The 57,671-nt window shown below is 71.9% G+C and carries 50 protein-coding genes and 1 tRNA gene (1 of these 51 only partly in view); 14 read left to right on the top strand and 37 right to left on the bottom strand.

The features are described from left to right. Positions 1-383 precede the first annotated feature (383 nt). On the bottom strand, positions 384-1,964 hold the full coding sequence (dacB, locus tag AC0665_RS13725; protein ID WP_478705052.1) for a D-alanyl-D-alanine carboxypeptidase/D-alanyl-D-alanine endopeptidase: 1,581 nt from the start codon (positions 1,962-1,964) through the stop codon (positions 384-386). A 79-nt stretch (positions 1,965-2,043) separates the two neighbouring features. On the opposite strand from dacB, the gene AC0665_RS13730 reads away from it, so the two are divergent. Beyond that, the gene (locus AC0665_RS13730; protein WP_003975424.1) at positions 2,044-2,535 is read left to right on the top strand and encodes an inorganic diphosphatase; all 492 of its coding nucleotides are present in this window, start codon (positions 2,044-2,046) and stop codon (positions 2,533-2,535) included. 120 nt (positions 2,536-2,655) lie between these two features. Continuing rightward, entirely contained in the window at positions 2,656-4,353 is a 1,698-nt protein-coding gene (locus AC0665_RS13735) for a threonine/serine exporter family protein (RefSeq protein ID WP_363117700.1), read from the top strand. 40 nt (positions 4,354-4,393) lie between these two features. Here AC0665_RS13735 and AC0665_RS13740 read toward each other — a convergent pair whose 3' ends face one another. Continuing rightward, positions 4,394-5,350 (bottom strand): DedA family protein, encoded by a 957-nt coding sequence (locus AC0665_RS13740; protein ID WP_478705053.1) that lies wholly within the window; start codon positions 5,348-5,350, stop codon positions 4,394-4,396. A 134-nt stretch (positions 5,351-5,484) separates the two neighbouring features. On the opposite strand from AC0665_RS13740, the gene AC0665_RS13745 reads away from it, so the two are divergent. Then, positions 5,485-5,859: a YbjQ family protein gene (locus tag AC0665_RS13745; RefSeq protein ID WP_363117606.1), complete on the top strand. Its 375-nt coding sequence runs from the start codon at positions 5,485-5,487 to the stop codon at positions 5,857-5,859. A 113-nt stretch (positions 5,860-5,972) separates the two neighbouring features. Here the strand turns inward: AC0665_RS13745 and AC0665_RS13750 are convergent, their stop codons facing one another. From AC0665_RS13750 to AC0665_RS13790, 9 genes are all read right to left on the bottom strand, one after another. Continuing rightward, positions 5,973-6,836: a hypothetical protein gene (locus AC0665_RS13750; RefSeq protein ID WP_478705054.1), complete on the bottom strand. Its 864-nt coding sequence runs from the start codon at positions 6,834-6,836 to the stop codon at positions 5,973-5,975. A 141-nt stretch (positions 6,837-6,977) separates the two neighbouring features. Continuing rightward, complete coding sequence (locus AC0665_RS13755; protein WP_099046143.1) at positions 6,978-7,160, bottom strand: linaridin family RiPP; 183 nt, start codon at positions 7,158-7,160, stop codon at positions 6,978-6,980. Positions 7,161-7,289: 129 nt separating this feature from the next. Next, positions 7,290-7,877, bottom strand: coding sequence for a hypothetical protein (locus tag AC0665_RS13760; protein WP_363117604.1), 588 nt, complete (start codon positions 7,875-7,877; stop codon positions 7,290-7,292). Continuing rightward, a complete protein-coding gene (locus tag AC0665_RS13765) occupies positions 7,874-8,893 on the bottom strand; it encodes an alpha/beta fold hydrolase (RefSeq protein ID WP_478705055.1) in 1,020 nt (339 codons plus the stop codon). The genes AC0665_RS13760 and AC0665_RS13765 overlap by 4 nt, the downstream gene beginning before the upstream one ends. Before the next feature lie 73 nt (positions 8,894-8,966). Continuing rightward, positions 8,967-9,290 carry a helix-turn-helix domain-containing protein gene (locus AC0665_RS13770; protein ID WP_363117602.1) on the bottom strand — a complete coding sequence of 108 codons (324 nt, stop codon included), beginning with the start codon at positions 9,288-9,290 and terminating at the stop codon, positions 8,967-8,969. Positions 9,291-9,357: 67 nt separating this feature from the next. Further along, complete coding sequence (locus tag AC0665_RS13775) at positions 9,358-10,116, bottom strand: class I SAM-dependent methyltransferase (protein ID WP_478705056.1); 759 nt, start codon at positions 10,114-10,116, stop codon at positions 9,358-9,360. 297 nt (positions 10,117-10,413) lie between these two features. Continuing rightward, the gene (locus tag AC0665_RS13780; RefSeq protein WP_478603547.1) at positions 10,414-11,898 is read right to left on the bottom strand and encodes a phytoene desaturase family protein; all 1,485 of its coding nucleotides are present in this window, start codon (positions 11,896-11,898) and stop codon (positions 10,414-10,416) included. Further along, entirely contained in the window at positions 11,895-13,847 is a 1,953-nt protein-coding gene (locus tag AC0665_RS13785) for an ABC transporter ATP-binding protein (RefSeq protein ID WP_478705057.1), read from the bottom strand. Before AC0665_RS13785 ends, AC0665_RS13780 begins: the two co-directional genes overlap by 4 nt. Positions 13,848-14,061: 214 nt before the next feature. Next, positions 14,062-14,826, bottom strand: a complete 765-nt coding sequence (locus AC0665_RS13790) for a MerR family transcriptional regulator (RefSeq protein ID WP_468408624.1) — start codon at positions 14,824-14,826, stop codon at positions 14,062-14,064. Between the two features lie 102 nt (positions 14,827-14,928). Here AC0665_RS13790 and AC0665_RS13795 point away from each other — a divergent pair, with 102 nt between their 5' ends. After that, on the top strand, positions 14,929-16,215 hold the full coding sequence (locus AC0665_RS13795) for an ion channel protein (RefSeq protein WP_478705058.1): 1,287 nt from the start codon (positions 14,929-14,931) through the stop codon (positions 16,213-16,215). Positions 16,216-16,252: 37 nt separating this feature from the next. Continuing rightward, positions 16,253-17,659, top strand: coding sequence for a glutamate decarboxylase (gene gad, locus AC0665_RS13800; protein ID WP_478705059.1), 1,407 nt, complete (start codon positions 16,253-16,255; stop codon positions 17,657-17,659). On the opposite strand, the gene AC0665_RS13805 is transcribed toward gad, so the two are convergent. From AC0665_RS13805 to AC0665_RS13830, 6 genes are all read right to left on the bottom strand, one after another. After that, positions 17,656-18,417, bottom strand: a complete 762-nt coding sequence (locus tag AC0665_RS13805) for an ABC transporter permease (protein WP_478705060.1) — start codon at positions 18,415-18,417, stop codon at positions 17,656-17,658. The two genes, gad and AC0665_RS13805, sit on opposite strands and share 4 nt — an antisense overlap. Continuing rightward, on the bottom strand, positions 18,414-19,364 hold the full coding sequence (locus AC0665_RS13810; protein WP_478705061.1) for an ATP-binding cassette domain-containing protein: 951 nt from the start codon (positions 19,362-19,364) through the stop codon (positions 18,414-18,416). The genes AC0665_RS13805 and AC0665_RS13810 overlap by 4 nt, the downstream gene beginning before the upstream one ends. A gap of 71 nt (positions 19,365-19,435) precedes the next feature. After that, positions 19,436-20,077: a PadR family transcriptional regulator gene (locus tag AC0665_RS13815; protein WP_478705062.1), complete on the bottom strand. Its 642-nt coding sequence runs from the start codon at positions 20,075-20,077 to the stop codon at positions 19,436-19,438. A gap of 10 nt (positions 20,078-20,087) precedes the next feature. Then, positions 20,088-20,639, bottom strand: coding sequence for a DinB family protein (locus tag AC0665_RS13820; RefSeq protein WP_468408612.1), 552 nt, complete (start codon positions 20,637-20,639; stop codon positions 20,088-20,090). Positions 20,640-20,755: 116 nt separating this feature from the next. Beyond that, positions 20,756-22,219: an aldehyde dehydrogenase family protein gene (locus AC0665_RS13825; protein ID WP_478705063.1), complete on the bottom strand. Its 1,464-nt coding sequence runs from the start codon at positions 22,217-22,219 to the stop codon at positions 20,756-20,758. Between the two features lie 104 nt (positions 22,220-22,323). Continuing rightward, positions 22,324-23,148 carry a helix-turn-helix domain-containing protein gene (locus AC0665_RS13830; protein WP_468408777.1) on the bottom strand — a complete coding sequence of 275 codons (825 nt, stop codon included), beginning with the start codon at positions 23,146-23,148 and terminating at the stop codon, positions 22,324-22,326. A 343-nt stretch (positions 23,149-23,491) separates the two neighbouring features. Between AC0665_RS13830 and AC0665_RS13835 the strand changes: the two genes are divergently transcribed. Further along, positions 23,492-24,007, top strand: coding sequence for an ATP-binding protein (locus tag AC0665_RS13835; protein ID WP_478705064.1), 516 nt, complete (start codon positions 23,492-23,494; stop codon positions 24,005-24,007). A gap of 83 nt (positions 24,008-24,090) precedes the next feature. Here the strand turns inward: AC0665_RS13835 and AC0665_RS13840 are convergent, their stop codons facing one another. From AC0665_RS13840 to rpmG, 5 genes are all read right to left on the bottom strand, one after another. Then, complete coding sequence (locus AC0665_RS13840; protein WP_283968392.1) at positions 24,091-24,306, bottom strand: DUF397 domain-containing protein; 216 nt, start codon at positions 24,304-24,306, stop codon at positions 24,091-24,093. Positions 24,307-25,096: 790 nt separating this feature from the next. Continuing rightward, complete coding sequence (rpsR, locus tag AC0665_RS13845; protein WP_363117588.1) at positions 25,097-25,330, bottom strand: 30S ribosomal protein S18; 234 nt, start codon at positions 25,328-25,330, stop codon at positions 25,097-25,099. Positions 25,331-25,335: 5 nt separating this feature from the next. Then, positions 25,336-26,538 (bottom strand): CobW family GTP-binding protein, encoded by a 1,203-nt coding sequence (locus AC0665_RS13850; protein WP_478705065.1) that lies wholly within the window; start codon positions 26,536-26,538, stop codon positions 25,336-25,338. Between the two features lie 4 nt (positions 26,539-26,542). Beyond that, complete coding sequence (locus tag AC0665_RS13855) at positions 26,543-26,800, bottom strand: type B 50S ribosomal protein L31 (protein ID WP_363117586.1); 258 nt, start codon at positions 26,798-26,800, stop codon at positions 26,543-26,545. A 2-nt stretch (positions 26,801-26,802) separates the two neighbouring features. Beyond that, on the bottom strand, positions 26,803-26,967 hold the full coding sequence (gene rpmG / locus AC0665_RS13860; protein WP_003991959.1) for a 50S ribosomal protein L33: 165 nt from the start codon (positions 26,965-26,967) through the stop codon (positions 26,803-26,805). Positions 26,968-27,031: 64 nt separating this feature from the next. Here rpmG and rpmB point away from each other — a divergent pair, with 64 nt between their 5' ends. The 4 genes from rpmB (at position 27,032) to AC0665_RS13880 (ending at position 29,438) form a co-directional block, all read left to right on the top strand. Continuing rightward, positions 27,032-27,268: a 50S ribosomal protein L28 gene (gene rpmB / locus AC0665_RS13865; protein WP_037683940.1), complete on the top strand. Its 237-nt coding sequence runs from the start codon at positions 27,032-27,034 to the stop codon at positions 27,266-27,268. Beyond that, entirely contained in the window at positions 27,268-27,573 is a 306-nt protein-coding gene (gene rpsN / locus AC0665_RS13870) for a 30S ribosomal protein S14 (RefSeq protein ID WP_366049005.1), read from the top strand. The genes rpmB and rpsN overlap by 1 nt, the downstream gene beginning before the upstream one ends. A gap of 124 nt (positions 27,574-27,697) precedes the next feature. Continuing rightward, positions 27,698-28,198 carry a hypothetical protein gene (locus AC0665_RS13875; RefSeq protein WP_478705066.1) on the top strand — a complete coding sequence of 167 codons (501 nt, stop codon included), beginning with the start codon at positions 27,698-27,700 and terminating at the stop codon, positions 28,196-28,198. 712 nt (positions 28,199-28,910) lie between these two features. After that, positions 28,911-29,438, top strand: coding sequence for a DUF4232 domain-containing protein (locus AC0665_RS13880; protein WP_478603521.1), 528 nt, complete (start codon positions 28,911-28,913; stop codon positions 29,436-29,438). A gap of 45 nt (positions 29,439-29,483) precedes the next feature. On the opposite strand, the gene AC0665_RS13885 is transcribed toward AC0665_RS13880, so the two are convergent. Then, the gene (locus AC0665_RS13885; protein WP_478705067.1) at positions 29,484-30,584 is read right to left on the bottom strand and encodes a DUF2786 domain-containing protein; all 1,101 of its coding nucleotides are present in this window, start codon (positions 30,582-30,584) and stop codon (positions 29,484-29,486) included. 98 nt (positions 30,585-30,682) lie between these two features. Here AC0665_RS13885 and AC0665_RS13890 point away from each other — a divergent pair, with 98 nt between their 5' ends. Further along, a complete protein-coding gene (locus AC0665_RS13890) occupies positions 30,683-31,423 on the top strand; it encodes a Clp protease N-terminal domain-containing protein (protein ID WP_478603514.1) in 741 nt (246 codons plus the stop codon). A 90-nt stretch (positions 31,424-31,513) separates the two neighbouring features. Continuing rightward, complete coding sequence (locus AC0665_RS13895; protein WP_478705068.1) at positions 31,514-33,217, top strand: bifunctional 3'-5' exonuclease/DNA polymerase; 1,704 nt, start codon at positions 31,514-31,516, stop codon at positions 33,215-33,217. On the opposite strand, the gene AC0665_RS13900 is transcribed toward AC0665_RS13895, so the two are convergent. Together AC0665_RS13900 and AC0665_RS13905 are read right to left on the bottom strand one after the other, a co-directional pair. Continuing rightward, complete coding sequence (locus AC0665_RS13900; protein ID WP_478705069.1) at positions 33,218-36,160, bottom strand: AfsR/SARP family transcriptional regulator; 2,943 nt, start codon at positions 36,158-36,160, stop codon at positions 33,218-33,220. A 391-nt stretch (positions 36,161-36,551) separates the two neighbouring features. After that, positions 36,552-37,445, bottom strand: a complete 894-nt coding sequence (locus tag AC0665_RS13905) for a glycosyltransferase family 2 protein (protein WP_478508237.1) — start codon at positions 37,443-37,445, stop codon at positions 36,552-36,554. 205 nt (positions 37,446-37,650) lie between these two features. Here AC0665_RS13905 and AC0665_RS13910 point away from each other — a divergent pair, with 205 nt between their 5' ends. Beyond that, a complete protein-coding gene (locus AC0665_RS13910) occupies positions 37,651-38,532 on the top strand; it encodes an AraC family transcriptional regulator (RefSeq protein ID WP_478705070.1) in 882 nt (293 codons plus the stop codon). 48 nt (positions 38,533-38,580) lie between these two features. On the opposite strand, the gene AC0665_RS13915 is transcribed toward AC0665_RS13910, so the two are convergent. From AC0665_RS13915 to bldG, 12 genes are all read right to left on the bottom strand, one after another. Further along, positions 38,581-39,003 (bottom strand): hypothetical protein, encoded by a 423-nt coding sequence (locus tag AC0665_RS13915; protein ID WP_478705071.1) that lies wholly within the window; start codon positions 39,001-39,003, stop codon positions 38,581-38,583. Positions 39,004-39,462: 459 nt separating this feature from the next. After that, positions 39,463-39,536: transfer RNA gene (locus AC0665_RS13920), tRNA-Thr, on the bottom strand. A gap of 107 nt (positions 39,537-39,643) precedes the next feature. After that, the gene (locus AC0665_RS13925) at positions 39,644-41,266 is read right to left on the bottom strand and encodes an alpha/beta hydrolase (protein WP_478705072.1); all 1,623 of its coding nucleotides are present in this window, start codon (positions 41,264-41,266) and stop codon (positions 39,644-39,646) included. Between the two features lie 327 nt (positions 41,267-41,593). After that, positions 41,594-42,799, bottom strand: coding sequence for a DNA polymerase III subunit delta' (locus AC0665_RS13930; protein WP_468408585.1), 1,206 nt, complete (start codon positions 42,797-42,799; stop codon positions 41,594-41,596). Positions 42,800-42,953: 154 nt separating this feature from the next. After that, a complete protein-coding gene (gene tmk / locus AC0665_RS13935) occupies positions 42,954-46,259 on the bottom strand; it encodes a dTMP kinase (RefSeq protein ID WP_478705073.1) in 3,306 nt (1,101 codons plus the stop codon). Positions 46,260-46,413: 154 nt separating this feature from the next. Then, the gene (gene topA / locus AC0665_RS13940) at positions 46,414-49,260 is read right to left on the bottom strand and encodes a type I DNA topoisomerase (RefSeq protein ID WP_478705074.1); all 2,847 of its coding nucleotides are present in this window, start codon (positions 49,258-49,260) and stop codon (positions 46,414-46,416) included. A gap of 245 nt (positions 49,261-49,505) precedes the next feature. Next, positions 49,506-49,703: a hypothetical protein gene (locus tag AC0665_RS13945; RefSeq protein WP_468634993.1), complete on the bottom strand. Its 198-nt coding sequence runs from the start codon at positions 49,701-49,703 to the stop codon at positions 49,506-49,508. 221 nt (positions 49,704-49,924) lie between these two features. Then, the gene (locus AC0665_RS13950) at positions 49,925-51,463 is read right to left on the bottom strand and encodes a DUF7059 domain-containing protein (protein WP_478603489.1); all 1,539 of its coding nucleotides are present in this window, start codon (positions 51,461-51,463) and stop codon (positions 49,925-49,927) included. A gap of 90 nt (positions 51,464-51,553) precedes the next feature. Further along, the gene (locus tag AC0665_RS13955) at positions 51,554-52,144 is read right to left on the bottom strand and encodes a small secreted protein (RefSeq protein WP_468408575.1); all 591 of its coding nucleotides are present in this window, start codon (positions 52,142-52,144) and stop codon (positions 51,554-51,556) included. Positions 52,145-52,337: 193 nt separating this feature from the next. Beyond that, positions 52,338-54,743, bottom strand: coding sequence for a sodium-translocating pyrophosphatase (locus AC0665_RS13960; RefSeq protein ID WP_478603486.1), 2,406 nt, complete (start codon positions 54,741-54,743; stop codon positions 52,338-52,340). A gap of 273 nt (positions 54,744-55,016) precedes the next feature. Next, positions 55,017-55,448 (bottom strand): ATP-binding protein, encoded by a 432-nt coding sequence (locus AC0665_RS13965; RefSeq protein WP_363117568.1) that lies wholly within the window; start codon positions 55,446-55,448, stop codon positions 55,017-55,019. Between the two features lie 122 nt (positions 55,449-55,570). Next, positions 55,571-55,912 carry an anti-sigma factor antagonist BldG gene (bldG, locus tag AC0665_RS13970; protein WP_003991900.1) on the bottom strand — a complete coding sequence of 114 codons (342 nt, stop codon included), beginning with the start codon at positions 55,910-55,912 and terminating at the stop codon, positions 55,571-55,573. A 78-nt stretch (positions 55,913-55,990) separates the two neighbouring features. Here bldG and AC0665_RS13975 point away from each other — a divergent pair, with 78 nt between their 5' ends. Beyond that, on the top strand, positions 55,991-57,671 hold the 5' portion of the coding sequence (locus AC0665_RS13975) for a DEAD/DEAH box helicase (protein ID WP_478603483.1). 887 nt of this gene lie beyond the right edge of the window; 1,681 of the gene's 2,568 nt are visible here — the first part of the coding sequence; its start codon is at positions 55,991-55,993; its stop codon lies beyond the right edge, outside the window.

A 57,671-nucleotide genomic window follows, 5' to 3' on the forward strand; every position in this document is an offset into this window, starting at 1 on the left:
AGCCAGTGGTCGGGCTGACGGGCGACGGCCGGACAGCCGGGCGCAGCCGATGGCCTGCTGGGCCACCGGCGGAAGTGGTCGCCAGGGCCGGGCCCGGACAGACGTGGCCGGGCTCACTCCGGCAGCCGGGCCACTGATGGCCGGTGGCCGGACGGCCAAGCAGCGACGCCGGGCAGCCAGTGGTCGGGCTGACGGGCGACGGCCGGACAGCCGGGCGCAGCCGATGGCCTGCTGGGCCACCGGCGGAAGTGGTCGCCAGGGCCGGGCCCGGGCAGACGTGGCCGGGATGACGCGGTAGCCGGAGCGCCGGGGGCCGGACGGTCAGGCGGCGACGGCCGGGCGGTCGGTGGGTGTGCCGTGGGGAGTCGGGGGCCGGGTCGCCGTCACCCGCAGCCGCATGCCGCCAGGGCCGTGGCGATGCGGTCCAGGGCCTGCTGGGTCGCCGCCCGGCGGCCCGGGTCCGTGTCGGCGGCCATGAACGCGAAGGCCAGCAGGCGGCCGTCCTCGTCGACCAGGGTGCCCGCGAGGGCGTGGACGCCCGAGAGGGTGCCGGTCTTGGCGCGGACGACGCCGGCCGCCCCGTCCGCGTAGCGGCCGGTCAGGGTGCCGGTGAAGCCGGCGACGGGCAGGCCGGTGAGGGCCGGGCGGAGCTCGGGGTGGGAGGGGTCGGCCGCCTTGGCGAGCAGCGCGGTGAGCAGGCCGGGGGACAGCCGGTCGGCGCGGTTCAGGCCGCTGCCGTCCTTGAAGGCGGCGCCCTTCAGGGGCAGGCCCAGCTTGCGCAGCCGCGCGCTGACGGCTTTCCCGGCGCCGGCGAAGTCGGCCCGGCCACCCGTGGCGATCGCGGTCTGACGGGCCAGGGCCTCGGCGATGTCGTTGTCGCTGTTGGTCAGCATGCGCTCGACGAGGGCGGACAGCGGGGGCGAGGAGACCGAGGCGAGGGTCTGGGCGCGTGTCGTGGCCTTGGAGGGGCCGGGGGCCGTGGCCTTGACGCCGTGGGACTTCAGGAAGTCGCCGAACCGGCGGGCCGCGTCCGCCGCCGGGTCCTCGACGCGGTCGACCGGGCCGCTGGTCGAGTCGTCGGTGCGGCCCTCGTCGGCCATCAGGGGGGTGACGCGGGCGAGGTTGCCGTCGACCCCGATCGGGTGCATTTCGTCGCCCGCGTAGAGGGTCGTGTCGTAGGACAGGGTCACCTCGCGGACGCCACGGTCGGCGAGGGCGGCGGCCGTGGAGGCGGCCAGGGTGCGCAGGCTCGCCGAGTCCCCGGCCTTCTCGCGGGCCGTGAGCGTGGGATCGCCGCCGCCGACCAGGACGACTTCCTTCGTGTCGGGTTCCAGCGCGGCGCGGGTGGTGAGGCGGTGGTCGAGGCCCATCGCGGACAGCGCGGCGACGGCCGTGGCGACCTTCGTGGTGGAGGCCGGGGTGAGCGCGGTGTCCGGGGCCCTGCCGAACAGGCGCCTGCCGGTGGTGACGTCGACGACCGCCCCGGCGGGCCGGGGGCCGAGGGCCGGGTCCTTCAGCAGCGGGGTGAGGGCGTCGGTGAGGGCTTTGCCGTCCGGGGCGGACTTCACGGTGCTGACGCCGCCGAGGCCGGTCAGCACCGGTCCGGCGCTGGGGGCGGGCCGGGGCCGGCCGGGCGCACCGGGGGCGCTGCCGTGATCTGTGCCACCCGGGCGGCCCAGGGCCACTGCCCGCTCCCGCTCGGCCGTACGCTGACCCGAGGAGTCCCAGGGACCGGCGGCGGTCACCACACCGGCCGCCAGTGCGAGACCGGCGGTGGCGGCCCCCGCGGTGTACTGCCAGGGCCGTGTGACCTGCGCGACCTGCGGTTTCCCGGCTGGTGCGAGCCGGGCGAGTCGTGGTTTCGTGGCCGCTGCGGCCCGGGCCAGGCGCGGTCGTACGGCATCCGCGAGCCGCACCACATGCGGTCTCGCGGCCCGCCAAGGCCTCAGCTCTGGCACGACCACCAGCCCCTTTCGCGATCACACACCTGCGTGAGGGACACTTAATCACCAGAACTATGTGTTGATCATGGAGGAGCCACCGGTGGAGTTCGACGTCACGATCGAGATTCCGAAGGGTTCGCGCAACAAGTACGAGGTGGACCACGAGACCGGTCGTATCCGCCTGGACCGGCGACTCTTCACCTCGACCGCCTACCCGACCGACTACGGCTTCGTCGAGAACACCCTCGGCGAGGACGGCGACCCGCTGGACGCGCTGGTCATCCTCGACGAGCCGACGTTCCCGGGCTGCCTGATCCGCTGCCGCGCGATCGGCATGTTCCGCATGACGGACGAGGCCGGCGGCGACGACAAGCTGCTGTGCGTGCCGTCGACGGACCCGCGCGTGGAGCACCTGCGGGACATCCACCACGTGTCGGAGTTCGACCGCCTGGAGATCCAGCACTTCTTCGAGGTCTACAAGGACCTGGAGCCGGGCAAGTCGGTCGAGGGCGCCGACTGGGTGGGCCGCACCGAGGCCGAGGCCGAGATCGAGCGGTCCTACAAGCGATTCAAGGACCAGGGCGGTCACTGACCCCCTCCCCTTGATGCTCACGGGCCGCACGCCTGCGTGTGCGGCCCGTTCGTCCGTCTGTGCGCATACTGAGCCTGTGGGGGGTACGAGGCTGACGTGTCGTACAGGGAGCGCCAGGCAGTGATGGACGCGGAGGACCGCAAGCCGAAGTCGGACGAGGCCAGGAGCGCCTTCCTGCCTCCGGCCGGGACCGGCGTCGACGGGGACATGTCGACGACGTCGGAGTTCGCGATCCCCGAGGGTCTGGCCCTGCACAGAGCGGCCGGTACGGAGTCCGAGACGACCTCCGAGTTCGCGGTGCCGCAGGGGCTGGACGTCCATGCGGCGCCCGCGGTGGAGCAGGAGGGGTCGGCGTTCACCCCGCCGAGCACGTACAGCGCGAAGCACCCTCCGACGGCCTTCACACCGCCGAGCGGGATCCCCGTGGTCAGTCTGACCAAGGACGTGCCCTGGCAGGACCGGATGCGCACGATGCTGCGCATGCCGGTGGCGGACCGGCCGGCGCCGGAGACGATCCAGCGCGGCGGCGATGAGAGCGGGCCCGCGGTGCCGCGCGTGCTCGACCTGACGTTGCGTATCGGCGAGTTGCTGCTGGCGGGCGGTGAGGGCGCCGAGGACGTGGAGGCGGCGATGTTCGCCGTCTGCCGGTCCTACGGCCTGGACCGCTGCGAGCCCAACGTCACCTTCACGCTGCTGGCCATCTCGTACCAGCCGTCCCTGGTCGAGGACCCCGTCACGGCGTCCCGCACCGTGCGCCGCCGGGGCACCGACTACACGCGGCTCGCGGCCGTCTACCAGCTGGTGGACGACCTCAGCGACGACGAGACGGCGGTCTCCCTGGAGGAGGCCTACCGGCGGCTGGCGGAGATCCGCCGTAACCGGCACCCCTACCCCGGCTGGGCGCTGACCGGGGCGAGCGGCCTGCTGGCGGGCGCGGCCTCCGTCCTGGTGGGCGGTGACGTGGTCGTGTTCGTCGCGGCGGCGCTGGGCGCGATGCTCGGTGACCGGCTGGCGTGGCTGTGCGCGGGGCGCGGGCTGCCGGAGTTCTACCAGTTCACGGTGGCCGCGATGCCGCCGGCCGCGATCGGGGTCGCGCTGACGCTGGGCCATGTCGACGTGAAGGCCTCCGCGGTCATCACCGGTGGGCTGTTCGCGCTGCTGCCCGGGCGGGCCCTGGTGGCGGGGGTGCAGGACGGGCTGACGGGCTTCTACATCACCGCGTCCGCGCGTCTGCTGGAGGTCCTGTACTTCTTCGTCGGCATCGTCGCGGGTGTGCTGCTGGTGCTGTACTTCGGCGTGCAGCTGGGAGCGCGGCTCAACCCGGACCAGGCGCTCGGCGCCTCTGACGACCCGGTGATGATGATCGGGGCGTCGATGCTGCTGTCCCTGGCGTTCGCGGTCCTGCTCCAGCAGGAACGATCCACCGTGGTGTGGGTGACCCTGAACGGCGGTGTCGCGTGGATCGTGTACGGCGCGATGCACTACGTGGGGGACATCTCGCCGGTGGCGTCCACGGCGGCGGCCGCGGGGCTGGTGGGGCTGTTCGGGCAGTTGCTGTCCCGGTACCAGTTCGCCTCCGCCCTGCCGTACACGACGGCGGCGATCGGGCCTCTGCTGCCGGGTTCGGCGACCTACTTCGGGCTGCTGGCCATCGCGCAGAACGAGATCGACGAAGGGCTGGTGTCGCTGTCCAAGGCGGTGGCGCTCGCCATGGCCATCGCCATCGGGGTGAACCTGGGTTCCGAGATCTCCCGGATGTTCCTGCGCATCGGGTCCGCGGAGAAGCGAAGGGCCGCCAAGCGCACCAGGGGCTTCTGATGGCGCGGGCGGCCGCGGACCGGCGGGGGACGTTCGCGGTTCAGTAACCGCCGTTGTACGGCTGCTGGTGACCGCCCTGCTGATGGCCGTAGCCCTGCTGCCGGTGACCGCCGCCCTGCTGCTGACCGTAGCCCTGCTGCTGATGGCCGTACCCCTGCTGGTGACCGCCGCCCTGCTGCTGGGGGTGGCCGTAGCCCGGGGTCTGCGGGTACTGGCCGTAGTACTGCTGCTCCTGGTGGCCGTTCTGCCGGCCGTACGGGGGCTGCTGCGGCTGCTGGTGGGGCGGCTGGTCCTGCGGGGTGATGCGGCGCAGCTGGGTGGTGGCGTCGTCCATGGCGGGGGGCTGCTGCCGCTCCGCGGGAGCCTGCGCCGCGGCGCGCTTCTTCTTCGAGCGGTCCCGCAGGTACTCGAAGATGATCGGCACGACGGAGAGCAGGACGATCAGCACGAGGATCGGCTCGACGTTCTTCTTGATGAAGTCGATCTGGCCGAGCCAGTAGCCCGCGAGGGTGACGCCGGTGCCCCAGGCGACGCCGCCGATGACGTTGTACGTGAGGAACGTGCGGTACTTCATGCGGCCGGCGCCGGCCACGATGGGGGCGAAGGTGCGCACGATGGGCACGAAGCGGGCCAGCACGATCGCCTTGGGACCGTACTTCTCCATGAACTCGTGGGCCTTGTCCAGGTTCTCCTGCTTGAAGAGCTTGGAGTTGGGACGGCTGAAGAGCTTCGGGCCCAGGAACTTGCCGATCATGTAGCCCACTTGGTCGCCGAGGACGGCGGCCAGCACGATCAGGGTGCAGACCAGCCACAGCGGCTGGCTGATGTAGGTGCCCTCGGCCACGAAGAGGCCGGCCGTGAACAGCAGGGAGTCGCCGGGCAGGAAGGCGAAGAGACCGGACTCCGCGAAGACGATGAGCAGGATCCCGGGCAGGCTGAACGTCGAGATCAGGTAGTCCGGGCTGAGCCACTCGGGGCCGAGCGCAAGCGTGGTCACGGGGATGTGGCTCCTGCTGCAGTGGGGGACGGGCGGGGCTGGCTGCCTCAAAGTATCAACGCAGCCGTCCCGGCCCGGGTTCCATGGGGGTACTCAGGATGCACCGTGGGCCGTCCCGGGCAAAGCTGTGGACCATGGGCATCGATGAATACGGCGGTGGACAGGGCCCCCGGCCCGACGTCCTCGTCGTCACCACGAACGACGTTCCCGGCTACCACGTGCGCGAGGTGATCGGTGAGGTCTTCGGCCTGACCGTGCGCTCCCGGCACCTGGGGAGCCAGATCGGCGCCGGGCTGAAGTCGATGGTCGGCGGCGAGCTGCGCGGGCTCACCAAGACCCTCGTGCAGACCCGCAACCAGGCCATGGAGCGACTGGTCGAACAGGCACGCGCACGGGGCGCCAACTGCGTCCTGGCGTTCCGCTTCGACGTGACGGAGGCGGCGGACGTGGGCACCGAGGTGTGCGCGTACGGCACGGCGGTGGTGATCGAGGACGCGCACATGGCGTGACACGGGCGCTGCCGACGGTAGCCGGAGACCCGCCGCGTGCCTGCCGGGAATCCGGCCGCCGTACCCGCTCGTCCGCCCTCGCTGCCGTTCCTCGTCAGCCTCGCGTCCGCCCGCTACCTGGCGGCGTTCGCGGCGGGGGCGAGGGCCGTGACGGTCTTGCCGGCCAGTTCCGCCCGCTTGTCGCTCTCGGCGAAGACGTACAGGAGCGCCGGGTGGGTGGCGCCGAAGGCCAGCACGAAACGGTTGAGGCCCATGAACTGCCCGATGCCGAGGTGGAACAGCGTCATCGAGCCGAGGAACGCCTTCGCCGCGGGCTTGGGCAGGACGAAGACCAGCGGGAAGGAGACCTCCGCGGCGACCGTCCCCCAGGTCACGAGCTTGCCCACGGTGGGGTACTTGTGCACCAGCCGGTACACGCGCTGGTCACCGTAGTTGCGCGTACGGATGACCCCGTTGAACGCCTCTCCGCTGAGCCACACCGGGGAGACGAGCTTGACCACGCCGGACGCGACATAGGAGATGGTCGTCTCCAGCGCGAGGGCCCGCATGGCCACGTCGCGGGCCTTGTCACCGTCCTTGAAGGTGCCGGTCGAGGCGAGGACGATGTTGATCACCTGCTGGAGCTGGTCGGCGCCGTCCCCGCCGAAGGGGGTGCGCAGCCGCCCGGCCGCGCCCGTCACCGCCAGGACGGCACTGCCCGCCGTACGCACGCCGCGCTTGTGGGCCCAGATCAGCGTCGCGGCGGAGGCACCCGCCTGCACCCCGTACAGGGCGACGGCCGCCTTCTTGGACTCCAGGGCGCGCGTCAGCCGGGGAAAGCGCTTGGCGAACCTGGGGCGCATGTTGGCCACCTGGCCGCTCAGCATTTCGCCCTCTTCGAACTTGCGCGACTGGCTCAGCATTTCCAGTGCGGAGACCAACGTGCCCAGCGAAGCCACTCGGCGTGCCGTGACCTCGGGCGGAGCGCTGAGGAACATGGATGGGTGCTCCCGACGGTGTGATGCGAGTACGGTTGATACGGCGAACGGCGGCACGGTATGCGTATCGGGCGTACCGTGCCGCCGCTTTCACAGGACGGAGCCGGCGATGCCGGTCAGCGTCGCCTGAGGGCCCGTCGGTCAGCCGGCGAGGTCGTTCGTGACCTCGTTCAGCGCGTAGGCGGTCGCGGCGGTCACCGCGACACCCTCCGGGGTGGCGAGGGCGGCCAGCGGGGTGAGCATGGTCGGGGTCGCGTCGTTGCCGATACGGCCCGGAGTCACGTCAGCCAGCTCGGTGTTGGCGAAATCAGCCACAACAGACATGGTTGTCCTCTTCCTGTCGGTGATGCGCGGAACAGTTCTCCGGCCGTTCGGCGGGAGGGCGCGGACTCACGCGGCACGAGGGTGCCGAGTGAGCTCGCGGCTTCCGGTCGAAAGGCTCGGGCCGCTCGTTCACGCGGGGATGCGCGACGGTGCCTCGGCGGGGGTGACGTCTCCGTCAAGGGGGAATTCCATGGAGACGAAGACGGGTTCGATCTGCCGGTCCTGCGGGCTGGTGGGGTACGAGTGCAGCAGCATGAACTGGCTGTGCGTGGCGCCCTCGGCGTGCGGCAGGTGCAGCTGGATGTAGCGCCCGAGCAGCCGGTATCCGGAGGCGGTCGTCACGGGGAGGACCGCCGATCCGAAGGCGACCGCGTGGGCGAGGGCGTGCTGGGTCGCGTCGAACAGGGCCTTCGGGCTCCGGTTGCGGGCGTTCCAGGCCAGCGCGTACCACGGCCGGTCCTGGACGATCGGGACCTCCGTCCACTCACCGGGCTTTCCGGCCGTGATGTCGCGGTATAGCAGGTGGTTGTCCTTGACGCCCGGGTTGGGCCCGAAGAAGCGCCAGTTCGGGGTGGGGATGCGCAGCTTCCCGCGCCGCAGCAGGCCGTCGAAGCGCTGCTCGGGGATCTGTGCCACGGCCGTGGCGACCAGCCATGCGGCCAGTGACGTCGTGACGGCTGCGGTCTTCACACGCTCGGTGTCCATCTTCGGGATCACGCCGGTTCCTCTTCCCGCACGGCGGCCTCGCCGACGATCCGGCGTGCCGTGGTGGACGGCCGCCACGACTCCCCGAGCGACTCGGAGGGCGGTTCGCCGGTGATCAGTTCCGTCACCTCTTCGGCGTGCTTGCGCACCGAGAGCAGGGACTCGTGGTCCGAGCCGGCCACGAAGTGATGCCGGCTGCGCTCGGAGATGACGGCCAGCCTGGCCTGGATCCCGGCGTGCAGGGTGTTGTCGCCGATGTTGTTCTCCGCCGTGATGACGGTCAACGGGCAGTCCAGGCGGGTCAGTTCCGGGTAGGTCTGGGCGTCGCGGTACTCCCGGTGGGCCGTGGCCCAGTTGCGCGGGGTGGCCAGGAACGCCCGGTGGCTCCGGTTGATCTCCGGACGGTACTGCTGGTGCGTGTTCATGGCCGGGCGGAAGACCGAAAGTCCCGTGGCGGCGAACACCTGCTCCATCATCATCCGCTGGTGGGACCAGCGGTCGACGTCGGTGCGGCGGGCATGGCGCAGGCTGACCACCTCGGTGGCGTCGATCATCACCACATGGGTCACGCCCCGCACCGCGCCCGGGTGCAGCGACGCGTAGGCCGCCACGAAATACCCGCCCAGGGAGTGCCCCGCCAGCACGACGGGAAGGTCGTCGATGTAGGTCTCGCGCAGTTCCTGCAACAGCTCGAAATGCGCCTCGAGGCCGTAGCGGGTGCCCGGGGTGCTGAGCCCATAGCCGGGGCGGTTGAAGCGTACGTATCCCATGTCCGCGGGAAGCGCGCGGCAGACCCAGTCCCAGTATTCCTGGGGTGCGCCCATTCCGTTGTCCAGCAGAACGGCTCGCTGCGCCTGCGGAGGAATATGGACGTCGACCTCGACGAGGCTGCCGTCCGGCCTTTCGTGCACCTGATAACGCCGCGCACGCTCGCGCGCACCGGTGAATCGGGTTACCGCACCGGTCAGAAGGCTTGCGCCGGCCAATCCAGCAATACCGACGGTAAACTGGCGTTCCAGAGACGCCACATTCCCTCCCCCGTGATGTGGAGTGACTGTCTGCCCGAAACACTAACAGGAGATCCCGGGCTCAATTAATGAGTTAATTGACCAGCCGTCCCGGGCGGACTCTGCCCCGGGGCTGCGGCGGACGGAGGGCGGCACTGCGGCCGTACTTGCGCAGTTCCAGGTAGAGTTCACCGATCGTTGTCTTCAGCATCGCGTTTTCTTTGGCCAGTTCGGCCATCCGGGATGCTTCCTCGGTGTCTTTTCCGCCTTCGCCGGCCAGGCCGTTACGGCCACCCTCAATAAACTGTCTCCGCCAGTTCGATACCGACTGTTCGGAGACTCCTGCTTCCCGTGCGGCCTCCGCCGCTGTCAGGTCACCGCTCATCACCCGGACCACCAGGCCGAGTTTCTTGTCCACCGGAAGTACTGGCGGACGCCCCATGTGCAACCCCCTTATGGCCAACCGTGTGCAGTGTCTGGTGCGCTCAGCGCTTGAGGTAGCAGCAGATGAACAGGGGTGCCTGCTCGCTGTAGGGGGTGCCGTCCCAGCGGGACATGCGGGACTCGGGCTCAAGACCGGCCGCGCGGGCGTAGCCGTCGACGTCGTCCGGGGTGGTCAGCCGGGTGAGTTCACTGCCGACCCGGGTGGCGCCGTCACTCTGGTACAGGATGTGCGAGCACTGCCACAGACCGCCGTCCAGCAGGGTGGAGTGGGTCTGCACACCGGTCCCGGGCTCCGGGTAGGGCACGAAGTACGAGGTGCGGGCCAGGCCTTCGTGCAGTCGCACGATCGCCGGCTTGTTGTGCGTCTCGATCACCAGCCGGCCGCCGGGGACCAGGAGGTCGGCGGCGCGCCGGACGGCCCGCTGCTGGTCCTCGGCGGTGGTGAGGCAGGACAGGGTCGCACATACGGAATACACCATTCCGTAGCGGGATTCCGAGGTGTAGGAGCGGATGTCCCCGTGCACCGGGGTGACGTCCCCGCCGTCCTTCAGCTTGACGCGCAGCGCGTCCAGCATCTCGGGTGAGGAGTCCACGCCGGTCACCTGGCCGACGCTCCGGGAGAGCGGGATGGCGATCCGCCCGGTGCCGACTCCGAATTCAAGGGTTCCCAGTTCGGGAGCGGGATGGCGGTCGCGCAGTCCCGCGACGGCCTCCGCGGTGAGTCTGTCGTCCGGGATGAGCCGGTCGTACCAGCCATCGAACTGTCTGCCGTAGCCTATGTCGTCGACTCCGGTATCCACAGATATTCCCCCTCATGCTGTCCCCACTGCCTTACCGATGGGAGCGCCATGAAGCCGAGGAGCTGGAACCGGGTACAACAAGATGCCGGCTGCATCGGTCGCGGAAGGACCGCGACCACCCGCGTGATTGGTCAAACATCAGCGGTAACGCCTCAACGGGGCCGGTGGGGCGGCCTTCGTTACCTCCACCGTACCAAACCGGTTATCAACGGATCCATCGATTTTCCGGGCCGAATTCGTCACATCGGGTTGCGGCAGCGAGAGTTGAAGGACATGGCAGATCAGCGGGGCTCCCGATTAGCCGGGGCGTCCGAATTCGAGTGTCGACGGGTCGAACGTCAAGTCGGGCGCATCATATATCCCGAAACAATGACGGAGAGCGGAAAGAGCGGACAGGTATCCAGACATTCCGTGCACACTGGGACCCGGCGGGGTGGCCGAGGAGCACAGGAAGACGCCCGGCAGCGGCGTGCGGTAGGGGTCCAGGCGCGGTACGGGCCGCGCGATGCTCTGGTAGAGCGTCATCGCTCCCGAACCGATGTCCCCGCCCACGTAGTTGGGGTTGTACGCCTCGTACTCCGCGGCGGCGACGGAACGGTGGGCGACCACGGTGTCCGAGAACCCCGGGGCGTACCGCTCGATCCGTGCCCGGACCAGGTCGTAGGGGTCGGTGGGGTCGCCGTGGGGCACGTGCGCGTACGCCCACACGGGGCGCTTGCCCGGCAGGGCCCGCCCGGGGTCGGCCACCGCCGGGTCCACCACGAGGACGAACGGCTCCTCGGTGCGCTCACCGCGGGCGTTCGCCGTCTCCTGGCGCACCATCTCCGCGTGCGTGCCGCCCAGATGCACCGTTCCGGCACGGCCCACCGCCGGGTCGGCCCAGGGGATCGGCTCGGAGACCAGGAAGTCGACCTTGGCGGCGCCCGGGCCGTAGCGGAACCGCCGCAGAGCGCGCGCGTAGCCGGCCGGCAGCCGGTCGCCCGCGAGGGCCAGCACACCCTTGGGGCTGGTATCGAGCAACACCGCGCGGGCCCCGCGCAGTTCGGCCAGGTCGGCCACGTGGTGCCCGGTGTGGAAGACGCCGCCGTGCGCCGTGATGTCGTCGGCCAGCGCCTGTGCGATCCGGCCGCTGCCACCGCGCGGCAGCGGCCACCCGGTCCCGTGGGCCAGGTGGCCCAGCAGCATGGCCACCCCGGCGGACGCCACGCTCGGCAGCTTGCCGAGCGCGTGCGCGGCGACACCGGTGAGCAGGGCGGGCGCCTCCTCGCCCCGGAAGCGCGCCGCGCCGAGCGGACCCGCGTGCAGGGCCACCCGGCCCGCCAGCAGCACGGCCGCCACGGGGTCGCGCGGCAGCCGGCGCTGCCCGGAGAGGACGAGGTCGACGACCGCCGCGCTGTGGTCGAGCAGCGGCCCCATCAGCCGGCGCCACCGGGGCCCGTCGGCGCCCAGGTGCTCGCAGGTCCGCTCCAGGGACCGGTAGGCCAGGGCGGCGCGCCCCCCGTCCAGCGGATGGGCGTAACTGATCTCGGGCTGAAGGAGCTCGACCCCGCGGGCCGGCAGATCGAAGGCCCGGAAGAACGCGGAGGCGGCGGCCATGGGGTGGACGGCGGAGCAGAGGTCGTGCACCACGTCGGAGTCGAAGAGCGAAGCGGTGCGCAGCCCTCCCCCGATGGTCTCGGCCGCCTCGTGCAGCTCCACGCGCAGACCGGCCCGGGCCAGGACGACACCGGCCGCGAGGCCGTTGGGTCCGGTGCCCACGATGGCGACGTCGGTGGTGCTCACCGCTGCTCCTCACTGTCGACGGGCCGAAGCCGCAACGTCTGCTCGGCGAACCCGGTGAACGGCGACCGGCCGGCGGCGACGGGGGGCGCGGGCGCGGGAGCCCACGCTTCCCCCGGCCCGGGGCGAGTCGCCGGGGCGGCGGGGCCGGGCCCGGCATGCAGCTGGGAGCCGGCCAGGCGCCGGTAGAGCTCGTCGCGCTCCATCAGGTCCCGGTGCACGCCGACGGCCCGGACCCTGCCTGCCTCCATCACCACGATCTGTTCGGCGTCGATCACCGTGGAGATGCGGTGGGCGATGGCGATGACCGCGCACCGCCGGGAGACCCGGCGCAGCACCTCTCGGAAGTCCCGCTCGGAGTCGGAGTCCAGGTTGGAGGTGGCCTCGTCGAGCAGCATGACCGCGGGCCGCTGGAGCAGTGTGCGGGCGATGCACAGGCGTTGGCGCTGCCCTCCGGACAACCCGCTGCCCTGGTCGCCGAGTTCGGTGTCGAGGCCGTGCGGGAGCCGGGCGATCACCGAGGCGAGTCCGGCCATCTCCATCGCTTCCCGGATGGCGTCCTCACCGGCGTGCGGATGGGCGTAGGTCAGGTTCTCCCGGATGGTGCCGCGCAGGGCCGTGCTGTCCTGCTGGACGTAGCCCACCAGCCCCCGGACGGTGTCGAGGGGAAGCGCCTGGACGTTCCGCCCGCCGAGCCGGACCTGTCCGCCGTCCACCGGGTAGAAGCGTTCGATCAGCTGGAACAGGGTGGTCTTGCCCGCGCCCGACGGTCCGACCACCGCCGTCAGGCCGCGCGTGGGCACGCTGAACGAGACACCGTCGAGGACCTGCGTCCGCTCCGCCTCCCGGCCCCGCCGGTAGGCGAAGCGGACGTCATGGAACTCCACCGCCGGCCCATGCGGGGCCAGTTGCGCGAGGGGCGCGGTGCCCGCCGCACCGGCCGGGACGTCGTCCTCCTGGGGAAGGCGCGCGAGTTCGTCCACGCGCTGGATGGCGGCCCGGCCCTGGACGAGCTGGCCCACCCCCATGAAGAGCATGACCAGCGGGGACACCAGCTGGAACAGGTACATGATGAACGTGGTCAGACTGGCCATGTCCATCTCGCCGCGGGCCACCCAGGCCATCCCGACGCCCACGACGACGGCCAGGGCGCCCTGGGTCCCGACGTTCATGGACGGCATCAGCAGGGCGTTGAAGGCGTTGACCCGGATGCCCGAGCGCCGTGTCATGCCGGCCAGCTCGCCGATGCGCGCGGCCTCACGGGACTCGGCGCGGGAGGCCTTCACGGTGGGCAGCGCGGACAGCACGCGCTGGATGCCGGCGGCGAAGGCCCCCGTGTCGTCGCGGTTGCGCAGAGCGGCCTTGCGCAGCTTCCGCGCGAGGGTGACGGACAGGACACCGGCGACCGCCAGGCAGCTCATGGTGATGGCCGTCAGCCACAGATCGGTGAGGCACATCAGCACGACACCGCCGATGACGGTGGCGCCGCTGACGATCAGCTGGGCGAGGCTCTGGGCCAGGGCGATCCTCGCCAGTGAGGTGTCGGTGACGGTGCGGGTGAAGATGTCGCCCTGGGATTCCCTCCCGAACGCCGTGAGATCGGCGCGCAGAAGCCGCCCGACCAGGATCTCGCGGACGTCGAAGACGATGTTCTCCCCGGCCCGCCCGATGACGTAGGCCTGGAGGGCGGAGAAGAGCGCGCCCGCGCAGAAGAGGCCGACGAGCTGGACGACGGGGCCTCGCATCGAGGCTCCCGCGCCCGCCGCCTCGATCAGGTTGCCGATGGCCCAGGGCTGGGTGAGGGAGGCGGCCACTCCCAGCAATCCGAGCAGCACGCCCGTGAGCAGCAGCCCGGTGTGCTGGCGGGCGACGCTCGCCACCGACTGCGCGCCGTTCGCTCTTCGGGCCTGCGGGCTCGCCTCTTTCCCGTGATCCGTCCCGTGACTCGCCATCAGCGCTCCCCCCGCTTTGCCGACGGTCACACCCCTCGGCACACGCTGGAAGACAGCTCTGCCGCACGAGTCCCGTCGTCAAGGCGTTCGAAGCTAACACGCTCGTCCGGCCTCAACTTATAAGTAAATTGACCGGCGATCGGCCCCTCGGCGCAGGACGGGAAAGAGGCGGGCGGATGTCCGCAACTTAAGCGCTCTCCCTTTTGCGTGACCCTTACCCGGCGCTGTGGCGGTCCGCGTTCGCCACGATCGCGTCCCGCAGGTGCTCGGCGAGCCCCGGGCGCATGGCGTCGTAGAACGCCGTGAAGCGCTCGTCGGAGACGTACATCTCGCCGAGGCAGCGGTGCAGTTCGTAGGAGCACTCGTAGAACGACGCGCAGATGTGCTGCCGGTGCTCCTCGGCCAGGGCCATGGCCGCCTCGCCGGTGGGTGGCTCGCCCGCCGCCATCAGGGCGACGTAGCGCTCGCCCCAGTCGGCGGCCTCGGCCTGGATGCGCTGCCAGTCCTCCTTCGTGTAGCTCGCGGTGCGGCGCTGCGACTCGGCGTACTCCTCGGTGCCGCCCCAGCGTTCCCGCACCTCCTCGTCGTACTGCTCCGGGTCGTTGTCCCCGAAGACCTCGAACTTCTCCTCGGGCGTGAGGTTGAGTCCCATCGTGCGTGCCTCCATGGCCTGCTCCACGGCCGCCGCCATCTTCCGCAGCTTCTCGATCCGGGCGGTCAGCAGTTCGTGCTGCCGGCGCAGGTGTGCGCGCGGGTCCGCGTCCGGGTCGTCGAGCAGGGCGGCGACCTCGTCGAGCGGAAAGCCGAGCTCCCGGTAGAACAGGATCTGCTGCAACCGGTCGAGGTCGGCGTCACTGTAACGCCGGTGTCCCGCCGGGCTGCGTTCGCTCGGGACGAGCAGGCCGATGTCGTCGTAGTGGTGCAGCGTGCGCACCGTGACGCCGGCGAAGCCCGCGACCTGTCCTACGGAGTAGCTCACTACCGCTCCCTTCTTCTTCCGTGCTCCACGGTCGGGCCTCACGCCGCGTGAGGTGCAAGCGTGTTTCCCGTTTGTACCGTTTGATCCGCTTATCGTGGGCCCGTGGTCCAGGACACCGAAGAGCGGGCATCCTCCGTCACCCCGTCGACTCCCGCGCGCGCCCTGCTCCCGGCGATCCTGCCCGCCCTCGCCGTGGGGGTGATCTCCAGCCTGATCCTGGTGGGGGTCAGTGCCGCCGCCGAGGAGCTCCAGGACGTGCTCTGGCAGACCGTGCCGGACGCGCTCGGCGTCGGCCGGTACTCCGTGACGTGGATGTTCGTGATGCTCGTCGGGACCGGCGTCGCGGTCGGTCTGGTGGTGTGGAAGGCGCCCGGACACGCGGGCCCGGACCCGGCGACCGTCGGTCTGGACGCACCCGTCCTGCCGCCCGCCGTGCTGCCGGGGCTGCTGCTGGCGACCGTGCTGATGCTGGCCGGCGGGCCCAGCCTCGGTCCGGAGAACCCGATCATCGCCGTGAACGTCGGGCTGGCGGTCTGGCTGGGCGGCCGGGCCGTGCCGCGCGCGCCGGGCCGGATCTGGCCGGCCCTGGCGGAGGCGGCGACGCTCGGGGCGCTGTTCGGCACGCCCGTGGCGGCCGCCCTGGTGATCTCCGAGGTGCTGGCCCGGCAGGAGACGCGCGGCCTGCTCTGGGACAACCTCTTCGCGCCGCTGACCGCCGCAGCGGCCGGCGCGCTGACCGCCTCCCTGCTGGAACACCCGAGCTTCGACCTGGACCTGCCGTCCTTCGGGCGCCCCGGCTGGGCCGACCTGCTGGCGATGGTCGTGGTCGCCTGCGTGGGCGCGCTGCTCGGCATGTGCGCCGTGCGGGCGCTCCCGTACGTGCACGGGGCGTTCCGGCGGTTGCGGCACCCGATGCTGATGCTCCCGGCCGGCGGTGCCGTGCTTGGCGCCCTCGCGGCCCTGGGCGGACACCTGACGCTGTTCAAGGGGCTCGACGAGATCGCCGAGCTGGCCCGCGACCCGGACGGCCGCTCGGCCGGGGAGTACGCCCTGCTGACCCTGGTGAAGCTGGCCGCGCTGCTGGTCGCCGCGTCCTCGGGGTTCCGCGGCGGGCGCATCTTCCCGGCCGTGTTCATCGGCACCGCCCTCGGTCTGTGCGCCCACGCCCTGGTGCCCGGGGTGCATGCCTCGGTGGGCGTCTCGGCCGGGGTGCTCGGGATGCTGCTGGCGATCACCCGGCAGGGCTGGGTGAGCCTCTTCGTCGCCGCGGTCCTGGTCGCCGAGCCCGGGATCCTCGCCCTGCTCTGCGTCGCCTCGCTCGGGGCCTGGCTGCTGGTGACCGGCCGGCCGCAGATGCAGCTGCGGGAGGACGGCACCCCCGTCCGCTGAAGCCGTCCCCTCTCGACCCCACCCCCCGGAGGCACCCATGCCGCTTCACGAAGGATCCCCCCGGCCCGGCGAACGCCGTCTGTCCGTCAACCCCTTCTACGGCCCGGCCAACCCGCTCGGCGACATGGCCGAGGCCCCGCCCACCCACCGGCTCCCGGACCAGCCCATGGCCCCGGCGACCGCCCACCAGCTGGTGCGCGACGAGCTGATGCTCGACGGCAACGCGCGGCTGAACCTCGCCACCTTCGTCACCACCTGGATGGAACCCGAGGCGGGGGTGCTGATGGCGGAGTGCCGGGACAAGAACATGATCGACAAGGACGAGTACCCGCGCACCGCCGAGCTGGAGCGGCGCTGCGTGGCGATGCTCGCCGACCTGTGGAACGCGCCCGACCCGGCGACCGCCGTCGGGTGCTCGACGACCGGGTCGAGCGAGGCGTGCATGCTCGCCGGCATGGCGCTGAAGCGGCGCTGGGCGAAACGCAACGCCGACCGCTACCCCGGGGCCCGGCCCAATCTGGTGATGGGCGTCAACGTGCAGGTCTGCTGGGAGAAGTTCTGCAATTTCTGGGAGGTGGAGGCCCGGCTGGTGCCCATGGAGGGCGAGCGCTTCCACCTCGACCCGCGGGCCGCCGCCGAGCTGTGCGACGAGAACACCATCGGGGTCGTCGGCATCCTCGGCTCCACCTTCGACGGCTCCTACGAGCCGATCGCCGAGCTGTGCGCCGCGCTGGACGCGCTGCACGAGCGGACCGGGCTCGACATCCCCGTGCATGTCGACGGGGCGTCGGGCGCCATGGTCGCGCCGTTCCTCGACGAGGACCTGGTGTGGGACTTCCGGCTGCCGAGGGTGGCGTCGATCAACACCTCGGGGCACAAGTACGGGCTGGTCTACCCGGGCGTCGGCTGGGCGCTGTGGCGGGACGCGGACGCGCTGCCCGAGGAGCTGGTCTTCCGGGTGAACTACCTGGGCGGGGACATGCCGACGTTCGCCCTGAACTTCTCCCGGCCGGGCGCGCAGGTCGTGGCGCAGTACTACACGTTCCTGCGGCTGGGCCGGGAGGGCTACCGGGTCGTCCAGCAGGCCGCGCGGGACGTGGCCGTGAAGCTGTCCGCGCGGGTGGCGGCGCTCGGTGACTTCCGGCTGCTGACCCGGGGCGACGAACTGCCGGTGTTCGCCTTCACGACCGCGCCGGACGTCACGGCGTACGACGTCTTCGACGTGTCGCGGCGGCTGCGCGAGCACGGCTGGCTGGTGCCCGCTTACACCTTCCCGGAGAACCGTCAGGACCTGTCCGTGCTGCGGGTGGTGTGCCGCAACGGCTTTTCCGCCGACCTCGCCGACCTGCTCGCCGAGGACCTGGAACGGCTGCTGCCGGACCTGCGCCGGCAGCCGCGCCCGCTGACCGAGGACAAGGGCGCGGCGACCGGCTTCCACCACTAACGGCTCAGGCGGGCGAACCTGCGCACCGCCAGCGGGAAGAACACCGCCAGCAGCGCCAGGGGCCAGACGACCGCCGCCCAGACGTGCCCGGACTGCGTGCCGGGCACGTCGAACAGGTCCCGTACGGCGGTGGCCGTGTGGGACATCGGGTTCCACTCGACGGCCGTGCCCAGCCAGCCGGGCATGGAGCCGGGCGTGGCCAGGGCGTTGGAGAGGAAGCCGACCGGCCAGACCAGGATCTGCACGGCCTGGACCATCTCCGGTTTCCCGGCCACCAGCGCCAGGTGGATGCCGATCCACAGCATGGCGAACCGGAACAGGAGCAGCAGTCCCACGGCTTGGAGGAGGGCCACCGGGCCTCCTCCCGGCCGCCAGCCGAGCGCGGCGCCCACGCCGATGAGCACGGCCAGGGCCAGCGCGGACTGGAGCATGTCGGCGGCCGAACGGCCCACCAGCACGGCCCCGTCGGCCATCGGCATCGACCGGAAGCGGTCGATCACGCCCTTGCCGAGGTCCTGTGTGACGGCGAGCATCGTGCCCTCCAGGCCGAAGGCCATGGTGAGCGCGAGCATGCCGGGGATCAGGTAGTCGCGGTACGCGCCGCTCACGCCCCGGCCGCCGCCGACCAGGTAGCCGAACATCAGCAGCAGCATCACCGGGAAGACCAGGCCGACGACCAGCTGCGCCGGCTGTCGTCCCCAGCGGGCCAGTTCGCGGCGGGTCATGGTCCAGGAGTCGGTCAGTGCGTGGGCGCTCACGCGGCCTCCTTCACCCGGCGGTCGTCTCCGGTGATGTGCAGGAACACCTCGTCCAGCGTCGGACGGCGCAGAGCGACGTCCTCCGCCTCGATCCCGGCCTCCTCGAGGGCCCGTACGACTCCGAAGAGCGCCTCCATGCGGTCGGTGACCGGGGCGCTCAGCAGCCGGCGGTCGGCATCCACGCTGACCCCGGTGAGGGGCAGCAGGGCGACGGCCGCGCCGAGTCGGCCGGCGTCGCGCAGGACCACGTCGATGCGATCGCCGCCCGTCCGCGCCTTCAGCTCGTCCGGCGTGCCCTCGGCGATGACCCGGCCGGCGTCCACGACCGAGACGCGGTCGGCGAGCTGGTCGGCCTCCTCCAGGTACTGGGTGGTGAGCAGGACCGTCGTACCGCCGTCGGTCAGGGAGCGCACGGAGGCCCACACCTCGGCGCGGCCGCGCGGGTCGAGTCCGGTGGTGGGTTCGTCCAGGAACAGCACCTCCGGCTCGGTGATCAGGGAGGCGGCGAGGTCCAGACGGCGCCGCATGCCACCGCTGTACCGCCTAACCGCTTTGCGGCCGGTGCCGGCCAGGCCGAAGCGCTCCAGGAGCTCACCGGCACGCGCGCGTGCCCCTCTGGTGCCCAGGTGGTGCAGCCGGCCGAAAAGCTCCAGGTTCTGCCGGCCCCCGAGCTCCTCGTCGAGCGCGGCGTGCTGGCCGAGCAGGCCGATGCGCGACCGCACGGCGTACGCCTCGCGCACCACGTCGTGCCCCGCGACCCGGACCCGGCCCGCGTCCGGCCGCAGCAGGGTGGACAGGATCCTCACCAGGGTGGTCTTGCCCGCGCCGTTCGGGCCGAGCACCCCGTGCACCGTGCCGCGCGCGACCGTCAGGTCGAGCCCGTCCAGCGCCTTCTTGTCGCCGTACGTCTTCTCCGCGCCTTCGACGGTGATCGCCGTGTCGATCATGAGCCCCCCCGCTAGTCAAACTTGACTACAAGGCCGAGAGTAAGCGAGCCGAAGCCATTCGTCAAACTTGATTAGTCCGCATCCCCGGGGTGCCGCTCCCCCGTCGCGTAGGGGTTCTCCTCGCCGTCGGCCAGGACCCCGACGAACGGGTCGCCCTCGCCGGCGAAGGTGTAGGCGCCGCCCTCGACGCGTGCGACGAGACCGCGGGTCCACTCGGCCTCGGAGTCGGCGGTGTGCACCCACATGTTCATGATCTCGCCGATGTGGCCGAGCTGTTCGGGCCCCTCCTCGGGCACGTAGTGCTCCAGGACGGAGGTCCGCCACTGCTCGATGCGCAGGATCCGCTCCTTCAGCAGCGCGACCGCCTCCCCCCGGGGCAGGTCCACGATGAAGCCGACGGCGGCCGTCTTCATGTCCCCGCGCTGGTCGTAGGTGACCAGCGCCTCACGCAGCAGCCGGAAGTACTCCTCGGTGCCCTGCCCGGTGATCTCGTACTCCGTGCGCGGCGGGCCGCCGGCCGTCGACGGGGCGATCTCGTGCGCGTGCAGCAGGCCCTGCTTGGCCAGCTGCTTCAGGGCGTGGTAGATCGAGCCGGGCTTGGCGGTGGACCACTCGTGCGCGCCCCAGTACTCCAGGTCGTTGCGCACCTGGTAGCCGTGGGCGCGGCCGTGCATACGGACCGCGCCGAGCACGAGGAGGCGGATGGTTGACATGCGGTCCAGGTTATGGCCCGGCCACGACCCGCTGCTCCTCGGCCACCAGTTCGAATGCCGTCCTGCCGTCCAGCGACTCGCGGATGATGTCGGCGTGTCCGGCGTGCCGGGCCGTCTCGCGGATGAGGTGCAGGCAGAGCCAGCGGTGCGAGACCCGGCCGTCCGGCGGGAACCAGGGCTGGGCCGGCAGCGCGAAGGTGTCGTCCAGGCTCGGGACCGAGCGGATGTAGGCCTCCGTCTCGGCGGCGACCTTCTCCCAGTACGCCAGCTGCGACGCGACGGTCTCGCCCTCGACCAGCTCGAAGCACTCGTGCCAGTTGCTCTGGTCCCGCACCACGGCCGGCGGCTCGCCCTTGGCCAGGGAGACCCACATCTGCTCGACCTCGGCGACGTGCTTGACCAGCCCGGCCAGGGACAGCTCACTGGCGCTGGGGCGGGAAGCCGCCTGCTCGTCCGTCAGCCCGAGCACCGCCCGCCGGACGCCCCCGCGCTGCTCGGCGATGAAGGACAGGAGGGCTCCGCGCTCGTCGCCGTGCGCCTCAGCCGGAACGTGAGTGACCATGACCGCCGCCTTTCACCGGTCCGGGGGCCTTTCCCCCTGACAACGACCACGCTACGGACCCTTGCGGTCAGCTTCTGTCCGCAAGGTCCGGCGTGCCGGGCGAAGGCGCGGAAGACCTAGAACGGGAAGCCGCTGCGGCCGTGCTGCACCGAGATCCACTTGGTCGTCGTGAAGGAGTCCAGCATCGTGTCGCCGTTGAGCCGGCCGATGCCCGAGTGCTTCTCGCCGCCGAACGGGACGATCGGCTCGTCGTGCACGGTGCCGTCGTTCACGTGGAACATGCCCGTGTCGATCTGCCGGGCGAAGGCGACGCCCCGCTCGATGTTCCCGGTGTGCACGGCACCGCTCAGCCCGTACGGGGTGTCGTTGACGAGGCGGACGGCCTCCTCCTCGCCGTCGAACGGGACGAGGAAGGCGACCGGGCCGAAGACCTCCTGGCGCAGCAGCGCCGAGTCGGCGGGCACGTCGGTCAGCACGGACGGCTCGACGAGGTTGTCGCTCCGCCCGCCGCGCACCAGGGCCGTGGCACCCTCCGCGAGGGCCTGCTCGACCACACCGGAGACGGCGTCCGCCTGAGAGGAGTTGATGACCGGGCCGATGACGGTCTCCGGGTCGCGCGGGTCGCCCGTCTTGAGGGACTTCACCTTGGCGACGAACTTCTCGGTGAACTCGTCCGCGATCGACCGGTCCACGAGGATCCGGTTGGCGGCCATGCAGACCTGGCCCTGATGGACGTACCGGCTGAAGACGGCCGCGTCGACCGCGTAGTCGACGTCGGCGTCGTCGAGGACCACCAGCGCGCTGTTGCCGCCCAGTTCGAGCACCGAGCGCTTGAACAGCCGGGCGCAGACGGTCGCGACGTGCCGGCCGACCGCGTCCGAGCCGGTGAAGGAGATGACCTTGGGGACCGGGTGCTCGATGAAGGCGTCGCCGATCTCCGCGATGTCGGTGATGACGACGTTCAGCAGACCGCCGGGCAGCCCCGCGTCCTCGAAGAGCTTCGCGACCAGGGAACCGCCGACGACCGGGGTGTTCTGGTGCGGCTTGAGCACCACGGCGTTGCCGAGCGCGAGCGCCGGGGCGACGGACTTGATCGACAGCAGGAACGGGAAGTTGAAGGGGCTGATCACGCCCACGACACCGACCGGCACGCGGTAGACGCGATTCTCCTTGCCGTCCACCGGTGAGGGGATGATCCGGCCCTCGGGGGCCAGCGCCAGATGGACCGCCTCGCGCAGGAACTCCTTGGCGAGGTGCAGCTCGAAGGCGGCCTTCAGACGGGTGCCGCCGAGCTCGGCGACGATGGCCTCGGAGATCTCGGCCTCGCGCTCCTCGATCAGGCGCAGCGCCTTCTCGAAGACCGCCCGGCGGGCGTAGGGGTTGGTCGCCGCCCACTGCTTCTGGGCGCGGGCGGCGGCCCGGTACGCCTGATCGACCTCGTCGGCCGTGGCTATGGTGATCGACGCCAGCTTCTCGCCGTCGTACGGGTTGAAGTCGATGATGTCCCAGGAGCCGGTACCCGGGCGCCACTCACCGTCGATGTACTGCTGTGCAAGGTCGGTGAAGCAGGACGACGACATGTGTGACCCCTCGATCCCTGGCAGGCCTCTGATCGCGCCTTCACGATCTGATCACACGTCATCGTACTGATGTTTCAGGCGAGTTGAAGGGGTCCTTCGGGCCTTCAGGAGAGCTGGAGGAGCCCCCGCAGGACGTCCCGGCTCTCCGAGGGGCCCGGGCTCTCGCTCTGGAGCTCCTTGAGCGCCCTCTCGTACTGCGCGACGTCCTCGGCCTTGTCCAGGTACAGCGCGCTGGTGAGCTGCTCCAGGTACACCACGTCCGACAGGTCGGACTCCGGGAAGCTGAGGATCGTGAACGCGCCACTTTCGCCGGAGTGACCGCCCATGCTGAACGGCACCACCTGGAGGCGCACGTTGGGCCGCTCGGAGATGTCGATGAGGTGCTGGAGCTGGCCGCGCATCACCGCGCGGTCGCCGTAGGGGCGGCGCAGGGCGGCCTCGTCCAGGATGATGTGGAAGTCGGGAGCGCGCTCGTCGACGAGGTGCTTCTGACGCTCCAGACGCAGCGCGACCCGGCGCTCGACGTCGGCCTCGCTCGCGCCCTGCATGCCCCGCCGGACCACCGCGTGGGCATACGCCTCGGTCTGCAGCAGTCCGTGCACGAACTGCACCTCGTAGGCCCGGATCAGCGACGCCGCGCCCTCCAGGCCGACGTAGGTCGGGAACCAACTGGGCAGCACGTCCGAGTAACTGTGCCACCACCCCGCGACGTTGGCCTCTTTCGCCAGGGACAGCAGGGAGGCGCGCTCCTGCTCGTCCGTGATGCCGTACAGGGTCAGCAGGTCCTCGACGTCTCTGGTCTTGAAGCTCACCCGGCCCAACTCCATCCGGCTGATCTTCGACTCGGAGGCGCGGATCGAATAGCCCGCCGCCTCGCGCGTGATGCCCCGCGCCTCACGCAGTCGCCTGAGTTGTGATCCGAGCAGCATGCGCCGCACCACCGATCCCGGCTCTCCCGCGCTCACGTTCGCCAGCCTCCCCAACGTCTCCAGGGGCCGCAGTCTGCCACTAAAACACTCCGAGCAGTACTCGTCCGGTTACGGAAACGGAATCCAGTCGGTCGGCGCTCGCGCGGGGGAGCAAGAAAGAGGCAAGCGAACGACCAAAGGGAGACGCGAAGATGACGGAAAAATTGGCCAACAAGCGGTACGGGACGTCGCAATCCGGTCACGTGCACGTGCATCTGCCCTTGCATCTGCTGTACGCATCCGAAACCATGGTGCCGCACCACCGCCGCATCGCACCGACCGCGAATTCCCGGGAGTGCCTCGCATGGGGACGAATGGATCGACCATGCTCGAGCCGTTACGGCAGGGCCTTCCGCCGCTGGATCCCGCGGCCGTGTCCGACGCCGCCTCCTGCGCCCTTCCCGCCCGCTACGAAGCGGTGCGCGAGGCACGGCGGTTCACCCGAAAGACCCTCGACCGGTGGGACATGGGCGACCGGTTCGACGACGTCTGTCTGGTGGTCTCGGAACTCGTCACCAACGCCCTGCGGCACGGTCTGCCGGCGAACAGCGCGTGCGCCGGGGGCCGTGAGGCTCCCGTACGGCTGCACCTGATGCGGTGGACCGAGCGGCTGGTGTGCGCGGTGCGCGACCCCAGTCACGACAGTCCGGTGGCCCGGGAGAGCGACGACTTCTCGGCCGAGTCGGGCCGCGGGCTGTTCCTCGTCGACTCCTTCAGCGACAGCTGGGGCTGGCATCCGCTCGCGGGCGCGCTCGACGGCAAGGTGGTCTGGGCGCTGTTCCGGCTGCCGCGCTCCGGTACCCGGCCGCACGGGGAATGAGACACCGCGGCGCTTTCTCGCGCCGCGGTTCTACGCGCGTCACCGCGCGGCGCACACCTGACGGCCCTGCGGATGCAGGGCCTTCATCCCACCAGGTGGTCGAACTCACCGTCCTTCACCCCGAGCAGCATCGCCTCGATCTCCGCACGGGTGTAGACCAGCGCGGGGCCGTCGGGGAAGCGCGAGTTGCGGACGGCCACGTCTCCGCCCGGCAGCCGGGCGAACTCCACGCACGAGCCCTGCGAGTTGCTGTGCCGGCTCTTCTGCCAGGCCACACCGTGCAGCCCGGCGGCCGCCATACCGTTGTACACGTCGTGGTCCACAGGTCGCTCCCCGGTGGTGCACTGGCTGGTGTGGCCATTGATGCAGTGGTCAACTGACCCGGATCATAGCTCTGTTCATGTGCAGATGCAGGGGCAGATGCACGTGCACGCGGGGTGGTCCCGCGGTTACAGCCCTGGCCCCGCTCGACCGAAGTTCTTGACTGTTTGACGGCTTCGGCCCGCCTCACGTTCCCCCGGCGCGCGGCGAACTCGCCCGGTCCGGGAGAGGCCGGGTGGAGGCGGAGCATCCGGTCGACGGCCGGACGAGGGGCCGGGCGGGGGGCCGCACCGAAGAAGCGTGAGCTGGGGCGCGGGGCCCGGCCACGGCCGTTCGGCCGGCCGACCCGCATCCGGAAGACGGCCCCGGCCTGCGGGTACGGGGAAAATTGGGCCGGTCGCAGGAGGGCGGGGTCCTCCGCGTGACCGGTACCGCGCTCGGCCCATCGCCGGACACGCGCCCGGCTCCCGGCCCCGCCCACCCGGTCGGCAGACGCGCCCGGGGCACTGCGGCGGAGGGCCTCCGCGCGACCGCCCGGCCGACGTCGGGCCCGGTCCCGACGGTCCGCCGGGGGCTGCGGCCCGGGCCGCGAGAGCCCGCTCGCCGGAGCTCCCGCTGCCCGGACGGGGGACCTGCCGGTCGTCAAGCGTGGGGAACGTCACCCGGGGCGGGGGCCCCTGGGCGGGAGGCCGGTTCTGCGCCGGGGCATGAGGAGCTGAGGTCCCCGAGGCGACGGGCGACGGGTGTCTCAGCTCCTCCAGGCGGGGATCAGCGGGCGCTGTAGGGCAGCAGGGCCATCTCGCGGGCGTTCTTGATGGCCCTGGCCAGTTGCCGTTGCTGCTGGGACGACACCCGCGTGACGCGGCGGCTGCGGATCTTGCCGCGGTCGGAGATGAACTTCCGCAGCAGGTCGGTGTCCTTGTAGTCGATGTACGTGATCCCGGCCTGGTCCAGGGGGTTGGGCCGGTCCTTGGCGGGTTTGCGGTCGGGCTTGCGCGGCATGGGGGTCAGACCTCCAGGAGGGTGTCGAAGGCGTGCGGCAACCGCTGCCAGGCATCGCGCCCGGCGGCGTACTCGGCGTCGGTGAGCAGGCAGGACTCCAGCAGCCGCTCCAGACCGTCCCCGTCGAGGCCGGGCGAGGTGAAGACGAGGTGCTGGCCCCGGTCGCCGTGTTCGGGGTGCCAGTCCAGCGCGGCGGCGGCGCGGCGCACCGGCGGGACCATCTCCCAGGCCGCGTCGGGCAGGGAGGCCAGCCACGGGCCCGCGCTCTCGACGCACAGGGCCCCGCCCGCCGCGTCCCAGTGGAACAGCGTGTCGGGCTTGTCGGCGAGCCAGAACCGGCCCCGGCTGCGGGCGGCCGCGCAGGTCAGGTCCTCCAGCGCGGCGTAGAGCCGCTCCGGGTGGAAGGGACGGCGGCGGCTCCAGACCAGGGTGGAGACACCGTGCGCGTCGGCCTCCGCGGGAAGCAGGGCGCAGGCCGGGTGCTGGGCGGCGGCGGCCGCCTCGACGTCGAAACCGGCCAGGGCGGCCTCGGCCAGGGACGACAGCGGGCGCCGGCGGGGGGCCGGCACCGTCAGACCGTCCCCGGCCGGATCCGCGGGAGCCTCGCACCCGATGGGGGCCAGGCGGGCCGTCGGGTGCAGTTGCGCGAGCAGCTCGCGGTCCTCGTCGTCGGCCTCCGGGGAATCGGCGACCGCGAGGACGGGGGCGTACTCCAGCTGGCGTGCGAAGGTGTCGGCCACCGTGCGCTGGTCGGTCGCCGCCGCGGCGAGACCGCCGTCGGCCAGGTCGTCGCCGTTGCCGAGGTACGGCAGGACCAGGGCCGGGTCGACGGCGGTGATCACGCCGCTCACGGTGAGCCCTCCGGCCGTGACGACCTCGGCCATGGCCTTGGGCTCGACGGAGTCCCACAGTTCGACGATCGCGAGCCGGGTGGCCCCGGCGTCGCGCAGCCGCTCCAGCTCCGGCACCAGGTCCTCGCGCAGGGCGCAGCACGCGCAGTCGTTGACGAGCGGCGCCTCCCCCAGGTCGAGGAGGCCGGAGGCGTCCCTGACGGTCCGTACGACGGTGCCCGCGGCGGCCGTCGACAGGTCGTGGTGGAGGACGACGCTGCCGGGGACGTCGGCGAGCAGCCGCGCGACGGCCGCCCGGCGGGCGTCGGCGTGCAGCCCGCCGACGATCACGACGGGGAGCCCAGGAGGGACGGCCACCGGGTCAGCCCTTCTTTCCGTACCGGCGCTCGAAGCGCTCCACGCGGCCGGCGGTGTCCAGGACGCGGGCCGTGCCGGTGTAGAAGGGGTGGCTGACGTCGGAGATCTCGACGTCCACGACCGGGTAGGTGTTGCCGTCCTCCCACTCGATCGTCTTCTCGCCCGCCGTGGCGGACAGGGTCGAGCGGGTGAGGAAGGCGTAGTTCGCGGCACGGTCGCGGAAGACGACGGGCCCGTACTGCGGGTGGATTCCCTGGCGCATGGTCAGCGCTCCTCTCGGAAGTCGACGTGGCGGCCGGCGACCGGATCGAACTTGCGCAGGGTGAGCCGGTCCGGGTCGTTGCGGCGGTTCTTGCGGGTCACGTAGGTGAAGCCGGTCCCGGCGGTGGACCGGAGCTTGATGACCGGCCGGAGTTCGTTGCGTGCCATGCCGCTATGATACTGAAAATGAATCCCATTTCCATTGCCTGAGCAGAGAGGTACGTCACCACCCATGTCCGCGCACTGCATGCTGACCGGCGCACAGCCGGGTTTCGGCAACCGCATCTCGCACTCCCACCGGCGCACGTCGCGCCGGTTCGACCCCAACATCCAGTCCAAGCGCTACTGGCTGCCGAGCGAGGGCCGGTACGTCCGGCTCCGGCTGAGCGCCAGGGGGATCAAGACCGTCGACACGATCGGGGTCGAGGCCGCCGTCGCCCGGATCCGGGCCCGGGGAGTGAGGGTCTGATGGCCAAGAAGAGCAAGATCGCCAAGAACGACCGCCGGCAGGAGATCGTCGCGCGGTACGCCGCCCGGCGGGCCGAACTGAAGGAGATCATCCGGCGGCCGTCGTCGACGGAGGCGGAACGGCTCGCCGCACAGGCGGAGCTGCGCAGGCAGCCGCGCGACGCAAGCGCCACGCGCGTGCGCAACCGCGACCAGGTGGACGGCAGGCCGCGCGGTTACTTCCGGGCGTTCGGGCTGTCCCGGGTGAGTCTGCGGGAGCAGGCGCACGCGGGGTATCTGCCCGGGGTGCGCAAGTCGTCCTGGTAAGAGGCGTTCGCAGAGGCTCTTGACGGCCCCTGGTAGCTTGCTGCGATCGTTCCGGCCACGGGGCGGAGCCGGTGCCGTCCGGGCCGGCCGCCCGGCTACAGCTTGGGGGCTTGCAGTGACTTCGGTGATCTTCTCGCGCCGCTCCGGCGCCGTGCGTGTCGCGGCGGCGGCCGTGGGGCTGGCGGGCGTGCTCGCGCTGAGCGCGTGCAGCAGCGACGGCGACTCGGGCGACGACTCGGCCTCCGGCCCGTCTCCGTCCGCCTCGGCGTCCGCCGACACGGGTGGCGACTCCGGTTCCGGGAAGCCGGCGGCCGGCGAGCTGGAGGGCAGCTGGCTCGCGACGACCGGCGGCAAGGCCGTGGCCCTGGTGATCACCGGCAAGCAGGCCGCGCTGTTCGCCACCGGCGGGAGCGTGTGCAGCGGCACCGCGGGCGAGGAGTCCGGGATGCGCATGATCCGCCTGAAGTGCACGGACGGCTCCAAGGACCGGGCGAGCGGCATGGTCGACTCCGTGGACGGGAGCAGCCTGAAGGTCACCTGGGAGGGCGGCCTCGGTGCGGAGACCTACCGGAAGGCCGAGGGCGGCAAACTCCCGACGGGCCTGCCGACGGCCGGCCTCGGCTGACCCGGGTCCTGGGCGGCAGGCGGGCTGCCCCTGCTTGGGGGCGGCAGCCGGGCTGCCCCGAGACCCGGACGGCAGCTTGGCTACCTCGATCTTGGACGGCGGCCCGGCCGACCCGAAACCCGGGCGGCAGCCCGGTTGTCCCGGGTCCAGGACGGCAGCCGGGCTGACCCGGTCCCGGACGGCAACCCGGCCGACCCAGACCCCAGGACGACAGCCCGGCTTACCCGAACCCAAAACAGCAGCCCGGCTGTCCCGAACTTGGGCCTCGGCCGGCTGACCCGAACCCGCACGACAGCCCCGCGGCCCCGGATCCCAGACGGCAGGCCGACGTACCCCGGTCCCGGACGACAGCCTGGCCGACCCGGACCCCGGACAGCAGCCCGGCTGTCCCCGAACTTGGGCCTCGGCCCGGCTGACCCGAACCCGCACGGCAGCCCAGCTGCCCCGGACCCCTGACGGCAGACCGACTTACCCCGGTCCCGGACGACAACCCGGCTGACCCGAACCCGGACAGCAGCCCGGCTGACCCGAACCCCGGGCGACAGACCGGCTGCCGTGCGGGCGCCGTGCAGGCGGGCCGTGGGGCGACTCGGGCACCGTGGACCGTCCGGCGTTCGGGGGAATCGTAGGGGGTGCGTGCTCCTGCCGCAGTCGCGTGCGTGATGATCCAGGGGCCCGATGCCGCTTCCGTTCGACACGTCCAGAGGACCCCATGCGCACCCTTCCCCTCACCCTGGCCGCCGCCCTCGCCGCGACGGTCCTGCTGACCGGCTGCAGTGACGACGCCTCCGGTGGTGGCGACGACGTCAAGAACGCGGACCGGCCGAGCGATGCGGCCTGCGCGCTCGGCGACATGGGCGTCGAGGTCGGCGCGGGTGCCGCCCCGGCCGCCGGGGACACCGGCACCGTCACCGTCACGCTCACCAACAAGGGCGCGACGTGCACGCTGAAGGGCTTCCCCGGCGTGGACCTGCTGGCCGGCGACAAGACGACGTCCGTCTCCCCCGACGAGGGCGCCAAGGCCCAGTCGCTGACCCTCGGGAAGGGCGGCACCACGTCCTTCACGATCACCTACGTCCGGGGCGAGGCGGGCTCCGCCAAGAGCCTCGACGTGCGCAAGGCGTCCTTCACCCTGCCCGGAGACACGAAGACGGCGCATGAACTGACGTGGTCCTACGGCGAGGTCGACTGGACGACGCACAAGCCCTCGGTGAGCGGCTTCGAGACGTCGGGCGACTGACGGCAGGGGCGCAACCGGACCGAACCGGGCGGAGGTCACGGCCGGTCAGCGCAAGGGCGGCCGGTGCCGGACCTGGGCCCGGTCCGCCGCCCGCGCGCCCTCCGTCCAGCCCGCCTCGTCCCGGACCGCACGCAGCCGGGTCGTGGTCGTCTCGGGGAACATGTGGTCCAGCCGCCCGGTGACGGCGACCTCGCGGGAGGCGAGGACCGGCAGCAGGTCGTCGGTGACCTGGGTCTGCGCCGCTGCGGTCAGGCGGGTGCCGATGCGATGGGCGTAGGCCGCGAGGAACGACTGCCGGAAAGTCTTCGTGCGCTTGCGGCCACCCGCCCGCTGCGCGGCCTCCGCCTTGGTCATCGCGCTCATGGCCTGGACGAGCAGTGAGGTGTAGAGGAGTTCGACCGCCTCCAGGTCGGTGTCGAAGCCGACCACGGTGGAGAACCCGAGCGGCTCGTTCCACACCGCCCGGCAGTGGTTGGCGCCCGCGACGGCGTCCAGCAGCACCGCCTTGGCCTGCTCGTACGGTGGCTCGACCCCGATCCGGCAGGCTCCGGGCGTGTCCGGCGAGGGCGCCCGCGCCGCGAGCAGCGCCTCGTCCACACTGTGCCGGGCCATCAGCTCCTGCGCCTTGGCACTGAGCGCCTCGGCCTCCTCCGGGAACCCGGTGGCCTCCGCCTTGGCGAGCAGGGCACGGATACGGGTGAGCATGCGGGACTCGGTCCGCGCAGGCCCGGGCGCCTCGTCCAGGGCTTCCAGTGCCGGCAGCCGCAGCAGCAGCCGGTACAGCTCCAGCACGGCGGTGGCGTGCGAGAAACGGTCGGTCCGGGGCGGGGCGGCGCCGGGCAGGTCCGCGAGCTGCGCGCTCCAGCGGCGGCCGCGGGGTCCGTCGTCGGGCACCTGGGCGCGGATCAGCTCGGCGGCGAGGAGCACGTGGACGTCGTCCAGCTCGCGCCGGACGATCCGCACGACATCGGCCGGCTGCCAGCCGCGTCGCCAGGCGCTCGCGATGAACTCCTGCCCTCGGCGCACGAGTTCGGCGTCCGCCGCCGGGTCGGAGGCGAGCAGGGACGCGCCGGTGTCGAGGGCGCTCTCGCCGGTCGCGTAGAGGGCCGCCGCGAAGGCGCGGTCGACGGTGCTGGACGTACTCACGGGCCGATGGTGCCACGCCGTGACGGAGGGGCCGGAACCCGGCGACCGGGTGTCAACTCAAGGTTGACACCCTAGAGGGCGCAACCTACGGTTGACACATGACGAACCCCGACACCACGTCATCCATCCGTCTCGACGACCTCATCGCGGCCATCAAGAAGGTCCACGAGGAACCGCTGGACCAGTTGCAGGACGCCGTGATCGCCGCGGACCACCTGGGCGACGTGGCCGACCACCTGATCGGCCACTTCGTCGACCAGGCCCGGCGCTCCGGCGCCTCCTGGACCGAGATCGGCAAGAGCATGGGCGTCACCCGGCAGGCCGCCCAGAAGCGGTTCGTGCCGAAGGAGTCGGCCGACCTCGACCCCAGCCAGGGCTTCAGCCGCTACACCGTGCGCGCCCGGAACGTGGTCATGACCGCCCACAACGAGTCCAAGACCGCGCGCAACGCCGAGGGCGTGCCCGAGCACCTCGTCCTCGGACTGCTCGCCGAGCCCGAGGGCCTCGCCGCGAAGGCGATCGTCGAGCAGGGCGTCTCGCTCGACACGGTCCGCGAGGCGGCGACGGCGGCGCTCCCGCCCGCCGTCGACGAGGTCCCGGAGCTGGTGCCGTACGGCCAGGCCGCCAAGAAGGTCCTGGAGCTCACCTTCCGCGAGGCCCTGCGCCTCGGCCACAACTACATCGGCACCGAGCACATCCTGCTCGCCCTGCTGGAGCACGAGAACGGCGAGGGCGTCCTCAGCGGCCTCGGCGTCGACAAGGAACGCACCGAGCGGTACGTCGCCGCGGTGCTGGAGAAGATCGTGCGGGCGCAGAAGGAGGCGCTGGAGGAATCCTGATCGCGCGGACGCGGAAGGGGAGGCTCTGGAGGTCCTGACGGCGGCCCGCCGCGACGGGGCGTTGTCAGACCCCCCTGGCACACTCGCAGCATGGCCGACCGGTGGGCACTCGCTCCGGCCGAGGACGGTGGCGTGGACGTCGCCCCCCTCGGTCCGGACGGGCTGCCCGCCGGGCCGGTGCGGCGGGAGGCCGATCCCGCCGAGGCCGTCCGGAGCCGTCCCGGCGTCACGCGGTGGGTGTGGCGGTCCACCGCCGAGGTCTACCCGCGCCTGCTCGCCACGGGGGTGCGAGTCGAGCGGTGCTACGACGTCGAGGCCGCCGAGACGCTCCTCCTCGGCCACGAGGGGCGGTACGGGGAACCACGCTCGGCCGCGGCCGCCCTGGCCCGGCTGCGCGGCGGCCCCGTACCGCCCGATCCACCGCAGCGCTCCGCCGAGCCGGGCTCCCAGTCCTCCCTGTTCGAACCCCGGGGCGTCCCCCTGCCCCTGCCGGACCTCCTCGCGGTCTACGCCGAGCAGCAGCGGCGGCACGCGCGCGCCGAGCATCCGGAGCGCATGCGGCTGCTGACGGCCGCCGAGTCGGCGGGCATGCTGGTGGCCGCCGAGATGAACCGCGCCGGGCTGCCCTGGAGCGCCGAGGTGCACCGCGCGCTGCTGCACGACCTGCTGGGCGAGCGCTATGCGGGCGGCGGCGAGCCACGCCGGCTGGCCGAGCTGGCCGACGAGGTGTCCGCCGCGTTCGGCAGACGGGTCCGCCCCGACCTGCCCGCAGACGTGGTCAAGGCCTTCTCCCAGGCCGGCATCAAGGTCTCCTCGACCCGCCGCTGGGAGCTCCAGTCCGTCGACCACCCGGCCGTGAAGCCCCTGATCGAGTACAAGAAGCTGTACCGCATCTGGGTCGCCCACGGCTGGTCCTGGCTCCAGGACTGGGTCCGCGAAGGCCGGTTCAGACCCGAGTTCCTCGCGGGCGGCACGGTCACCGGGCGCTGGGTCACCAACGGCGGGGGCGGGCTCCAGATCCCCAAGGTGATCCGGCGGGCCGTGGTCGCCGACCCCGGCTGGCGGCTCGTCGTCGCCGACGCCGACCAGATGGAACCGCGCGTCCTCGCCGCGATCTCCCGCGACCCGGGCCTGATGGAGGTGGCCGGCCGGGAGAGCGACCTGTACCAGTCGGTCTCCGACCGCGCCTTCTCCGGTGACCGCGACCAGGCCAAGCTCGCCGTGCTCGGCGCCGTCTACGGCCAGACCTCCGGCGACGGCCTGAAGAACCTCGCCGCGCTCAGACGCCGCTTCCCCAGGGCGGTGGCGTACGTCGACGACGCGGCCCGGGCCGGTGAGGAGGGCCGGCTGGTGCGGACCTGGCTCGGCCGGACCTGCCCGCCTGCCGCCCGGGGGACGGACGACGCGACCGAGGAGGCCGGCATCCCCTCCGCTGCCGCCGGGGACGACGAGGGGTCCGACACCGCCGGCGCCGCGTGGGTCCCCGGCTACGCCTCCACCAACGCCCGCGCCCGCGGCCGCTTCGCCCGCAACTTCGTCGTGCAGGGCAGTGCGGCCGACTGGGCGCTGCTGCTGCTCGCCGCGCTGCGCAAGAGCTGCGCCGAGCTGTCGGCCGAGCTGGTCTTCTTCCAGCACGACGAGGTGATCGTGCACTGCCCCGAGCGGGAGACGGAGGCGGTGGTGGCTGCCATCCGCGAGGCGGCGGCCCTGGCCGGGCGGCTGACCTTCGGCGAGACGCCGGTCCGGTTCCCGTTCACCACGGCGGTGGTGGAGTGCTACGCGGACGCCAAGTGATCAGGCGGAGCAGGCCAGCAGCGCACGCAGTTCGGTGACCACCGAGCGCTCGTCCGTGCCCTCCAGCGCCGCGAGCGCCGAGCCCCACTGCGCACGCGCCTCGCCGAGGCGCCCCCGCTCGCGCAGCAGCAGTCCGTGCTGGTGGCGGGCGAGAGCGCCGGTGTAGCGGTCGGCGCGGGCATCGGCGAGGACGAGCAGTTCGGCGCACTCGCGGGCGGCCCTGCGACCACGGCCCAGCAGCCGCAGGGCGCGCACCAGACCGAGCCGGGCCCGGGACTCGCCGTGCCAGTCGCCGTGCCCGCCGAGGATGCGCAGGCTCTCCTCGAAGTGCGGCAGAGCCGCGGCCGGTTCACCGAGCCGCAGATGCGCGTACCCGATGTTGCGGTGCGCGGAGTGCCGCACGATCACGGCGTCGATCTCGTCCCCGAGGGCGAGCGAACGCCGGTGCTCCTCGATCGCGGCCCGCGGGTCGGTGTGCTCGAAGAGGTTGCCGAGGTGGCTGTGGGTGACGGCCTCGCCGTACGGATCGTCCAGCCGCCGGGCGTACTCAAGGCTCCGCTTCAGCGCCTCGCCCGCCTCGGTGTGCCGGCCGAGGCCGTCCAGCAGCAGGCCGCGGTTGTTGAGGCAGCGGCGGATCCAGGAGGGGTGGTCCAACCGCCGCCAGATGACGAGCGCGAGGTCGTTGAGGGCGAGGGCCTCGGTGTGCCGGCCGGTGAGGAAGCGCAGCCCGGCGAGGTCGACCAGCGCGTACGCCTCCGCCGCCGCGTCACCGAGCCGCCGTGCCACCCGCAGCCCGGCCGGCCCGAGCACCTCCATCTCGGCGACGCGGCCCCGGCGGTGCACGTAGGGAACGATCAGCCGGACCAGCGTGCAGACCAGGCCCGCCCGCCGCTCGCAGGGGTCGTCCGCGTACCGCTCGACGAGGGTGACGACGTTCTCCAGCTCACCGTCCGCCCAGGCGAAGGCCTCCTCGGGGCCGGTGAAGGGGGCGACGGTGCCGAGGTGGGCCGGGTGGCCGCCCGGCCGGCCGGTGGTCGGGCGGCGGCGGTCGTCCTGGTCGGGGCCGGGCTGCACGATCGCGGCGAGCACGCGTTCGGCGACGGCGGCGTACCAGTGCAGTGCCGTGTCGACGCAGGCACCGGCGTCCTCCTGGGCGGCGAGTTCACGGGCGAAGTCACGTACCAGGTCGTGCGGGGCCCAGCGGCCGTACGTGGTCTCCTCCAGCAGCGCCACGTCGAGGAGCCGGTCCAGGGCGGCCTCGGTGCGGGCCTCGCCGATGCCGGTGAGGCGGGCGAGCAGGGGGGCGCCGTACGCGGGCAGGTCGAGCGCGCCGATGCGGCGCAGGGTGCGGGCCGCGTCCCGGTCCGCCTCGCGCTCGGAGGCGGCGAGCGCGTCGTGGGCGACGGCCAGGGAGCGCCGGACGCTCAGGTCGTCGTACTCCAGGTGGTGCAACCGGCGGTCGGCATCCGCGAGTTGACCGGCGAGGACGTCCGGGGACAGAGCCCGCCGGGCGGCCAGCCGCGCGGCGACGACACGCAGGGCCAGCGGGAGACGGCCGGTGAGGGCGACGAGGCGGCGGGCGGCGTCCGTACCGTCGAGGCCGTCGCGGCCCGAAGCGGCGCGCAGGAGTTCGGCACCCTCCTCCTCCGACAGCGGAGCGAGCGGGAACCGGGCCGCGCCGTCGAGGGCGGCCAGCGGCGAACGGCTGGTGACGATCACCCCGCATCCGGCACCGCCCGGCAGCAGCGGACGCACCTGCGCGGCGCTCACGGCGTCGTCCAGCACCAGGAGCGTGCGGGTCGGCGCGAGCAGCGAGCGCAGCAACGCGGCCGCGGTGTCCGGCTGTTCGGGGATGCGGGAGGGCTCCGTGCCGAGGTCACGCAGCAGGGCGGTGAGCGCCTGACCGGGGGTGAGGGGGGTCATGCCCGGGGTGGCACCGTGCAGGTCGAGGTGGAGCTGCCCATCGGGGAAACGTTCCGCCAAACGGTGGGCCACCTGGAGCGCGAGGGCGCTCTTGCCGACACCCGCCATACCGCTGATGACGACGACGGGATGCGGATCGGGCGCCGCGAGGACGCGGTGGAGGCGGTCGCGTACGGCGGTGCGGCCGACGAAATGAGGTGGTGGCGCGGGCAGTTGAGCCGGCGAGGGCACCGCTTCACGTGTTTCCGCCGGGCTCCCCTCCCCCGTGGCCCCCCGCAGTACCTCCACATGGGCCTGACGCACCCCCGGGCCCGGCTCGACGCCGAGTCGGCCGACGAGGCGGGTGCGCAGGTCTCGGTGGACGGCCAGGGCCTCGGCCTGGCGACCGGTGCGGTGCAGGGCGAGCATCAGCTGCCGGTGGAACACCTCCCGCAGCGGGTGCTCGTCGGTCAACGCGGCCAGCTCCGGCACCAGTTCACGCAGACGTGGGCCGCCCAGCGCCAACTCGGCGTCGTAGCGCCACTCCAGGAGCATCAGCCGGGCCTCGCGCAGCCGCTGCGCGAGGGCGTACCCGCCCGCCTCGGGGGGCAGCCCGGCCAGCGGCGCACCCCGCCACAGCGTGAGCGCGGCCTCGCACTCACGCACCACCCGCTCCCAGTCCCGCCCCGTGTGCGCGGCACGCGCGGCGGCGACACGGGCGTCGAAGACGTGAACGTCCAACTCGCCCTCGTCGAGCCTCAGCACGTACCCGGACGGCACGGTGCGCAGCCGCTCGGGATCATCGAGCAGCCGCCGCACCCGGGCGATGTGATTGTGCAGCGAGGCCTGGGCGGAAACGGGCGGCGCCCCGCCCCACAGGGCGTCCTTGAGTGACTCGACGGAGACGACGCGCCCCGCGTCGAGGAGCAACACGGCCAGCAGCACACGGGACTTGGGGCTCGCGACGGCCCTGGCCGCGGCCGGGCCGCCACCCCGGACGTCGTAGAACAGCGCAGGCGGCCCCAGCAGCCCGAATCGCATACCCCCGTGCCCCCAGCCCTGACGAGTTTCCATCCCCACGCAGCGGATTTCCGCCACCTCGGCCCGCGCCGCTCCGCCGGATCCGGCCGCACTGCCGACGGCTCTACCGGCAGTCCCACCGGAAGTCCCACGGCAGTCCTACCGGCAGTCTCCTCGGCCGCCCCGATCCCGGTCCGGCGACTTCAGGCCAGGCGCTCGGATGACGCAACGACGAACCATTGGCCACATGTTAGCGATCGGTTGGCAAAACCTGATGTGATCACTTCATCGGATCTGGCCCGACGGTACGCGCGTCTGGACGCGCAACTCGGGGGAGTGTCGCCGCCGCGGCCGGATCCGGGTCCCGGTCGGCGGAGGTGAACGGCCGGGGCCCCTCAATCTCTGCGGCGCGTCAGATGACGGGCGGCCGCCCGAGCCGGGTGAGCCGCCACACCGTCCGCCACCGCATGGGCCGCCGCTCCCCCGCCGGTTCCCGCACACCTTCCAGGAACCCGCCGAACCACGCGCGCAGTCCGGCGCCCGACCGGTTCCGGGCGAGGGTGAGCAGCACCCACACGCCGAGATGGACGGGCACGAGGGCGAGCGGAAGCCGGCGGCGGGCCAGCCAGACCCGGTTGCGGGCGTTGACGCGGAAGTAGATGGCATGCCGGGCGGGCGAGGTCTTCGGATGCCGCAGCAGCAGCTCCGGCGCGTACAGGATCCGCCACCCGGCATCGACCGCGCGCCAGGCGAGGTCGGTCTCCTCGTGCGCGAAGAAGAACTCGGCCGGCCAGTCCCCGATCTCGTCGAGCATCGCCATGCGCAGCGCGTGGCCGCCGCCGAGGAAGCCGGTGACGTAACCGCCCCGCAGGGGGTCCGCGTTGCCGACCCGGGGCACGTGCCGCTGCTGCGTCTCGCCGAGCTCGTCGGCGATGCGGAAGCCGACGATGCCCAGCCGCTCGTCCGCGGCGTACAGGTCCCGCACCCGGCGCAGCACATCGGCGTCGACGAGCAGACCGTCGTCGTCGAGATCAACCACCACGTCGATGTCGCCGAACTCCCGCAGCCGTGCGAGGGCCGCGTTGCGCCCGCCGGGGCAGCCGAGGTTCTCGTCGAGCTCGACGGTGGTGACCTCACCGGGCAGCGACAGTCGGCGGGCGAAGTCGGGCAGCGGGCAGCCGTTGCCGACGACGACGATCCGCTCGGGCGGCGCATCCTGCTTGGCCACGGACTCCAGCAGGGCGTCGACCTCTTCGGGCCGGTTGCCCATCGTCACCACGGCGACCGCGATCCTGGGTGCCCCCATGTCCTTCACCTCATCCGGTCGGCGCCTACGGTCGACGGGCGATGCTAGCCGTTCACGGCGGGGACGCCCGGCGTACGTCTGTCCGACGGCGGTTCGCCCCACCCCGGCCGGGGCGGGCGGCACCCGACCGGAGCGGGCACAGGATGTCGGGTGCGGCGGGGGTCGCGCTGCCTAGCGTGAGGGCACGAAAAGGAAGGAGCCCGGCGTGCTGGACCGGCTCAACCAGGCGATGGACCGGATCGAACGGAACCTCGCCGACACCGTGGACGTGACGGACCTGGCGCGTACGGCGTGCACCTCGGAGTACCACCTGCGCCGCATGTTCTCCGCCCTGGCAGGCATGCCCCTGTCGGAGTACGTCCGCCGCCGCAGGCTGACGGTCGCGGGCGCGGAGGTGCTGGCGGGCGACGCGACGCTCCTGGAGATCGCGGTCCGCTACGGCTACGGATCCGGAGAGGCGTTCGCGCGGGCGTTCCGCGCGATGCACGGCGTGGGCCCCGGCGAGGCCCGGCGCACCGGCGCCGCGCTCGTCTCCCAGCCCCGGCTGACCTTCCGCCTCACCGTCGAAGGGAGCAGCAGCATGCACTACCGCGTCACCGACCGCCCGGCCTTCACCGTCCTGGGCTTCAAGGCCCGGATCCCCCTGATCCACTCCGGCCCGAACCCGGCGATCACCGACTTCGTCCGCGGCCTCGACAAGCCGGCCGTGGAACGCCTGGAGAAACTCTCCGACCAGGATCCGCGCGGCCTCGTCGCGGTCTGCGACGACCTGGACCCGAGCCGCGCGGAGGGCACGGAACTGGACTACTACCACGCCGTGATCACATCGGCCCCGGCCCCCGGCCCGGCCCCCGAGGGCACCACCACGCTCCCGGTCCCGCCGGGCACCTGGGTGGTCTTCACCACGTCGGGCCCGGCCCCCGAGGCCATCCAGGAACTCTGGCGCGACGTGTTCACGGAGTGGTTCCCGTCCAACCCCTACCGCACCCGCCCGGGCCCGGAGATCCTCCGCGCCCGCCTGTCACCCGACGGCACGCGGGCGGACGCGGAACTGTGGCTGCCGGTGGAGCGGGAGACAAGCCACTGACACACAGAAATCCCAGGCCGGGTTCCGTCCGGCCTGGGGTTTCAGGTTTCAGCTTGGCGAGGACTCATCGACAGCCTCGCGGCGCCGGAGGCGCAGCAGTATCCCGCCCGCCGCCAGCGTCCCCACGGCGCCCGACGCGATGCCGAGCGCCAAGCCGCCGCCGAAGCCCGGTTCGTCGCCCGATGCCGGGGCCTCGTCCGGAGCCGAGACCTTCACCTCTCCCCGCAGCACGATCGAGGGGTAGCTGCACACATAGCCGCGGTCCTCTTCCGTCACGCAGTCGGCATCCTTGTGGCGCAGCGTGAACGTCACGGGGTACGTGCCGGGCTTCACGTTCTCTCTGATCCGGCCCGCACCCACCCAGGCGCTCTTGGTGTCACCGAGGGTGGTCTCGTCGGTCAGCGCCGGGCTGGAGACCTCCACCGACGTCGGATGCGGATTGCCAGGGCGCTCCTTGACCGTGAGTTCCACTGTCTCGCCGGGTCCTGCCGGACCGCTGACGGAGACGTATCCACCCCCGGGGAAAGGGAGCCGATCGGCGTGGGCCGTCGTGGACTGCCCGAGCAGCATCAGAGGTGCGGCCATTGCAGCGAGTCCACCGTATGCGAATGCGCGTGCGAGACGGGCCATATGCGCCTTTTCTTGCATGAAACAGACCTATGATCACGGCCGACCTTGACGCACTCACGCCAAGCGGCAAGACACGCGCCTCCTTCCATGACGGGGAAATCGACCATGAAGTTGCGTAGAGCGCTGGGCGCTGTGGCGGGGGCTGCGGCACTCGGCCCGGGACGCTGCCGGGTCTTCCGGCGCACGCAGACCAGAGCGATCCACCTACGGAAGGCTGTTCCACCGGGGCGCTCGGGGTGGCGTTTCCGAGGGAAACACGAAAGGCCAGGTCACGGGTTATGTGACCTGGCCTTTTGCCGGAGCCGCCTTCGGGATTCGAACCCGAGACCTACGCATTACGAGTGCGTTGCTCTGGCCATCTGAGCTAAGGCGGCGCGCTGTCCGCACTATGGTGCGATCAGCAACGACGGTAAGTCTACACAGTTTCCGAGGGTGCTCCGCACCAGCCCCGGAGGCGGTCCTTCCGGGGCTGGGAACGGGGTTATGAGCAGCGCTTCCCGTCCGTCGGCGGGGTGCCGCGGAGCAGGTAGGCGTTGATCGTCCGGTCGATGCAGGCGCTGCCGCGGCCGTAGGCCGTGTGGCCGTCGCCCTCGTAGGTGAGCAGACGCCCCGAGGAGAGCTGACCGGCCAGGGCCCGCGCCCAGCGGTAGGGGGTCGCCGGGTCCCGGGTCGTGCCGACCACGACGATGGGCGCCGCGCCCTTCGCCTCGATGCGGTGCGGCTCGCCCGTGGCCCGCACCGGCCAGTACGCGCAGTTCAGGGCGGACCACGCCAGGCCCTCACCGAAGACCGGCGACGCCTTCTCGAAGTCGGCCAGCGCCTTGCCCACCTCGTCGGCGGTGTCGAAGGAGGGCGGCAGGTCCAGGCAGTTCACCGCCGCGTTGGCGAACATCAGGTTGCTGTACGCACCGTCGGCGTCCCGCTCGTAGTAGGCGTCGGAGAGGACGAGGAGCCCGGAGCCGTCCTTCTCCTTCATCGCGGTCGTCAGCGCCTCGCGCAGCTGCTCCCACGAGCCCTCGTCGTACATGGCCGCGATCACGCCCGTGGTGGCGAGCGACTCGGTGAGCTTGCGGCCGTCGGCGTCGCCGGTGGCGAGGGGCCGCGCGTCCAGCTTCCCGAAGAACGCCTTGAGGTTCCTGCCGACCTGTTCGGGCGAGGTGCCCTTGCCGCCCAGCGGGCAGTCGGACTGGCGTACGCAGTCCTTCGCGAACGACCGGAACGCCGTCTCGAAGCCCGCCGTCTGTTCGAGGTTCAGCCGCCGGGCCGGCAGCGACGGGTCCATCGCGCCGTCCAGCACCAGCCGGCCCGCCCGGTCCGGGAACAGCCCGGCGTACGTCGCCCCGAGGAAGGTGCCGTACGAGGCCCCGAAGAAGTTCAGCTTCTCGTCGCCGAGCGCCGCCCGCACGATGTCCATGTCCCGGGCCGCCTCGACGGTGGACACATGGCGCAGCAGCCGGGGCGCGTCCGCGCCGCAGCCCTCGGCGAACGTCCGGTACGCCGCGACCAGGCCGTCCTTCTCCTTCGCGTCGTCGGGCGTGGTGTCCGTCTGCGTGTACGTGTCCATGTCCGGCCCGTCCAGGCACTCGACCGGCTCACTGCGGGCCACACCGCGCGGATCGACCGCGACCATGTCGTAGCGGGCGCGCACCTCGGCCGGGTAGCCGATGCCCGCGTACGCCTGCACGTAGCCGACCGCCGAGCCGCCCGGTCCGCCGGGGTTCACGAGCAGCGAGCCGAGCCGCTTGCCCGGGCCCGTGGCCTTCTTGCGGGTGATCGCGAGCCGGACGTCCCCGGCGGAGGGCTCGGCGTAGTTCAGCGGGGCTTTGAGGGTGGCGCACTCGAAGCCGGGGGTGCCGCAGGCGCGCCAGGCGGGCTTCTGCCCGTAGTACGACGAGAGCGCCGCGGGCGTGGCCTGCGGCAACGCGATCAGCGCCGCCTCCGCCGCCGCTGAGGCGGCGGACGTCGTCGCGCTCCCGGAGGAGCAGGCGGAGACGAGCAGCGCGGCCGTGGCGAGGAGACCGGCGGCGGTCTTGGCACGGTTGCGTGTCCTGCGGTGGAGACCGCCGGAGGCGGAGGCGGAGCGGGGGGTGCGCCTTGTGTCCATCCAGCGAGCGTAACTCTGGGCGACGGGATGAGTGCCCTGCGTGCGTGTCGTGCCTCGTACGAGTGACGGGGTCAATGCCATGCCGTGTCCGGTTCGTGCGGCGGTCCGTCCGGCTGGGACGGCGTCCGTCCGGCTCGGACGGGGGTGGGTGCCCGGAACCCGGTGTCGGAGTCCGGCGTCGCCGTCCGTTGCCCGACCCGGCCTTGCTGCATCGACTCCGGCGGCGCCACGCCACCGACATCCGGCGTCCGACGTGGTGTCCGCATCAGCCCCCCGGCCCCGCGGCTCCCCCGCGTCCGCCCCGGCCCGGCGGCCTCCCGCGCCTGTTCAGCCCGCTCTGAGCGCCATCGTCATGGCCTCCACCGCGAGCAGGGGCGCCACATTGCGGTCGAGGGCGTCCCGGCAGGCGGCGATCGCCTCGATGCGGCGGAGGGTGGACTCCGGGGAGCTGTCGCGGGCGAGGCGCTCCAAGGCGTCCTCGGCATCCGCGTTGGCGATGGCCACGCGTGAGCCGAGCTGGAGGGCGAGGACATCGCGGTAGAAGGCCGTGAGGTCGGTCAGGGCCAGGTCGAGGCTGTCACGCTGCGTGCGCGTTCTGCGGCGCTTCTGCTTGTCCTCCAGGTCCTTCATCACGCCCGCGGTGCCCCGGGGCATGCGCCCGCCCTGGACGGCGCCGAGAGCCGTCTTCAGCTCCTCGGTCTCCTTGGAGTCCGTCTCCTCGGCGAGCTGCTTGGCGTCCTCGGCGGCCGCGTCGACGAGTTCCTGCGCGGCCTTGAGCGCACCGCCGATCTCCCCCACGCGCAGCGGCAGCCTCAGCACGGCGGCACGGCGTTCACGCGCGGCCGGGTCGGTGGCCAGGCGGCGCGCCCGGTCGACGTGGCCCTGGGTCGCGCGGGCCACCGCGGCGGCCACGTCCGGCTCGATGCCCTCGCGGCGGACGAGCATGTCGGCGACGGCGTCGACCCTCGGCGTGCTCAGGTTGAGGTGGCGGCAGCGGGAGCGGATGGTCGGCAGGACGTCCTCGATGGAGGGCGCGCACAGCAACCAGACCGTCCGCGGGGCGGGTTCCTCGACGGCCTTGAGGACGGCGTTGGCCGACTTCTCGTTCAGCCGCTCGGCGTCCTCGACGAGGATGATCTGCCAGCGGCCGTTGGCCGGCGAGGTGAACGACTTGCGGACGGTGTCGCGCATGTCGTCGGCGAGGATCTGCGTGCCGACGGCCGCCACGGTGGTGACATCGGCGTGCGTCCCGATCAGCGCCGTGTGGCAGCCGTCGCAGAAGCCGCAGCCCGGGGAGCCGCCGAGGGCCCGGTCGGGGCTCACGCACTGCAGGGCCGCCGCGAACGCCCGCGCCGCCTGGTTGCGCCCGGCCCCCGGCGGGCCCGTGAACAGCCACGCGTGCGTCATCTTCGACGCCTCGGGCGGCGGAACGTGGGTGGCGACCGCGGTGACCAGCGCGTCGGCGTCCCGAGCGGCGGCGGCCAGCTGCTCGCTCACCCTCTCCTGCCCGACGAGGTCGTCCCACACGGTCATGGGTCACGCCGCCCTTCCATCACGTTCCGCGTTGCGAGCTCCATTGTGGGGGCGACCACTGACAACGCCCGCCGCCCCCGTCCGACCGCGCGGCCGGAGCCCGGGGTCCCGCGCGCGGCCGGAGCCCGGGTCCCGCGCCCGTCCGCCGGAGGCGTCAGCGCCCCCGGCCGCCTCGGCCCCGGCGTCCGCGCCCCTCGTCCGGCTCGTCGTCGTGCGGTCCGAGCAGCTCGTCCGCCAGCGAGGGCAGGTCGTCCAGCGGCGTCTCCTCGGCCCAGTCGGACCGGCGGCGGCGCGGTGCCCCGTCGGCGTCGACCTGGGGCATCTCCCGCGTGCGGTCCTCGGTGCCGTCGGGCCGGGGGGCCGGGGCGTCTTTGCGGAAGTACCCGGGCGGAACCCGGTCCGCCGGGTCATCGCCGCGCACGGGCGGGAGAACGGCCGTCTCCTCGGCGTCTGCCGGCCGGACCGGAGGCAGCACCGCCGTCTCCTCGGCGTCTGCCGGCCGGACCGGAGGCAGCACCGCCGTCTCCTCGGCGTCTCCCGGCCGGACCGGGGGCAGCACCTCGGTCTCGTCCCCGGCGCGGGGGGACACCGGCGGCAGGAGCTCCGTCCGGTCGTCGGCCTCCGGCGCCACCGGCGGCGGCATCGGCAGCTCGGCCGTCACGTCGGCGTCGGACTCACCGGAAGCCCGGCCCGCACCGCGCTCCTCGTCCCGCACCGGGCGCAGCACCGTCGTGTCGTCTCCGGCGCCGCCGCCCGGGGACACCACCGGCGTGGGTACGGTCGGCGCGTCCTGGGCGGAAGCGGCGGAACCCGCGGCACCCTTCGGGGCGGAGTTCTTGGGGCCGACCTCGGCCGCGGCGGCCGCCGCCTCCGCGAGCCGCCGGGCTTCCTCGGCCCGCAGCAGCGCCTGTTCGGCCTTGCGCTGCTTCTCCAGCCGGAGCGCCTCGGCCTCAGCGCGCAGCCGCGCCTCCTCCTCGGCCTGCTTGCGGCGGCGCTCCTCCTCCGCCTTGCGGCGGGCCTCCTCCTCGGCGCGGGCCTTCTCCTCCGCGAGAAGACGTGCCCGCTCCTCCTCGGCCTTCCTGCGCGCTTCCTCGGCGCGGCGCCGGGCCTCCTCCGCCTGCCGTTCGGCCTCGCGGCGCTGCGCCTCCTCCAGCTCGCGGCGCTTGCGCTCCTCCTCCTCGGCGCGCAGCTTGGCCAGCTGCTCCTGGCGCTCGCGCTCCAGGCGCTCCTCCTCGGCCTTGCGGGCGGCCTCTTCCTCGGCCTTGCGGCGGGCCTCCTCCTCGGCCTTCCGCCGCGCCTCCTCCTGGGCCTTGATCTCGGCCTCGGACAGCGGCAGCACCTGGTCGAGCCGGTGCCGGATGACGGTCGTGACGGCTTCGGGCTCCTGGCCGGCGTCCACCACCAGGTACCGGCCGGCGTCGGCCGCGGCCAGGGTCAGGAAACCGGCCCGCACGCGCGCGTGGAACTCGGCGGGCTCCGACTCCAGCCGGTCCGGCGCCTCCGTGAACCGCTCGCGCGCGGTCTCCGGCGCGACGTCCAGCAGCACGGTCAGATGCGGCACCAGCCCGTTCGTGGCCCAGCGGTTGATGCGGGCGATCTCGGTCGGCGACAGGTCGCGGCCGGCTCCCTGGTAGGCGACGGAGGAGTCGATGTACCGGTCGGAGATGACGACAGCGCCGCGCTCCAGGGCGGGCCGTACGACGGTGTCGATGTGCTCGGCCCGGTCGGCCGCGTACAGCAGTGCCTCCGCGCGGTGGGACAGACCGGCGCTCGACACGTCCAGCAGGATCGACCGCAGCCGCTTGCCGACGGGCGTCGCCCCCGGCTCGCGCGTCAGCACGACCTCGTGGCCCTTGCCGCGGATCCACTCGGCGAGCGCCTCGGCCTGGGTCGACTTGCCGGCCCCGTCGCCGCCCTCCAGGGCGATGAAGAAGCCGGAGGCCGACGGGCCCTGCTCCGGGTCGTCGCCGCCGAGCAGCGCGTCCTTCAGGTCCTGCCGCAGCGGCACACCGGAACGGTCGTCGGCCTTGGCCAGCACCAGCGCGGCCACCGGCAGCAGCAGGGCGCCGGCCAGCATCAGCGCGAAGGCCGCACCGCCGTGCGCGAAGACGAACTTGCCGCTCTCCAGCCGGTGCGGACCGATCGCCGCCGCGACGAGCGGGGCGATCACCGCGCCGAGCGCCACGAAGACCCGGACAACCGCGTGCAGGTGTTCCGTCGTGCGGGGCCGCCGGTACTCCTCGGTCTCCTGGTCGAGCAGGGTGTGACCGATGTTGGCGGACATGCCCGCGCCGACGCCGGCCAGCGCGAGGATCAGCAGCACGGTGGTGACGTCCGGGACCAGCCCGGCGGCCAGCAGGGCGATACCGGTGAAGGCGATCGTCAGCGCGAGCAGCCTGCGCCGGGACAGCGCCGGCATGAAGGAGGGCGCCGTGCGGATGCCGACCACGACACCGCCGGTCAGCGCGGCCACGAACAGGCCGTAGAGCACCGGGCCACCGCCCAGGTCCTTGGCGTGCAGCACGGCGACGGCGACGGCGGCCGACACCGCCGCGGCGACGGCGGCACTGGCCAGCACCAGCAGGGGCAACGCGCCGGTGCGGCCCTTGTCGGTGCCGGTGCCGGTCTTCGGGCGGCGCAGCCCCTCGAGCGGCGACCGCGCACGCGGGGTGCGGGTGTCGGGCAGCTCCAGGAACGTCAGCACGGACAGGGACGCGGCGAACAGCCCGGCCGCGACGTAGGAGGCGAGGGCCGCCTGGTGCTGGCCGAACCAGTCGATGCCGGCGCCGAGCAGATTGTTGAACAGGGAGGCGACGAGGAGGGCGACGGCCGCGAGGGGGATCGCCACGAAGTTGGTGCGCAGCGACAGGCGGCGCAGGGCGTCCATGTGGTCGGGCAGCGGCCGGACCGTCGCGCCCTCCGGCGGCGGGGCGGGCAGCAGCGCGGGGGCCGCGCTCTCGCGGCACACCGTCCAGAACCGCTCGGCGACCCCGGTCACGAAGGCCGTGACGAGCAGCAGTGTCAGCGCGTCGTCGGGCGTCCAGTCGATCCACAGGGGCGCGACGATGAGCAGCGCCGCGCGCAGCCCGTCGGCGCCCACCATGGTCCAGCGGCGGTCGAGCGGACCGTCCTGCGAGGTGAGTGCGGTGAGCGGACCGAGCAGTACGGCGCCGAACAGCAGCGTCGCGAGGATGCGCACCCCGAAAACGGTCGCCACTGCGAACGCCACACCCCGGTAACCGCCCCCGAACGAGCCTTCGGCGACGGCCGCCTGGAGTGCGAGAACGACCAGGACGAGAAGGGCGAGGGTGTCCCCCACACCCCCCACGAGCTGTGCGCTCCACAACCGCTTCAGCTGCGGTCGGCGCAGCAGGGCGCGGACGGCACGCTCGCGGGAGTCCGCGACCAGGGCATCGTCGGGGGCGGGCTGAGGGGCCGTTGGGTGGTCGGCTCGCGTCATGCGTTCAGCCTATCGGGAGCCACCGGCACGCTGGAGGGCGCGGCCTGGCATGCGCACGCCCCGACACCGAAGTGTTGCCGGGGCGTTCGCTTTCCGAACCCTGGGCGAAGGTCCGGGCGCGGCGGCCCGGACGTCGCACAGGACTCGAACGACCTCAGTCCTCCACGGACTTGGCGGCGGTCGCCGCCGTGGCTGCAGTCTTGCCGGCGGCGGTGGTCTTCTTCGCCGTCGTCTTCTTCGCGGTCGCCTTCTTCGCGGTGGTGGTCTTCTTCGCTGCGGTCTTCTTGGCCGTCGTCGTCTTCTTCGCCGGCGCCTTCTTGACCGCCTTCTTCGCGGTCTTCTTCGCCGGCCCCTTGGCGCGCTTCTCGGCGAGCAGCTCGAAACCGCGCTCCGGGGTGATCTCCTCGACGCTGTCGCCGGAGCGCAGGGTCGCGTTGGTCTCCCCGTCGGTGACGTACGGGCCGAAGCGGCCGTCCTTGACCACGACCGGCTTCTCGCTCACCGGGTCGGTGCCCAGCTCCTTCAGGGGCGGCTTCGCCGCGGCCCGGCCACGCTGCTTGGGCTGGGCGTAGATCGCCAGCGCCTCCTCCAGCGTGATCGTGAAGAGCTGCTCCTCGGCCTGGAGGGAACGGGAGTCGGTGCCCTTCTTCAGGTACGGGCCGTAGCGGCCGTTCTGCGCGGTGATCTCCTGGCCCTCGGCGTCGGTGCCGACGACACGCGGCAGCGACATCAGCTTCAGGGCCTCGTCGAGGGTCACCGTGTCCAGGGTCATCGTCTTGAACAGCGACGCCGTGCGCGGCTTGACCGCGTTCTTGCCTGTCTTCGGGGTGCCCTCGGGGAGGACCTCCGTCACGTACGGGCCGTAGCGGCCGTCCTTGGCGACGATCGTGTGGCCGGTGGCGGGGTCCGTGCCCAGCTCGTAGTCACCGCTCGGCTTGGCGAGCAGCTCCTCCGCGAGGTCGACGGTCAGCTCGTCGGGCGCCAGGTCGTCGGGGATGTCGGCGCGCTGGTGCTGCTCGGTGTCCTTCTCGCCGCGCTCGATGTACGGCCCGTAGCGGCCGACCCGCAGCACGATGTCGTTGCCCACCGGGAACGACGACACCTCGCGCGCGTCGATCGCGCCCAGGTCCGTCACCAGCTCCTTGAGGCCGCCGAGGTGGTCCCCGTCGCCGTTGCCGGCGTCGGCCGCGCCGCCGCTGACCGTGCCCTCGCCGAAGTAGAACCGCTTCAACCACGGCACGGACTGCGCCTCACCGCGGGCGATGCGGTCGAGGTCGTCCTCCATCTTGGCGGTGAAGTCGTAGTCGACGAGCCGCCCGAAGTGCTTCTCCAGGAGGTTGACCACGGCGAAGGACAGGAAGGACGGCACCAGGGCCGTGCCCTTCTTGAACACGTAGCCGCGGTCCAGGATCGTGCCGATGATCGACGCGTACGTCGACGGGCGGCCGATCTCGCGCTCTTCCAGCTCCTTGACCAGGGAGGCCTCGGTGTAACGGGCCGGGGGCTTGGTGGCGTGCCCGTCGACCGTGATCTCCTGGGCGCTCAGGGCGTCGCCCTGGGAGACCTGGGGCAGCCGGCGCTCCCGGTCGTCCAGCTCGGCGTTCGGATCGTCGGCACCCTCCACATAGGCCTTCAGGAAGCCGTGGAAGGTGATCGTCTTGCCGGACGCGCTGAACTCGACGTCCCGTCCGTCGGCCGCCGTGCCGCCGATCTTCACCGTGACGCTGTTGCCGGTGGCGTCCTTCATCTGGGAGGCGACGGTCCGCTTCCAGATCAGCTCGTACAGCTTGAACTGGTCACCGGTCAGTCCGGTCTCGGCGGGAGTGCGGAAACGGTCGCCCGAGGGGCGGATCGCCTCGTGGGCCTCCTGCGCGTTCTTGACCTTCCCGGCGTACGTCCTCGGCTGCGGCGGCAGGTAGTCGGCGCCGTACAGCTGCGTGACCTGGGCGCGGGCGGCGGATACCGCCGTGTCGCTCAGCGTCGTGGAGTCCGTACGCATGTAGGTGATGTAGCCGTTCTCGTACAGCTTCTGCGCGACCTGCATGGTGGCCTTCGCGCCGAAGCCGAGCTTGCGGCTGGCCTCCTGCTGCAGCGTCGTCGTACGGAACGGGGCGTACGGCGAGCGGCGGTAGGGCTTGGACTCGACCGAGCGGACGGCGAACCGCGTCTGCTCCAGGGCGGCGGCCAGGGCGCGGGCGTTCGCCTCGTCGAGATGGAGGGTGTTCGCGCTCTTCAGTTGTCCCAGGGAGTCGAAGTCGCGGCCCTGCGCGACCCGCCTGCCGTCGACGGTCTGCAGGCGCGCGACCAGCGACGACGGGTCCGACGGGTCTCCCGCGCGGCCGGTCGCGAAGGTGCCCGTCAGGTCCCAGTACTCAGCCGAACGAAAGGCGATGCGCTCGCGTTCCCGCTCCACCACGAGCCGGGTGGCGACCGACTGGACACGGCCCGCGGACAGCCGCGGCATGACCTTCTTCCACAGGACCGGCGAGACCTCGTAGCCGTAGAGGCGGTCGAGGATGCGGCGGGTCTCCTGGGCGTCGACGAGCTTCTGGTTCAGCTGGCGCGGATTGGCCACGGCGGCCTGGATCGCGGCCTTGGTGATCTCGTGGAAGACCATCCGCTTGACCGGGACCTTGGGCTTGAGCACTTCCTGGAGGTGCCAGGCGATGGCCTCGCCCTCGCGGTCCTCATCGGTGGCGAGGAAGAGTTCGTCGGACTCCTTCAGCAGGTCCTTGAGCTTCTTGACCTGCGCCTTCTTGTCGGCGTTGACCACATAGATCGGCTGGAAGTCATGTTCGACGTCCACACCGAGGCGGCGGACCTCGCCGGTGTACTTGTCGGGCACCTCGGCGGCGCCGTTGGGAAGGTCGCGGATGTGCCCGACGCTCGCCTCGACGATGTAGCCGGGGCCGAGATAGCCCTTGATCGTCTTCGCCTTGGCAGGCGACTCGACGATGACGAGTCGGCGGCCGCCGTTCGCGGTCTCGCTGGTCGGGGACAACTTCGCTCTTCTCTCCGGTCGACACTGGGCCTCCCCGGAGTCGCTCACCGGGGCTGGAAACGTGGTGACGCTGCGGAGTGTGACGGTACATCCCGCCCCCGTGTCAAACGGGAAAAGCCCGCAACGGCCACTCGAACGGTAACCCGACTACCACCGATCCTGCCGCCCGGCGTATCGAGAGCAGGCCGGGCCCTGTGCGGAGCGCGACCCCCCGGTTACCGGCGGGTGCGAGGCCGGCGCGGGTCTCACAGGCGTGTGAAGCACCACGCCGCGAGCGCCAGCGCGATCACCGAGGCGGCGCTCGCGAGGGCCGCGGAAGGGGCCGGCCTCACCCCTTCGGCGACAGGCAGCTGCCGGCGCACCCGTGACACGGTCCAGGCCAGCAGCCCGCCTCCGAACAGGGAGAACACCGCTCCCGTGAAGATCGCCGGTTCGCTCTCCATGGCCGCCGTCCCCCTTCTCCCCCGCCCGCGCCGTGTCGGCCCCGGGAGGCTGACACGCGCGGGCGGCGGGCAGGCGAACCCGAGGTGAACGCCAGGGCGACACGGCGGTGGATCAAGGGCGTCCAATTCCGCGTGACCCGTCTCGGACGGGGTGTCCAAATCGACTCGAATTTATTGGCGCGCCTCCCGGCACCCTCCGATGACGCCCCTCGCGCGGGAGCTCAGCGCACCGGTTCCAGGAACCCCTGCTCGACCAGCAACCGGATCTGGGCCGGTGTGCGGTCGCGCAGCATCACCGGGTCCTCGCCGATCAGCTGGGCGATGGCGTCGAGGATGCGGCCCGCGCTCATCGTGCCGTCGCAGACACCCGCGAAGCCCGCGCCGACGGTGTCCACCCGGGTCGCCCGGCGCATGCCGCGGTTCTGGCGCAGCACGACGTGCTCGGGGTCCTCGGCCCCCGGCAGCCCCACCTGCTCCTGCACGACCTCGGCGGCGAGCCGGAAGTGCCCTTCGAGCAGCGCGGCGTCGTCGTGGTCGCGCAGGTGGTCGAGCTGGTCGAAGTGGGCCCGGATGGTGTCGCCGAGCGGCTGCTCGACCGGGTGCGGCCATTCCTCCACCGTGATCGAGGGCACGGCGGCACTCGTCCTGCGCAGGGTGATCCAGCCGAACCCGACGGCCTTCACCTTGCGCGCCTCGAACTCGTCGAGCCATGCGTCGTACCGCGCCTGGTACTCCGCCGGGTCACCCCGGTGGTCACCGGCGTCACGCAGCCACAGCTCGGCGTACTGATTGACGTCCTGCACCTCGCGCTGCACGATCCACGCGTCGCAGCCGCGCGGCACCCACGACCTGAGCCGGTCCTGCCAGTCCTCCCCTTCCACGTGCTGCCAGTTGGCCAGGAACTGTGCGAACCCGCCCTCGTTGAGACGGTCGCCCGCTTGCTGAACGAGCGTGCGGCACAGATCGTCCCCGCCCATCCCGCCGTCGCGATAGGTGAGTCGTGTGCCGGGAGAGATCACGAAGGGCGGGTTGGACACGATCAGGTCGAACGTCTCGTCGTCCCGGACCGGTTCGAAGAGGGAGCCCTCGCGCAGGTCGGCGGTCGCGGCGCCGGACAGTGCCAGGGTGAGGGCGGTGATGTGCAGGGCGCGCGGGTTGAGGTCGGTGGCCGCCACCCGCGTGGCGTGCCGTGTGGCGTGCAGAGCCTGGATGCCGGAGCCGGTACCGAGGTCGAGTGCGGCGGCGACGGGGGTGCGGACGGTGATGCCGGCGAGGGTCGTGGAGGCGCCGCCGACTCCGAGGACGACCCCTTCGTCGCTCCGGCCGATGCCGCCGGCACCGCCGACCGCGCAGCCGAGGTCCGAGACGATGAACCAGTCCTCGCCGCCGGGCCCGCCGTAGGGCCGGACGTCCACCGTGGCGGCGAGTTCGTCCCCGCCGGCCCGGGCAAGCCAGCCGCTCTCCAGGCAGGCGTCGACGGGCAGGACGTCCGCCACGCGCGCGTGCGGCACGGGCTGCTGGAGCAGGAACAGCCGGACGAGCATCTCCAGGGGCGTGTCCCCGCGCGTCGCCCGGAGCGCGGGCACGGTCTCGCTCCGGGCCAGCGCCGCGTACGCGGGGGCGCCGAGCAGTTCGAGCAGTCCGTCGGCGGTGAAGGAGGCCGCGAGCAGGGCGTCCCGGAGCCGGGCGGCGACATCGGGGCGGTCGGAGGCGGGCAGCGGGGGCAGGGATGACTGGCTGGCGTTACTCACGCCGTCCATTGTGGCCGCCGGTGCGGGGGCGCGCGTGTCCGTGCGCGGGAGTCCGGGCGTTCCCCGCCACTCGGCACACCAGGGGCATGAGGTGCCCGCTCAGCTCTGCGTCGCGCCCGCCGACGCCGTGGCCGCCTTGCAGCTGGACTGCCGGGCCATGGCCTGGCCGACCTCGCCCTCCTCCAGGTTCCTGAGGGCGTCGTTCCCGCTCTGGCTCAGCTTGTCCAGCTCGGTGGCGATGTCCTTCAGGCCGTCGGCGAACTTGCCCTGATCCTTGGTGTCGAGCCCGTCGACCTGCTTCTTGAGGGAGGCGTAGGAGGCGGAGATCGAGTTGAGCTCCTTGACCGCGTCCTGCTGCTTCTTCTGACCGTTCTCGACGTCGGGCGCCCCGGCCTTGTTCACAGCCGTCCCGATCGCCTTGTAGGCGTCGGACATGTCCTGGAAGGCCTGTGCGTCGGTCTTCTGGACGTCCTTCGGCGTGCTGTTGTCCGAGGTCTCCTTCTGGATCGCGGCATTGGCCGACTCGATCTTCTTGGCCTGCGGCTGCACGGCGTCACAGACCTGCTTGGCCCAGGAGTCCAGCTTGTCGTTGCCGTCGTCGCCGCCGCAGCCCGACAGCGCCAGTACCAGTACCGCACCGCCGGACAGTGCGGCCGCGAGCTTCTTGTTCACCGGTTTGGTCCCTTCCATGGCTCTCGGCCCCGGAACATACACGCCAGATGCACGGCAACCGCACGTCGAACGTCTATTAAGACCGTTTTGTAACCTTTTGCACCAAGCGAGAGAAGGCTCACGCGTGAGCGTCTACCCACAAAGAGCGGGCGGGCGACGCGCCAACGCGCGCCGCCCGCCCGCACCTTGAGCTGGGGCTCGGAGAACCTCCCTACGAAACCACCGCCGGATCGGCCGACTTGGGCTTCGATCCGGCGTTGTCTTCGTCACCCATGGCGATTCCCCGCCGCTTTGACACGTAGACCGCCCCGACGATCACGACGAACGCGAGGGCAGCGATCAGGATCCGCACCCCGATGCTCTTGTCGGGGCCGTAGGAGAACTTGATCACCGCGGGCGCGATGAGCAGCGACACCAGGTTCATGACCTTCAGCAGCGGGTTGATCGCGGGGCCCGCGGTGTCCTTGAAGGGGTCGCCGACCGTGTCTCCGATCACGGTCGCCGCATGGGCCTCGCCGCCCTTGCCACCGTGGTGGCCGTCCTCGACGAGTTTCTTGGCGTTGTCCCAGGCGCCACCGGAGTTGGCGAGGAACACCGCCATCAGCGTGCCCGCGCCGATCGCGCCCGCCAGGAAGGCGCCGAGCGGGCCGACGCCGAGCGTGAACCCGATGAAGACGGGCGCCATCACGGCCAGCAGACCGGGCGTGGCGAGCTCGCGCAGGGCGTCCTTGGTGCAGATGTCGACGACCTTGCCGTACTCCGGCTTCTCGCTGTAGTCCATGATCCCGGGCTTCTCACGGAACTGCCGCCGCACCTCGTAGACCACGGAACCCGCCGACCGCGACACGGCGTTGATCGCCAGCCCAGAGAAGAGGAAGACGACCGCAGCGCCGGCGATGAGACCCACGAGGTTGTTGGGCTGCGAGATGTCCATCATCAGGCTCATCGGGGCGCCCTCCCCGCTGAGCTTCTCGCCCACGTCCCGCGCGCCGGTGATGATCGCGTCGCGGTACGACCCGAACAGCGCCGCCGCCGCGAGCACGGCCGTGGCGATCGCGATGCCCTTGGTGATCGCCTTGGTGGTGTTGCCGACCGCGTCCAGGTTGGTGAGCACCTGCGCGCCCGCGCCCTCGACGTCACCGGACATCTCCGCGATGCCCTGCGCGTTGTCGGAGACGGGCCCGAAGGTGTCCATCGCAACGATCACGCCGACCGTGGTGAGCAGGCCGGTACCGGCCAGGGCCACCGCGAAGAGCGCCAGCATGATGGACGTGCCGCCGAGCAGGAACGCCCCGTACACCCCCAGGCCGATCAACAAGGCGGTGTAGACGGCCGATTCGAGACCGACGGAGATACCGGCGAGGACGACGGTGGCCGGGCCGGTGAGCGAGCTCTTGCCGATGTCCCTGACCGGGCGGCGGGTGGTCTCGGTGAAGTAGCCGGTCAGCTGCTGGATCAGGGCGGCGAGCACGATGCCGATGGCCACCGCGACCAGCGCGAGGACCCGTGGGTCGCCGTCCTTGCCCAGGATCGCGGTGTCGGTGACCCCGTCGAGCTCGGAGTACTTCCCGGGCAGGTAGACGAAGACGGCCACCGCCACCAGCACCAGCGAGATCACCGCGGAGATGAAGAACCCGCGGTTGATGGCGCTCATGCCGCTGCGGTCGGCGCGCCGGGGCGCCACCGCGAAGATGCCGATCATGGCGGTGATCACGCCGATCGCCGGCACGAGCAGCGGGAAGCCGAGCCCTGCGTCGCCGAAGGCGGCCGAACCCAGGATGAGCGCGGCCACCAGCGTCACGGCGTAGGACTCGAAGAGGTCGGCCGCCATGCCCGCGCAGTCGCCGACGTTGTCGCCCACGTTGTCGGCGATGGTCGCGGCATTGCGCGGGTCGTCCTCCGGAATGCCCTGCTCGACCTTGCCGACCAGGTCGGCGCCGACGTCGGCGGCCTTGGTGAAGATCCCGCCGCCGACTCGCATGAACATCGCGATCAGCGCGGCTCCGAGGCCGAAGCCCTCGAGCACCTTCGGCGCGTCGGCCGCGTACACCAGCACCACGCAGGAGGCGCCGAGCAGGCCGAGGCCCACCGTGAACATGCCGACCACGCCGCCCGTACGGAATGCGATCTTCATCGCCTTGTGCGAGACGGAGGTCAGATCCTTTTCCGGCTCGCCTTGTGCCGGTGTGGCTTCACGTGCCGCCGCGGCGACACGCACATTGCTGCGCACGGCGAGCCACATGCCGATATAGCCGGTGGCCGCCGAGAACGCCGCTCCGATCAGGAAGAACACCGAACGTCCGGCACGCTGATTCCAGTCGTCCGCGGGCAGCAGCATGAGCAGGAAGAACACGACGACGGCGAATACGCCGAGGGTGCGCAGCTGACGCGCCAGATAGGCGTTCGCGCCTTCCTGCACCGCTGCCGCGATCTCCTTCATGCTGTCGGTGCCCTCGCCGGCCGCGAGCACCTGGCGCACCAGGACGCCCGCGACCGCCAGCGCCGCCAGTGCGACGACCGCGATGACCACGATGAGTACGCGGTTGCCGTCGGTCAGGACCGCGGCTGCGAGGTCGGTGTGATGACCCGACTGTTGTGAGAGGGAAAGCCCCGCCATTCGTCCTCCTTGACGCTTGGGCTGAGCTCAAGATGTGGACGGGATTGTAGGTACCGGAACCTGATCAAAACAGAGCGCGATAAACGGAATTGGACGTCCGAGGTAATGCCCTGAAAGCATTCTGACGCTGCCGGAGGGCGCGCGAATGATCGTGAACGAATTCACGCGATGAACGGCACAGGAACTACTGTAAAGGCGAGCACTGACACCCGCACATGACGAAGGGCCCCACGGGTGGGGCCCTTCGGAAGAACGGTGTGCGCGGTGGCGGAATCAGACCAGGATCGTCGGCGGCGGTGTGGTCGGCCAGGTCATCTTGATCAGCCCGCCGTGTTCTCCCGCGCTGACCTCGACGTCGTCGACGAGTCCACTGATGACCGCGAGGCCCATCTCGTCCTCGTCGGCCTCGCCGTCGGAGCCGCCGGCACCGGACGCGCGTTCGCCGGAGACCGCGTGCGGGGCCTCGTCGCCGACCTCGATGGAGAACTGCTTCTCCTCCTCGATCAGCAGCACCTTCACCGGTGCCGAGATCCCGACGGTCTGGTGGAGCCCGACGGCCCGGCTGCACGCCTCACCGACGGCGAGCCTGACCTCGTCGAGGACGGCCTCGTCCACTCCGGCCCTGCGCGCCACCGCGGCCGCCACCAGCCGGGCGGTCCTGACATGCTCGGGCAGCGCGCTGAAGCGGAGCTCAACGGTGGCCATGCATCCCCCTCGCAACTAGCGGGCGTGCTGTCGAGAGGCTCCGGGCCGGCGAAACCCGGGCCCCCTCGGTGTTCACTCTTGCCGAATGTCGGCCGGCCCGGGCACAGGGCCCGGGACCGGTGTCAGTCGGTGGCCGCAACCGCTTCCTCGACCGAGGTGTGAATGGGGAACACCTTGGTGAGACCGGTGATACGGAAGATCTTCAAAATGCGCTCCTGGTTGCAGACCAGGCGCAGGGAGCCCTCATGGGCCCGCACACGCTTCAGGCCGCCGACCAGCACGCCGAGCCCGGTGGAGTCGAGGAAGTCCACGCCCTCCATGTCGACGACAAGGTGGAAACTGCCGTCGTTCACCAGCTCGACCAACTGCTCGCGCAGCTTGGGCGCGGTATATACGTCGATTTCGCCACCGACCCTGACGATCGTGCGATCGCCCATGGTTTCGGTCGACAGGGACAGGTCCACGGATCCTCCAGCACCTTGCTATCGAGCGGTCGCCCTAGGGGCATTCGGCTTCAGCCCCTGGACGCTTCGCCAGCCGCGATGGCATTCAATCACTTACCGGCAGGCGTGCACGACGCCTTGGCTCCATTGTCCGTCACGCCAGTGACACACTCGGTGCCGATGGCCAAGAATCACCGATCCGATCGAACCCCGACGGACCCCGCCTCCCGGCCCGCTCCGGGCACGGTCCTGGACCGGCTCGCGTCCGGTCCGGGCAGGGCTTCGCGCATTACTCATACGGAGCACTTGCCCCCGCGCGCGGGTCGGCATGCCGTCTGGCCGGACCGGATCCGGGCGGAGGTCGTCGCCGCCGTGCGCGCCGCGGGCATCGAACACCCCTGGGCCCACCAGGCACGGGCGGCCGAGCACGCCCTGGACGGCGACTCGGTCGTCGTCGCCACCGGCACGGCCTCCGGCAAGTCCCTGGCCTACCTCGTCCCGGTGCTGTCCACCCTCATGGACGGCGCGGAGGCCCCGAACGGCCGGGGCGCGACCACCCTCTACCTGGCTCCGACCAAGGCCCTCGCGGCGGACCAGTGCCGGTCCGTGAAGGAACTTTCACATCCCCTCGGCAACGCCGTACGCCCAGCCGTGTACGACGGCGATACTCCGTTCGAGGAACGCGAGTGGATCCGGCAGTACGCCAACTACGTCCTGACCAACCCGGACATGCTGCACCGCGGGATCCTGCCGTCCCACCCCCGCTGGTCCTCCTTCCTGAAGTCGCTGAAGTACGTCGTCATCGACGAGTGCCACACCTACCGCGGCGTCTTCGGCTCCCACGTCGCCCAGGTGCTGCGCCGCCTGCGGCGGCTCTGCGCCCGTTACGGCGCCTCGCCCGTGTTCCTGCTGGCCTCCGCGACCGCCGCCGAGCCCGCGGTGGCCGCCCGCCGCCTCACCGGCGTGCCGGTGCTGGAGGTGGCCGACGACGCCTCCCCACGCGGTGAACTGGTGTTCGCCCTCTGGGAGCCGCCGCTGACCGAGCTGCACGGCGAGAAGGGCGCCCCCGTCCGCCGCACGGCCACCGCCGAGGCCGCGGACCTGCTGACCGACCTCACCGTGCAGGGCGTGCGCTCGGTCGCCTTCGTCCGCTCCCGGCGCGGCGCCGAGCTGATCTCGGTCATTTCCCAGGAGCGCCTGGCCGAGGTCGACCGGTCGCTGGCCCGGCGTGTCGCGGCGTACCGGGGCGGCTATCTGCCGGAAGAACGACGCGCACTCGAACAAGCCCTCCATTCGGGTGAACTGCTGGGCCTCGCCGCGACGAACGCCCTCGAACTCGGCATCGACATCTCCGGCCTCGACGCCGTCGTCATCGCCGGCTACCCGGGCACGCGCGCCTCCCTGTGGCAGCAAGCGGGCCGGGCCGGACGGGCCGGGCAGGGGGCGCTGGCCGTGCTGGTGGCCCGTGACGACCCGCTGGACACCTTCCTCGTCCACCACCCGGAGGCCCTGTTCGACCAGCCTGTCGAATCGACCGTCCTGGACCCCGACAATCCCTACGTGCTGGCCCCGCATCTGTGCGCCGCCGCCGCGGAGCTGCCCCTGACGGACGAGGACCTCGCCCTGTTCGGCCCGGCCGGCGAGAGCCTGCTGCCGCAGCTGGAGGCCGCGAAGCTGCTGCGCCGCCGCACCAAGGCCTGGCACTGGACCCGCCGGGAGCGCGCCGCCGACCTGACGGACATCCGAGGGGAGGGCGGACGCCCGGTCCAGGTCGTCGAGA

This window comes from Streptomyces sp. NPDC043685, assembly GCF_056436585.1.

Coding starts and splice junctions, on each gene's coding strand:
- AC0665_RS13745 (WP_363117606.1), top strand. CDS start 5,485: ATGGGCATCGATGAATACGGCGGTGGACAGGGCCCCCGGCCCGACGTC.
- AC0665_RS13750 (WP_478705054.1), bottom strand. CDS start 6,836: ATGTTCCTCAGCGCTCCGCCCGAGGTCACGGCACGCCGAGTGGCTTCG.
- AC0665_RS13755 (WP_099046143.1), bottom strand. CDS start 7,160: ATGTCTGTTGTGGCTGATTTCGCCAACACCGAGCTGGCTGACGTGACT.
- AC0665_RS13785 (WP_478705057.1), bottom strand. CDS start 13,847: ATGGCGAGTCACGGGACGGATCACGGGAAAGAGGCGAGCCCGCAGGCC.
- gad (WP_478705059.1), top strand. CDS start 16,253: ATGCCGCTTCACGAAGGATCCCCCCGGCCCGGCGAACGCCGTCTGTCC.
- AC0665_RS13810 (WP_478705061.1), bottom strand. CDS start 19,364: ATGATCGACACGGCGATCACCGTCGAAGGCGCGGAGAAGACGTACGGC.
- AC0665_RS13815 (WP_478705062.1), bottom strand. CDS start 20,077: ATGTCAACCATCCGCCTCCTCGTGCTCGGCGCGGTCCGTATGCACGGC.
- AC0665_RS13820 (WP_468408612.1), bottom strand. CDS start 20,639: ATGGTCACTCACGTTCCGGCTGAGGCGCACGGCGACGAGCGCGGAGCC.
- AC0665_RS13825 (WP_478705063.1), bottom strand. CDS start 22,219: ATGTCGTCGTCCTGCTTCACCGACCTTGCACAGCAGTACATCGACGGT.
- AC0665_RS13830 (WP_468408777.1), bottom strand. CDS start 23,148: ATGCTGCTCGGATCACAACTCAGGCGACTGCGTGAGGCGCGGGGCATC.
- AC0665_RS13835 (WP_478705064.1), top strand. CDS start 23,492: ATGGGGACGAATGGATCGACCATGCTCGAGCCGTTACGGCAGGGCCTT.
- AC0665_RS13840 (WP_283968392.1), bottom strand. CDS start 24,306: ATGGCGGCCGCCGGGCTGCACGGTGTGGCCTGGCAGAAGAGCCGGCAC.
- rpsR (WP_363117588.1), bottom strand. CDS start 25,330: ATGCCGCGCAAGCCCGACCGCAAACCCGCCAAGGACCGGCCCAACCCC.
- AC0665_RS13855 (WP_363117586.1), bottom strand. CDS start 26,800: ATGCGCCAGGGAATCCACCCGCAGTACGGGCCCGTCGTCTTCCGCGAC.
- rpmG (WP_003991959.1), bottom strand. CDS start 26,967: ATGGCACGCAACGAACTCCGGCCGGTCATCAAGCTCCGGTCCACCGCC.
- rpmB (WP_037683940.1), top strand. CDS start 27,032: ATGTCCGCGCACTGCATGCTGACCGGCGCACAGCCGGGTTTCGGCAAC.
- rpsN (WP_366049005.1), top strand. CDS start 27,268: ATGGCCAAGAAGAGCAAGATCGCCAAGAACGACCGCCGGCAGGAGATC.
- AC0665_RS13880 (WP_478603521.1), top strand. CDS start 28,911: ATGCGCACCCTTCCCCTCACCCTGGCCGCCGCCCTCGCCGCGACGGTC.
- AC0665_RS13890 (WP_478603514.1), top strand. CDS start 30,683: ATGACGAACCCCGACACCACGTCATCCATCCGTCTCGACGACCTCATC.
- AC0665_RS13895 (WP_478705068.1), top strand. CDS start 31,514: ATGGCCGACCGGTGGGCACTCGCTCCGGCCGAGGACGGTGGCGTGGAC.
- AC0665_RS13900 (WP_478705069.1), bottom strand. CDS start 36,160: ATGCGATTCGGGCTGCTGGGGCCGCCTGCGCTGTTCTACGACGTCCGG.
- AC0665_RS13905 (WP_478508237.1), bottom strand. CDS start 37,445: ATGGGGGCACCCAGGATCGCGGTCGCCGTGGTGACGATGGGCAACCGG.
- AC0665_RS13925 (WP_478705072.1), bottom strand. CDS start 41,266: ATGGACACAAGGCGCACCCCCCGCTCCGCCTCCGCCTCCGGCGGTCTC.
- AC0665_RS13930 (WP_468408585.1), bottom strand. CDS start 42,799: ATGACCGTGTGGGACGACCTCGTCGGGCAGGAGAGGGTGAGCGAGCAG.
- tmk (WP_478705073.1), bottom strand. CDS start 46,259: ATGACGCGAGCCGACCACCCAACGGCCCCTCAGCCCGCCCCCGACGAT.
- AC0665_RS13945 (WP_468634993.1), bottom strand. CDS start 49,703: ATGGAGAGCGAACCGGCGATCTTCACGGGAGCGGTGTTCTCCCTGTTC.
- AC0665_RS13950 (WP_478603489.1), bottom strand. CDS start 51,463: ATGGACGGCGTGAGTAACGCCAGCCAGTCATCCCTGCCCCCGCTGCCC.
- AC0665_RS13955 (WP_468408575.1), bottom strand. CDS start 52,144: ATGGAAGGGACCAAACCGGTGAACAAGAAGCTCGCGGCCGCACTGTCC.
- AC0665_RS13960 (WP_478603486.1), bottom strand. CDS start 54,743: ATGGCGGGGCTTTCCCTCTCACAACAGTCGGGTCATCACACCGACCTC.
- AC0665_RS13965 (WP_363117568.1), bottom strand. CDS start 55,448: ATGGCCACCGTTGAGCTCCGCTTCAGCGCGCTGCCCGAGCATGTCAGG.